The sequence below is a fragment of the Sphingorhabdus sp. EL138 genome (assembly GCF_945890115.1).
GTDB lineage: Bacteria > Pseudomonadota > Alphaproteobacteria > Sphingomonadales > Sphingomonadaceae > Sphingorhabdus_B.
In genome coordinates, this window is the sequence record NZ_CAMDCK010000003.1 from 57,672 (window position 1) to 113,957 (window position 56,286).

Sequence of the window (56,286 nt, forward strand, 5' to 3'; positions counted from 1 at the left end):
GAAGATTTTCTCCGTTACAAGCAAAGCTGTTTTATCTTCGGCTTCCGGAGCTGGTGGCTTTGCCTTACGCCTGCGCAAATTGGCACGCAAGGCTTCACGCAGCCGCTCTGCCTTGATCCGCTCTTTGTCCTCTGCATCTTTTGCCAATGCCATTCTCCTCTGGGCGCGCTGTCGCCGTGCTGCGCGATGCCAAATGGCAAGCCGCCATGCAAGCCGCTTGACATTGAGCCCCAGCCTTCGCATAGCGCCGCACCGTTGGTATTGCTGCTGTAGCTCAGTGGTAGAGCGCGTCATTGGTAATGACGAGGTCGGGAGTTCAATCCTCCCCAGCAGCACCAGGAAGTCCTAAATATCTCCAGCATTTTCAGACTATTGGCTTAGGGCGGTAATTTTCGCGTAACTTCCGTTACTTGCGGCCACTTGTTTTGCGAATTCGTTGCGAGAGATACCTTGTGGTGGCTCGATCTCACAAGAAAGCCCCAGAGTTCTCCGGGGCCCTATTTCGTGGCACCACTTTTGTTTTGGGGCAGTGCTAGGAAAAACCGAGAAATTGTCGCTGCTGCTCCCACTCCATCGGGATATCTGCACAGCGCATCAGGTGACGGGCGGTGAGTTGAACAGGCTGCCGACCATCGAGAATGGCGGTTATGATGTCCGGTGCTAGCCAAGACATCCTCGCAAGCCGATGTAAGTGCCGCTTCTCATAATGCGATACTGCTGGAATGTCTTCGCCGGTCAGGAGATGCTCTCTTGCTGCAAACCCATGAACCACGAGTCCGTACAGTCCTACAGATCCGCGTTCTGAACTCCCTGATGTTGTGATTTAATTCCCTGTTACGTGGCTTAGGGAATTTTCGTATCAAACATCAGGATAACTGCGGCTTTGCAAGCCGACCGGAATACAGGCAGGAACATATTTCCGATATTTTCCCTGCAAATTCCCGTTAAACAGGGAATATCTCACAGAGACCACATCGCGCAGAACTACGTGCTGCACCAGGTTCTTCCATCATATTGAGGCCCCCTTTCTGCGGGTGGGCCAGAACGCAGCATGCCGATTGGGTTTGCTGTGGTTCGCCTTTCGTTGATTGCGTAATGCCGTTCTCAACGCGGTCAAAACAACGATCACTAAAAATAATGCGGCAGGAAATTGTTTTTTTGGATCACCGCACGCTGCGCGGCACTGGCATCAAACCTTGCGCCAGTGCCGCGAGAGCCAAAGCAATCACCACATGATAGGCATGCCAAGCCACGGCCTCATCAAGCCACGGCGCACGCCGGATGAATAGCGTATTTGCAAGCATGACGGCGCAGGCAATGGGCACAAGCCATAAAGGCCGCGATGCGCCCGGTCGCACAATGGAAACAACGCATGCAATCGCGAGGGCCAATAGGAACACGGGGCCTAAAAAGGGTTGCGCGAACCAAAAGATCGCGAAGGCAGCAATTAATATAGCGGCGATTATTCCTGTCTCTTTTCGGTCCTCAGCAGGGAAGAGATAATGCGACACCACCGCCAAGGCGCCGGCAAGGCCCAAATATTGAGACGCGCCCGCATGCAACGCCGCAAGTTCGACCTGCAAACCACCCCCAAAACGCACCACGCCGATAAAGGCCGCCACCCCGAAGCACGCCATGGCAAAGGCCGGCAATATCCGGTCGTTTCGCCAAAGCATGTTTCCGGCAAAGATCGTGACGAGCACAATGGCCGCATCGGATAGCGCGTAATGGGCAGGCATCACGCTCTCGGCAATGGCGCTGCTACATTATCATTGGGCAGCAAACCGGCCTCGCGTTTGATGTCTGCGGATGTCAAACGCGACCCATCATGGCTCCAGCCGGGCGGGGCAAAAATATAACATAATCTCTGCCATATACTCAGTCCGCGCTGCGTCGCATCTTGCGCTATGCCGACATATTCATGCGTTAAGATGGTGAACGGATTAAATGTCTCTAGGTTTTTGACCAGACCATAATCAACGGGCACGGCGCGGTCCTCCTCGACAAAGGTGCCAAACATGCGATCCCAGATGATCAGCGTGCCCGCAAAGTTCGCATCCAGATATTCTGGATTTCGACCATGGTGCACCCGGTGATGGCTTGGCGTGTTGAAAATATATTCAAACCACCTTGGCAAACGGTCAATCGTCTCAGTGTGGAGGAAGAATTGGTAGGTTGCATTCAGCACCCCACAAAAAATAACCAATACAGGATCAAAGCCGATTATAATCAGCGGAATTTTAAGCATCATCGTACCGGTAAAATGCTTCATCCAACTTTGGCGGAGCGCAATGGGCATGTTAAAGTTGGTGGAAGAATGATGGACGACATGCATGGCCCAACCCCAACGGACGCGGTGGCATATGCGGTGGTGCACGTAGAATCGCAGATCGTCGAGAACGAAGCACAACAGGAACGATCCCCAAGTGATGGGGATTTCGCCAATGGCAAAGGGGGCCGCGGCAAATAAAGCGGCGGTGGTGATGAACGCAAAAATTGCATTTACAGGATCACTGGCGAGCCCAAGAAATATCGAGAGCAGCGAGTCTTTCAACGGCACGTCACCCTTTCGCTTGAGAAAGCGAATAGCACCCAGTTCGAGCAAGATACCCAGCGCAAAAGCAGTAAGCGCTATGACGACCCAATTTTGGTTAATGAACTGCCCTATGGTCACACATTTCTCTCCAACGATTGAGGATGAAAATAGACGGGCTGAAAATTTAAAAAATTGAATAATAAATGCATATTATGTAATTATTGGAACATGAATATAAATCTGACAAGACTATCCCGGTTCGTCGCCGTGTATCGCAACAAAAGTTTCACCCGGGCCGCCAACGAGCTCGGCATGACGCATTCGGCACTCACCAAATCATTGCAACTGCTTGAACAAGAACTGGGCACAGAATTGTTCAACAGGACCACACGCAGTGTCGTCCCGACCGATGCCGGCAACCGCCTTGCGCATCGGGCTGAGGAGCTTTTGGCATTAGCAGACCAAATCGGCGATGAGGTTTTATCCGGCACACGACATTTGCGGCTCATCGCAGGACCAGCAGTGATGGAAGCATCCTTAGCGCCAGCTCTCACGTCATTTTACAAGGCATATCCCGACATTCGCGTGACGGCAGAAACCCTTCCTCTGGATATCGCCGCAGGCCGGTTGCGCCAACGGGAAGCGGACATGTTGCTTTTTCATTCCACGAGCGTGAGCGCTATTCCCGAACAGCGGCTGTTTCACATCAATAAGATAATCGACGAAGCCTATGTTGCTGTGATGCGCAAAGACCATCCGGTATTGCAACGCGCCTTTGGTTCGGATGAGATGCTGCAGTATAAATGGGCTATTCCTGGCTATGATAGAAACTACCGCTCGGCCATTCCGTCCGACATAGAAGAAAAATATCGCCGCTCCGGCTTCCCGCATTACCGCGTTCTCAGTCTCGTGTCCTGCCTTGCTCTGGTGGCGGAAAGCGACATGATTACCTTATTGCCCGCATCCTTCGCAAACAGGGAAGCACGTGCGCTCGACCTGACGGTCATGCCCATGCCCTTAAGCGATGGTGCGCGGTATGACGTCAGCGCAATCACACTTAAAAATGATAATCCTGACCCTGTGTTGCAAGCGTTGAAAAACGCTTTTGCGATACAAAAGGATGCTGGCTAAATTTCCGCCTTCATCCGCTGACCATGGCCCAGCCCGATGCACAAATGGCGGCAAACACCGCGCGTTATCAAATACAGAAGGTCGTCCCTAGAAGCCGTCTTTAGTATACGGCTTCCCGCTAACTTGGCACGCCGTTTACGACCGATGCATCCACGCCCAAGTCGCGGGCGATCTCGCGAGCGGTCATCTTTGCCGACATCATCACCGACGGGGTTCCGCCACCCGGTTGCGTGCCTTGCCCGACCAGATAGAGATTATGCACATCTTCCGACTTATTATGCGGGCGGAAAAAGGCCGTCTGGGTTAAAACGGGTTCCACGCCAAACCCATTGCCCAGATAAGAACCCAAGGTTTCGGAAAAATAATCCGGCGTGATGAAACTCATATGTTTCAACCGCGCCGCAAGATCGGGGATATAGCCGCGCTCTTCCAAGAAGGTCAGCACCCGCGCGCTCAGCTTTGGCCCTTCGACGTCCCAATCAATGCCGCTTGCGTTATTTGGGACTGGGATAAGCGTATACGCCGCATGATGGCCCGCAGGCGCCATGGCCGGGTCGGTCAGCGTCGGAATGTGCAGATATTGCGAGAAGTCGGGGCTCATCACCTTCTGCTCGAAAATCTCATCGAGCAATGCTTCGTACCGTGGGCCCAATATGATGTTATGATGGCGCAAATCCGGGTCATTGTCGCGGCATTCATAGCCGAAATAAATCACCATTAACGACATGGATTGCTTGCGGAATTTCACCAAGGCATCGCGGTTGATGCGCCGATGCGCCTTGTCGACCAGCTTGAGATAAGTATTGGCGTAATCGGCGTTGGACACCACAACATCGGCAAATATCGTCTCACCGCTTGCAAGCTCCACGCCCTTGGCAACGCCGTCTTCCACCGATATGCGCTGCACCGGTGCATTGACCCGCAACTGGCCGCCCATGTCTTCAAATTTTTTAACTAAAGCTGCCACCAGTGCGCCCGTCCCGCCCTTGGCATAATGAATGCCCCAGGTTTTTTCGACAAAATGGATCATCGCATAAATCGCTGGCACCTTCATCGGGTTGCCACCGACCAGCAAGGGTTCAAAGCTGAACACCTGACGCATTTTGTCCGACTTGAAATATTTGCTGACCATGCCGAACAACGACCGCACCGCGCCAAGCTTCAGCAAATCAGGCACCACGCGCAACATCGACCCGAGGCTGCCGAAATAAGTATATCCCAGCGTCAAAAATCCACGTTTGAATATGGCTCTGGCTTGCTCGTGAAAGGCTTCATATCCCGCCAGATCCTCAGGTGCCAGCTGCTGGATCTGCGTCCGCGTGCTGACCGGATCGCCATCATAATCAAAAAACGTGCCGTCATCGAAATAGATGCGGTAAAATGGCAGTATCGGAATTATCTCGACATATTTGCTGGTATTGGGGCCTCCGGAGATGCCTTCACGCACGCGGTTATTTTCATCCAAAACATGCGGCGGAAAGTCCGGCTCACCCAGCATGGCATGGTCTTGCTGCAGGCTAAACAATTCCTCAATGAAATGCGGCACGGTTAGGACCGTCGGACCCATATCAAATGTAAAGCCATCGGCCTTGCGGACATAGGCACGGCCGCCGGGGGCGTCGAGCGCCTCCAATATTTGCGTATCAAAGCCAAGGCTTTGTAACCGCATGGCGCACGCTATGCCGCCAATACCTGCACCAATGACAACTGCTTTACGTCGCAACATTCCGGATAACCCCTAATCGCATCGCTGCTACTGCCTAAAGCGCCACACAACAACCTAGATGTTATCCTAGGTTATCGCATGTCCGATATGGTCAGCAGCATCCGTAAAATAACCGTCTCCCCAGCGCAGGGTGGGGTGTTAAATATCCTCCCCAGAATGGGGAGGTGGCAGTTGCGCAGCAACTGACGGAAGGGGGCCCGAAGTCTGGCGTAGCGCTTGAAGGGGCCGCCCCCTCCACCGTCTGCGACGGTCCCGCTGTTGCTCCGCAACGCCTACGGCTCCCCCGTAATGGGGAGGAATTAAAATAGGGTGGAGGTGGTTGAATATCCTCCCCATCGACTTGCGATGGGAAGGGGGACCGCGCCGAAGGCGTGGTGGAGGGGCCTCTGAACGTCCCAAGCCCCTCCGTCAGTCGCCGCTATCGCGCGACCTGCCACCTCCCCATCGCAAGTCGATGGGAGAGGATATTCATGACGCCGACCCTGCCTCTCCCCTTACCCCCTTGACGCCGCGCGCGTTTTCCCGCCATGCGCTGCTTATGCGTTTCTTTTCCGACAATGCCGCCCCGGTGCATCCTGCCGTCATGCAAGCCATGGCCGATGCCAATCATATCGACACCGCCTATGACGGTGACCAATATAGCGCGCGGTTGGATGCGGCGTTTTCCGAACTCTTTGGCCGCGACGTCGCCGTTTTATGGGTGGCGACAGGGACCAGCGCGAATTGCCTTGCGCTCGCGTCCATGGTGCAGCCGCATCAGGGCGTCATTTGCCATCGGGAGGCGCATATTGAGGTTGATGAATGCGGCGCGCCCGGTTTCTACACCGCTGGCGCAAAGTTGATGTTGGTCGACGGCGACGGGGCGAAGATAACGCCAGCGACGGTTGGCGCCACCCTCGACGCCATTCGCAAGGATGTGCATCAGGTGCAGGCCGCCGCTGTCTCAATCACCAACGCTACGGAATATGGCATGGTCTACACCCCATCCGAAGTCGCGGCGTTGGGCGCGCTGTGCCGCGCACGCGGGCTTGGCCTGCATATGGACGGCGCGCGATTTGCCAATGCGGTGGCGCATTTGGGATGCAAGCCTGCCGATGTCACGGTAAACGCAGGGGTTGATATCTTAAGCTTCGGCTTTGTCAAAAATGGCGGCATGGGGGCAGAGGCCTTAGTCTATTTTGACCCCGCTTGGGCCGATGCCGCGCGCTATCGCCGCAAACGGGCGGGGCATTTGCAGTCAAAGGGCCGGTTCCTTGCGGTGCAATTGCTCGCCATGTTGCAGGATGATCTATGGCTGCACAATGCGCGGTCCGCCAATGCGGCGGCGATGGTCATTGCGCAGGCGGCGGGTGAACGCTTGTTATACCCTGTGCAAGCCAATGAATTGTTCCTGCGCCTCACGCCCGCCGAAGCGGCGGCATTGCGCGCGCAGGGTTTTGACTTTTACGATTGGGGCGGGATCGACGATGTTTGGGGCGCGGCGCGGTTGGTGACCAGTTGGCAACATAATGAAGCTGACGTGACCCCATTGGCCCGCGCGATAGCGGCCTTATGAGCATGGCAGAAATTGCGCGCGCGGAAGAACCCGGTTTTCTGACGCCACGGGTATGGATACCCTTCATGGTGACGTCTTTGATCTGGGGGTCGACCTGGTTGGTCATCCGCGATCAATTGGGCACGGTACCCACGACATGGTCGGTGACCTATCGTTTCGTGGTGGCGGCGATCGGCATGTTCATCCTTGCGCTGGTGATGCGGCAATCGCTGAAGATTGACCGGTCGATGGTCGGTTGGACGATGTTGCTGGGCGTGTTGCAATTCGGGCTGAACTTCAACTTTGTCTATACCGCCGAACATTATGTGACCTCTGGCCTGGTCGCGGTGGTGTTCGCCTTGTTAATTGTGCCCAATGCAGTGTTGGCCAAATATTGGTTGGGGCGTCCCATCAGCGGGGCGTTCAAATTGGGATCCCTAATCGCCAGCGTCGGCGTAGGATTGCTAATGTTGCAGGAATATCGCGCGGCACCGGTTGGCGGGGCGGACGTGCTGCTGGGGCTATCGTTGGTGTTATGCGCGGTGACGACGGCGTCTGTGTCCAACGTGCTTCAGGTCACACCACGAATCGCGCGTGTTCCAACGATCACGATATTGGCATGGTCGATGTTGTGGGGCAGCATTGGCAATAGCATCTATGCCTTCATCACAGCGGGTCCGCCGGTTATTGACATGCGTCCCGGCTATATCGGCGGTGTCCTGTATCTCAGCATCATTGGAACGGTCGTCACCTTCCCGTTGTATTTCCGTCTGATCCGCGACATTGGTCCCGGCAAGGCGGCCTATACCGGCGTCGTCATTCCCGTGGTCGCGATGATCCTGTCCACGATATTCGAAGGCTATGTCTGGTCAACGCTGGCGCTGGCGGGCGGCGCGTTGGCGATGCTTGGCTTAGTCGTCGCGATGCAGGCCCCTAAGCCTAGCCGGTAATCGGCATATCGCGGTACCCAGTGGAGAAGCCGTTTCGCCTTTATATTCGCAATGCGGCGGTTTTCGGCATAAAATCCGCGCGCCATAGGCGATAGGCCAGCCGCCGCGATGGATTGCAATGGCGGCCAATCCCGTTGCAGCAGGTCGCACGCATATTCGATGACATCATTTTGCGGCGCGGGCATGTCATCGGCGATATTGTAAACGCCCGCCGGACCATCAAAGGCGGCAATGACAGCAGCGACAATGTCGTCAACATGGACGCGGCTGAAAATCTGATCCGGCATATTGATACGATGCGCCTTGCCCTCCGCCACTCGTTCCAGCGCCGATCTGCCGGGGCCGTAAATGCCGGGTAAACGGAAAACATGCACATCGTCGCGCAAGGCCTGCCACGCAAGGTCGGCTTCGGCCCGCGCGGTGCGGCGTCCGCTGCCTATCGGTGCGCTTTCATCGACCCATGCGCCGCCGGTATCGCCATAGACTCCGGTGGAGGAGAGATAGCCAACCCATAAGTCTGCGCGCGCCGCAATCGCCGCGCCATATTTTTCGAGCACCGGATCGCCGCCCTCTGCCATGGGCGGAACGCTTGACAATATATGCGTTGCGGTCTCCAGCGCGGTCAGGACCGCCGCTTGATCGTCAAACGCAATGGCATCGCCGCTGCTCATCCGCCTTGTGCCCGATACCAACCAGCCGTCGGCGCGCAAAGTGTCCGCAAGCCGAGTGGCGGTGAAGCCCATTCCAAATATAAGCATATGTCGCTGCATATATTCTGGATCGCAATCTAATGGCTTGCCGTCAAGCGCGGCAGTTGCGAATAGAGGTGGCGGGAGGAAGCACAAGGCATGGCAGTTGAGGTGATCAGGTCGGATGCATTAGGTGACATTGCACATGGGTTTCTTGGCCGTATCGGTGGTGTTTCTACGGGAATCTATGCCGGGCTAAACTGCAGCCTTGGTTCGGACGATGTGCGCGAGAATGTCATCGAAAACCGGCGGCGCGCGGTTGCCGCAGTCATGCCCGGTGCAGCACTTGCACGTGTCTATCAAATACATTCACCTGATGTGATCACTGTCACTGGTCCAATGGATCAAGACGACCCGCCCAAGGCTGACGCGCTGGTAACAGATCGTCCGGATATCTTGTTGGCTGTCCAAACTGCGGATTGCGTGCCCGTTTTGTTTGCAGACACCCGCGCTGGTGTCGTCGGCGCAGCGCATTCCGGATGGAAAGGCGCAATTACGGGGGTCAATGAAAGCACGATAGTCGCCATGGAAAAATTAGGGGCAACGCGGGACCAAATAGTGTGCGCCATTGGCCCCTGCATCGCGCAAAAAAGCTATGAAGTGGACGAAGGTTTTTTCCGCAATTTTGTGGAAAATGCCGCGCAAAACGAACGCTTCTTCACCGATGGGAAAGCGGGCCATTATCAATTTGATATCGAAGGCTATGTCGCGTCGCGACTTGCTACGGCCGGCATTAATGTAGTCGAATGTTTGGGTCAGGATACCTACAGCCAACCCGAACGGTTTTTCAGTTACCGGCGCAGTTGCCACCTGAACGAACCAGGATATGGCGGGCAAATGTCTATGATCGGCCTACGCCCATGAAGGCAGAGCAGGTCGGATTTTGGGGCGGACTTGTCGTCTTCTTAGTCATGCTGTTTTTGCCTGCACCAGCAGGTATGGAACCATCTGCGTGGCACGTGGCCGCCCTCACCATCTTGATGGCGACCTATTGGATGACGCAAGCTTTGCCGTTGACCGTCACCGCATTGCTGCCGTTTCTGGCGCTACCGCTGATGAATATTATGACCGCGCAGGACGTGGCGAAGGAATATTACTCGCCCATCTTGTTCCTTATTCTTGGCGGCGCATTTCTGGCGCTCACCATTGAACGTACGGGCATGCACCGCCGCGTCGCCCTCGCCATATTGGGGAAATCGGGACATAGCGTCACGGGCCTCATGATCGCGTTCATGGGTTCAACTGCCTTGCTCAGCATGGTGATGTCCAACACCTCCATCGCGCTTATCATGGTGCCGATCGCGGTTGCCGTACTTGCCGCTGGCGGGACAAAGCCTGGAGAAACAGACGGCCTTGCAGGTGCGTTGATCATGGGCGTGGCCTTTGCTGCGTCAATTGGCGGGCTTGGGACGCTTGTTGGATCGCCGACCAACGCGATTGCAGCCGCGCTTGTGGAAAAGCAATTGGGTATCCAGATCAGCTTTCTAACATGGATGCTCTACGGCTTGCCCGTTGTGATTGTCGGCGTGCCCCTATGCGCGTTCATCCTGATGCGGGTGCAAAATGTTACGGCGGGCAGTTTCGACGTTGATGCCGCACGCGCATCAATCGGTAAGGCACAGCCCATGTCCGTGGCGGAAAAGCGGCTCGTTCCAATATTTCTCTTGGTCATTGGCCTATGGGTGGGGCAACCTATGTTGGAACCACTACTGCCCAAGGGCGGCATTACCGACGGCAGCATCGCGATTGCAGGGTCTTTGCTATTGTTCCTAATACCCGATGGCACCGGTCGCCCGTTGCTCACATGGCAGGAGGCGGACAGAGCCCCGTGGGGCGTTATCATGATGTTTGGGGGTGGCCTGGCGCTCGCGGCTGGTATCACGCAGTCGGGGCTTTCTGGGTGGCTAGGAGAGGCATTAGAGCCCTTGTCCGTAGTGCATCCGGTCATCATCGCGCTTGCGCTGACCGCTTTGGTCATTTTGATCACCGAATTTGCCAGTAATGTCGCGACCGCCAGTGGCGTGCTGCCCGTGGTGGCTGGCCTCGTGGCCGCGACGGGCGCTGACCCTTGGTTGATGGCGATGGCTGCATCCATGGCCGCAAGCTGGGGCTTTATGATGCCGTCAGGCACGGGGCCAAATGCCATTGCATGGGCCAGCGGGCATATTGCCTTGCCCAAAATGGTGAAGGCCGGATTTTATCTTGATCTTGCGGGCATTCCCCTGATCGTGGGGGCGGTGTGGCTCGTTGGTCAGCTGGCCATTTTGTAAAAATTGGCATGCCTTGGCGCGCAATCAGGTCTCCGCCACGCGCCAGTCGAGAATAGGCCAGCCCTTCGCCTCCGCCAATCGTGCAAGCGGACCGTGCGGGTTGGTGGCGAAGGGTTCATCGGCATAGCCAAGTAACGGCGCGTCGGAGACATGGTCGGAATAGGCACGGATATGACAATTGGCGCGCTCAAGGCCGTGTCGTTCCATCCACTCCTTCACCCGTTCCAGCTTTGCCGCATCATAGCAATTATGCCCGTCAATCCGCGCCAGCACATGGTCGCTGCTGTCCGTCGAAAGGTCTGTTGCAATGACATCATCAAAGCCCAGCCTTTTGGCAATCGCCTCCACATATAAACGATAAGAAGCCGTCGCCATGACATGACGATAGCCAGCCGCCTTCTCCTCCGCCACGCGCGCCCGCAATTGTGGATAGACGTTTTTGCCCACAACCAAATCCGCGTGGCTTTCCAGATATTTAGTAAAATGCGCCTTGGGTACGCGTCTGCCGATCAGCAGAATTTGCGAAAACTGCTTAAGCCGCGCCCGGTCCCAAATCTTCAGCGCATATAAAACCAAACCAACTGGCAAAAATGGTGCAAGCAACAATCGCCACGGTGACTTGTTAAACGCCATATGCAGAAGAAACCCATTATAGGTGGCGCGCCGCGTGATTGTCTTGTCCATGTCATATATGGCCAGCAAGGTCGTTTTGGATTTCGTCATGATGATCTTAAAGGCATAACTTTACCTAAGAAGTCTACAGGCTTGTGATAGCCCTCATAATAGGCCAATTATATCGCCATGGCTAACTCTGCCGAACTCACTGTTAAAGATCTGCCCAGCGGTCAAGTTCTCCGGCTGTCTGGTGACTTCGCCATTGCGTCAATTAGTGATGTAGACCGCCATTTGCGCGACATTGGCGGCCCCATTTCTGAAATCGATATTTCCGGCGTCACCCATATGGACACAGTCGGTGCTTGGCTGGTCTATCGGACCGCTAAAGAACATGATGCGCAAATCACCGGCGGCGCGAATGACGCGGATCGCTTGATTGATGCTGTTCGCGGTGTCGATCAAGCCGAAGTCGCCGCTAAACCACCTGTTTCATCGCTGTATCATTTTTTGGCTGAAGTGGGCGGCGGTGTTGTCGTCAGCGTAACGACTTTTATGCAATTCTTGGGCTTTGTCGGGCAAGTGGTCAAAGCGTTCTTCACTTTGCTGATCAGCCCGCGCCGCTTTCGTTGGCACGCGGTGGTTCAGCATTTCGACATGGTCGGTGTGCGGGCATTAGGCATTGTCGGCCTGATGAGCTTCCTCATCGGCATTGTCATTGCGCAGCAAGGCGCGGTGCAGCTCCGCCAGTTTGGCGCCGAGATATTTACCATCAACCTGATCGGGCGACTTACGTTGCGTGAACTGGGTATATTGATGACTGCGATCATGGTTGCGGGTCGATCTGGGTCTGCCTTTGCGGCACAGATCGGAACGATGAAGATAACCGAAGAAATTGACGCCATGCGCACGATCGGTGTTGTCCCCGTAGAAGCGTTGGTCGTGCCGCGCGTGATCGCTGCGGTAGTCATGATGCCATTGCTCGGTATTTTCGCTTCGTTAATGTCCATCATTGGCGGCGGGTTATTGTGCTGGATTGTCCTCGATATCCCGCCAGCGACCTTTGTCCAGCGACTGCGCGAAGTAACGCCGATAACCGACTTCTGGGTTGGTATGATAAAGGCGCCAGTGTTCGGCGCAATCATTGCGATGGCGGGTTGTTTTCAGGGGATGCAGGTCAAAGGCAATGCTGAGCAGGTGGGCCTGAAGACCACCGCTGCCGTCGTACAGGCCATTTTCCTTGTTATCGTCCTCGACGCATTTTTCGCAGTGTTTTTTAGCGAAATTGGCTGGGATTAAGCGATGAACCCACCCAACATCATTTCCGTAACTGGGCTGTGTAACAGCTTTGGCGACCAAGTGATCCATCAGGATCTCAACATCGAAGTTCGCCGTGGCGAGATATTGGGCGTCGTTGGCGGGTCGGGAACGGGCAAATCCGTACTCATGCGGTCAATCATCGGCTTGCAACAACCAGATTCAGGTGAAATTCGCGTCTTTGACGAAGGCATGATCGGCAAGGAAGAAGATGAAGCCACCGACGTCCGGCGACGCTGGGGCGTGTTGTTTCAGGGCGGTGCGTTATTTTCAACCTTAACCGTCGCGGAAAATGTGCAGGTGCCGTTGCGGGAATTTTATCCGGACTTCAGCAAAGAGCTGCTCGATGAAATCGCACGCTACAAAATTTTCTTAAGCGGCCTGCCGCCGGAAGCTGCGCATAAATATCCATCCGAGCTATCGGGCGGTATGCGCAAGCGTGCTGGTGTGGCGCGGGCATTGGCGATGGACCCGGAGTTGTTGTTTCTGGATGAACCAACCGCTGGGCTTGATCCTATCGGGGCGGCCAAATTCGACAATTTAACGCGCGATCTGAAAGAGACGCTTGGCCTAACCGTCTTTTTGATTACGCATGATCTTGATACGCTCTATTCCATTTGTGATCGCGTGGCCGTTTTGGCCGATCAGAAAGTTACAGCCATAGGCGCAATTGAAGAATTGCTCGCCATCGATCACCCGTGGATCAACGAGTATTTCAGTGGCCCACGCGGCCGCGCGGCACGGCGCGGTCACAGCGACGGGAGCGAATCCGCAGGTGCAAAGATGCAGCATCCAGGAAGGTCATAAGGCAGGCATATGGAAACTAAGTCCAATTATGTGATGGTGGGTGCTGTCACGCTTCTCCTTCTGGCGCTGCTGGCGGCCTTTACCGTTTGGCTTTCGCGGACAAGCGATGGCGACAAGAAAGAATATGACATATTCTTTCAGCAATCGGTCAACGGGCTGGCCAAGGGTTCAGGCGTGTCCTTTTCCGGTGTTCCGGTGGGCCAGATTGAGAGCATTGAGTTATGGGAGCCCGATCCGGATTTCGTTCGGGTGCGCATCAGCATCAAGGATACCGTACCCATACTTCTGGGCACGACGGCGACAATCAACGGCATCGGCTTCACCGGCGTTTCGGAAATTCAGCTTGATGGTGCGGTTAAAGGCGCGCCCGCACTGGATTGCCCTAAGGTGAATCCACAGACCGCATGCCCCACAGGCGTGCCCGTCCTTCCGACAAAGCCAGGCGCTTTGGGCGAACTGCTCAACAACGCCCCTTTGCTTTTGGAACGGCTGTCGACCTTGACCGAGCGGCTGACCAACATATTGTCCGACAAGAACCAACAGTCCGTCGAACAGATTTTGGACAATGTAGAGAGCATTTCGGGAACATTAGCAGCGCAAGGACCCGACTTGCGGGCGGCCATTCAGGAATCGCGCATTGCCTTGCAAAAGGCAGGCCTTGCTGCCGATGAGATTACCAAAATGGCAGGCTCTACAAATAAGCTACTCGACAATGAAGGCCGCCCGATGCTGGATGAATTGCGTAAAACATTGCGGTCCGCAAATGGCAGTCTGGCTGCGTTGGAAACGACCTTGAACAACGCGAACCCGGCAATTGAAACGTTGAATACCCAGACTTTGCCTGAAGTGACGCAACTGGCGCGTGACTTGAGAGACTTGTCGGTATCGTTAAAGTCCGTAACCGAGAAAGTGGACCAAGGCGGCATCGGCAGCGTCGTCGGCGCACCCGCCTTACCTGATTATAAACCCGGCAGCAGGAACCCAAAATGATGTTCAGCAAAATCTCCGGTCCACGCTTATGTGCGTTACCTCTGATCATGGCTCTTGGCGCCTGCGTCAGCTTCGGCGGCAAGGCACCCGTCTCCATGCTGGTCCTGACGGCCGACAATGTCGTGGCCGCTGGTGCTGCGCGAACAGCGACCGTCGCCGACGCCTTAGTTATCCAGATACCGCAAGTCCCGCGCAAGCTAGATAATAACCGCGTTCCAGTTCAGATTGATGCCAGCAGCATGGCCTATCTCAAAGACGCATTTTGGGCGGACAAACCTGCCCGTTTGATGCAGATGTTACTCGTCGAAACTGTGTCGGCGAAGAGCGGCAATCTTGTGCTCAATGAAGTAGATGCAGGCGGAAAGGCCGTGCGCTATTTATCGGGAAGCCTGCTGGAATTTGGTATCGATGCCACCACCAACGAGGCCGTTGTGGTCTATGACGTGGTTAAAATCATACGCGGAAGTGCGACCGAAAAACGCCGGTTTGAAGCACGGCGACCCGTAAACGCGATTGCGCCCGCACCGGCAGGGGCAGCGTTAAATGCCGCCGCGAACGATGTTGCGAGTCAGATCGCTGACTGGGCTGGCTAAAGACCAAAGCCCTGAGGCTGCGGCCAATCTGGGGGATAAGCGGCCAAGACCTTGAATAAGGTCCCCATGGCGTCCGGCGCGACCAGCCGGTTACGTGCGGCGGTGATGTCTGCAGCCCTGTCGGGGTTGGACGCCGCCAAAATTTGCGCACGTTGGTCAATGCCAAGACCCGAAAGCCATGCGCCTTGGTCGCCTGGTCCAGCCACCAAAAGACCACATTTTTGCGCACAATTCGATAATTCAAAAAAGTCGACATGCGCCGTCAAATCAAGCTCGCCCGGATTGGTGAACGGGTCGCCATATGTGTGGCTTTGCACTGCTTGCAAAGTGTCGCCCAACGCAGGCTGTGTATAGCCATAGTCGATAACCAACATCACCCCGCCCTGCTTTGCCAGCCGGGCCGAAAGCTGCTGCATGATCGATGATGCTTCAGGACAGATTTCGTAAATACTGCCCATGGCGGCAGTGCGAAATTGTTCGGGGATAAGGTCCTCGGTCGCGCAAGCGCCGGGCATTGCGGCAAAGCCTGACACACCATCCTGCACAACGACCCGCTCCCGCCAGCCGCCTTGTGTTGAGACAATCTGCCGGATCGGCAAAGCGTCAAAAAATTCGTTTGCCACAACGAACAAGGGCGCATCGGTCGGAAGGGTTTCCAGATTGTCATGGAATGTCGCGTCCGGCACTGCCTGCACCTGCTTGGCGCGCAATGCAGGACTGTTTTCGACGAAATGGACCGATGGCTCCCAACCCAAACGCCGCATTGTTCTCAGCGCGTCTGCCCCCAAAGTCCCGCGTCCAGGGCCAATCTCTACATAATAACAGGCAACTGGGCGATGGCGTAGCCATAAATCGCTCAGCCAAATGCCCACCATCTCGCCAAACATCTGGCTGATTTCCGGCGCAGTGATGAAATCGCCTGCTGCGCCCAGCGGGTCAGCGCGACCATAATATGCGGTGTTGGCCACACGCATATATTCGGCAACGCTGACGGGGCCTGACGCCTCTATCTGTTGCGTAAGGCGGACTGCAACTTGCTCTGTGTCAGGTGACACTGTTACTGCCGGCCATGGCCACGGCGCGTTGCTTGCGCGCACCTGCAGTGAACAGTAAGAACAGTCCGACCAATATCATCGGAATAGTGAGCCACTGCCCCATGCTCAGGCCACTTGTTTCCACCAGCCACTGAAGCTGCTGGTCCGGCTCCCTGACAAACTCGATAGAAAACCGGGCCGTGCCGTAAATGATTGCAGCCATACCCGTCAGGAACCCCGGCCTATACCGCGCATTGGTTTTCCAGAATAATGGCCACAATATTGCGGCCATCAATAGCCCTTCGAGCACAGCTTCATACAACTGGCTTGGGTGGCGCGGCAAATCCCCGCCATTGGGAAACACAACGGCCCAAGGCACGTCGGTGACGCGGCCCCAAAGCTCATCATTCACAAAGTTCGCCAAGCGTACGAGGAATATCCCAAAAGGTACGACGCAGGCGACATAATCACAGACCCGTAAGAAAGAGATTTTATGCTTGCGCGCCAAAAGCCAGAGCGAAAATATGATACCAATTGCGCCGCCATGGAACGACATCCCGCCTTCCCAAATCTTGAAGACATCCATGGGGTTCTGCAAAATGGACGGTTGGTAGAATAAGATATAGCCAATGCGTCCACCCAAAATGATACCCAAGGTGGTGTACAAGATAATGTCATCGGATTGCGCGCGTGACATTGGCGCACCGGGACGGGCGAGCAATTTCAGCAACATCCAATAGCCAAGCACTATGCCAACCAGATAGCCAAGCGAATACCAACGGATCTGAAAGAAGCCCAGATCAAGCGCAACCGGACCTACGCCAAGGTCGGTAAACTGAATATAGCCAGCAGCAGTTGAAATAATCTCAAATGACACAATATTTCCTCGGCATATTTTGACATTCCTATAGAGCCAAATAGAAGACGCACAAAGAGTTTAGGAGAGAATCATATGCCGTCGCAGTTGGACCTTGCAATCGATGCCACCATTAACCGGCTTATGGCCAATGATGGCCCCTTGGCTGTTACATCTGCCGAGAAAAACGGTGTCCAATTGCCCGTTTTCGCCAAAGCGCCGGGTAACATGGCCGACTATTTCGCATTTTTCTGCGCAACCCATGCCGACAAGGAATTTTTGGTCGATGGCGATATCCGTTTAAGTTTCGCAGAAACTTATGGCGCGGCGCGCGCGTTGGCAGGTGGTCTTGTGGAAGGCCACAGACTGCAAAAGGGTGAGCGCGTTGGCATTGCGGCGCGTAATTCGGCCAATTGGATCATTGCCTATATGGCGATTGTGATGGCAGGCGGTGTTGCCACTTTGCTTAATGGCTGGTGGCAAGGCGGGGAGTTGGCTGAAGGCATTCGCATGGTCGGCTGCCGCTTCGTTCTTGCCGATGAACAGCGTGCAGCGCGCATGGCCGGACAGGATCTTGGCGGTTGCCAGCTCCTCATCATCAACCATGATTCCCGGCCCTTGGATGGCTTATCGGTTTTGACCGCACAGGGTGGCGGTGCGGCAACAGCGCTGCCAACATTGGATCCGCTGGATAACGCGACGATTTTATACACCTCTGGCTCAACCGGACAGTCCAAGGGTGCCGTGTCAGACCACCGCGCTGTCGTCCAAGGCGCGATGAGCTATGTGGGTCAAACGCTTGTGTTCTTCGAACTTATGTCCGCCAGTGGCCAATCAATGCCAGCGCAGCCCTCAGCGCTCGTCAATGTGCCATTGTTCCACGTCACCGCGTCGATTCCCTTGGTACTGCAAAGCTTCGCCATTGGCCGCAAGCTCGTGTTGATGCCCAAATGGGACGCCGAAGACGCGATGCGTATCATTGAAAAAGAACGCATCACTTATTTTGTGGGCGTTCCGTTGATGAGCATTGAGCTTGCGACGCACCCGGCCCGCCACAAATATGACCTCACCAGTTGCACCGCATTTGCCGCCGGCGGCGCACCGCGTCCTGTCGAGCATGTCAAAAAAATCCGTAAGGAAATGAGCTGGGGTTATCCGCTGTTAGGGTACGGCCTTACCGAAACCAACGGCGTTGGCTGTGGCAATTTCACCGACAATTATCTGGAAAAGCCAACCAGCACTGGCCCTGCGACCAAGCCGCTTGTCGAGGTCCAAATGCTGGACGATAACGGCAATGTCTTGCCGCAGGGTGAACGTGGTGAAGTGGGCATTCGGACCATTGCCAATTTCAATGGCTATTGGAATAACGAAGATGCCACGCGCGATGCCTTCACCGCCGATGGGTTTTTCCGGACCGGCGACATTGGTTATCTCGACGAAGACGGCTATTTGTTCATCGTCGACCGCAAGAAAGATATCATCATCCGAGGCGGCGAGAATATCAGTTGCCCCGAGGTGGAAGCAGCAGCCTATGAGCATGACTCGATAGTCGAATTGTCGGTATTTGGTATCGCTGATGACAAATATGGTGAGGTTCCCGGCATCGTCTATCAGACAAAGGACGGCGTCACGCTGACAGAGGATGCGTTGAAAGCGTTTTTGGCGCCGCGTCTTGCACCCTTCAAGATTCCTGCGCATTTCTGGCAAGTTGCCGAACCCCTCCCCCGTCTGGGGACGCAGAAAATCGACCGGGTGACGCTGCGACGCGAATATAATGCCAAGATATCTGGTTGATGCTGACATGTTGCCGGATCGCGACTAAGGTCGCCTGATGGCATCAACAGCAGAACGGATATTCAAGCAACGCGACATTATCGACCGGAGCGCGCTTGCCGAACAGATTGAAAGCATCGTGCGCGAGGACGCGGCCCAAGCACGCCGTCCTCGTATCGTCGAGATATGGCAAACGGCGCTGACCAACGGTCGGACCGAGATTCAACAGCGCCTAAATGCGGAGCCGTCTCAAGGCTATCGCGCTTCGGCTGAGCAGGCATTTCTTGTCGATCAAATCGTTCGGCTCATCTACGACTATGTCACTGTTCATGCATATCCCGCTGCTAACCGCTCCGCATCCGAGAGGATCGCGGTGCTGGCGGTCGGTGGATATGGCCGCGGTGAAATGGCGCCGCACAGCGACGTCGATATTGGCTTTGTAACGCCTTTCAAGCGCAGTTCGTGGACGGAGCAGGTCGTCGAAGCGATCCTCTATTTGCTTTGGGACCTTGGGTTGAAGGTTGGCCAATCGAGCAGGTCCCTCGATGAAACCGTAAAGATGGCGCAAGAGGATTTGACCATTCGCACCGCTTTGCTGGAAAGCAGGTTTGTTTGGGGCGATAGAGGCGTTTATGAAGAGGCTTCGCTGCGTTTCTGGAACGAAGTCGTCGCCAACACCGCATCTGACTTTGTACGCTTAAAAATGATTGAACGCGATGATCGGCACCGGCGTATGGGTGACAGCCGATATGTGGTCGAGCCGAATATCAAGGATGGCAAAGGCGGGCTTCGCGACCTGCACACCCTCTACTGGATTGGAAAATATATCCACAAAGTGTCAGCCGCGTCCGAACTTGTCGACGTTGGCCTGCTCACAATCGATGAATATAACCGGTTCAAAAAGGCCGAAAATTTCTTGTGGGCGGTGCGCTGCCATATGCACAATATCACCGGCCGCGCGGAAGAACGTCTGACATTTGATCTGCAGCGCGAAGTTGCGGAACTTATGCAATTTGCCGATCGCCCCGGACGCTCGGCAGTTGAACGGTTCATGCACTTTTATTTTTTGAACGCAAAAACGGTTGGTGACGTGACGGGGCTTTTCCTGGCGCATTTGGATGAAGCTATGGCCAAAAAAGGCCGTCGCTTCTTACCCAGTTTTAGCCGGAAACCCCGAAAGCTAAACGGCTTTCAACTAGATCGCGGTCGCTTGGCGCTGCCCGATGACGGTTTTTTTGCGGAAGACCCCGTGCGTTTGCTCGAGATATTTCATTTGGCAGATGTGCATGAATTGGAAATCCACCCGCTGGCTATGCGCGCTGCCCAAAGGGATGCTCGGCTGATCGACAAAGTATTGCGACGCGACCCACGCGCTAACGCGCTGTTTCTGGATATATTGACGTCTCCGCGCGACCCGGAAACGGTGTTGCGTTGGATGAATGAATCCACCGTTTTTGGCAGGTTCATTCCCGATTTCCGCCGTGTCGTCGCGCAAATGCAGTTCGACATGTACCATCATTACACAGTAGATGAACATTCCATCCGCGCGATTGGATTGCTGGCCGATATCAACAGGGGCAAGCTAAAACAGGATCACCCGCTGTCGACGGCGATAGTGCAACAGATTGTCAGCAAGCGGGTATTGTTTGTTGCAACGTTGCTCCACGACATTGCGAAAGGGCGTGGCGGTGACCATAGTGCGTTAGGTGCCGAGGTTGCCGAAAACTTATGCCCGCGGCTGGGTCTTTCTCCAGCCGAGACGGAAACCGTCGCTTGGCTGGTCCGTTATCATTTGTTGATGTCGGCCACAGCGTTCAAGCGGGACTTGGCGGATTTCAAGACTATCCTGGATTTTGCGCAGGCCGTCCAGTCGCCCGAACGGTTGAAGCTGTTATTGGTCTTAACCGTCGTTGACATTCGCGCCGTGGGGCCGGGGGTTTGGAATAGTTGGAAGCGGCAGCTTTTGTCCGACCTGTTTGAAGCCACCGAAGAAGTGCTGCGTCTGGGACATAAGCAGCGCGGCCGGGACGAACGGATTGCCTCGAGAAAAGCGAAACTGGGCTCCGCGTTGCAAATGCCCGCCGATACATTTGCTGCTTTTGCCAAAACGCTTCCCGACGCTTATTGGATCGCGGAACCAGATGACATCATTGAACGCAACGCCCGGCACCTGCTTTCCAATGCAGGCACGGGTCTTGCCATTGATGCGTGTTTCTATCCCGATCGCGGCGCGACGCTCGTCACGGTTTTTGCTGCCGACCATCCAGGGTTATTTTACCGGATAGCGGGCGCCATTCATCTGGCGGGCGGCAACATCATCGATGCGCGGATTCACACCAGCAGTGACGGCATGGCGGTGGACAATTTCCTCATCCAGGATCCGCTGGGTCGCCCTTTTCAGGAACAAAGCCAGTTAAACCGCCTCAAGCGTATCATTGAAGAGGCGCTATCCAACCGCGCGCGTTTGATGACTCAACTGGATGCAAAACCGAAAGCGTTGCGCCGGGCCGACGCCTTTAAAATCGCGCCATCGGTGTTGATTGATAATCAAGCTTCCAACCGGTTTACAGTGATTGAGGTAAATGCGCTGGATCGGCCCGCCTTGCTCAACAATTTAGCGCTCGCGCTGTTTGAATCCAAAGTCACATTGCACAGTGCGCACATCGCCACATACGGGGAACGCGCCGTCGACACATTTTATGTGACAGATTTGTTTGGCGGCAAAATCGAAAACAAAAACAAGTTAAAGGCACTTGAGACGCGGCTTTTGGAAGCAGCAACAGGGACGGCGCGCGTGAAGGCGCAGGCTGCTGCCTAAAATCTGCACGGCCATGCGCGGGACCATGCAGGCGATGCAAAAAAAAGGCCGGTCTTTCGACCAGCCTTTCTTTTTACCTGAAAACAGTTTGGGAATTACATTCCCGAGCCTGGACCGTAGGTGACTTCTACGCGACGGTTTTGCGGTTCACGCTCACCATCTGCAGTTTGAACCAATGGTGCAGTTTCGCCGAATGCTTCCGTAGCAATCGCGCCAGCTGTTACGCCCTTGGACTCAAGATACGCACGAACGGTTCCGTTACGACGCTCTGAGAGGCCAACGTTATACTTTGCAGTACCCGACTTATCGGCGTGACCTGCAAGCATAACCTTCGCGCTGCCACAGTTCGAATATTGCGCAACGGCATTATCGAGAACCGAAGCCGCGTCTGTACGCAGGTCCGATTTATCCCAATCGAAGAATACGATGTAAGGACCTGTGTTGCAGACCGGCGCAGGTGGCGGCGGTGGTGGCGGTGGTGGCGGTGGAGCCACATAAGGTGCCGGTGGTGGCGGTGGTGCTACTTCAACAGGCGCAGGTGCACCACCGAAGTTGTAAACCAAGCTTGCCATGACACTGTGTGAACGGAAGCGGGTATCGACCGCACGGCCAAGACGATCAACAAGACCGACCTTGTCCGCGTTAAAGAAGCGGTACTTTACACCAACGTCCCAATTATCGCTCAAAGGCGTACGAATACCGGCCAGGGCCTGCCATGCAAATCCTGTATCCGAGTCATCAAGGAATGATGGTGCATCAAGCACAGCTTGCACATCTACGCGTGCAACGCCAACGCCGCCACCGATAAAGCCTTGCAGGCCATCATCGTCACCGAAATCCAACAGTCCATTGACCATGAAGCTCAATGCATTTGAATCACCGTCGAGGAAATATGTTCCGGCACTCCGCAAAGCGGTGCTCGAACCGCTCGTGATCTGGGGCGTTTGGCTGCTTACGCCAGCTACATTCGCCTTACGATACGACACTTCTGATTCAAGACGGAAGCCACCGAAATCATATCCGACAACGCCGCCAACATCATAACCCTTGTTCATGTCTAATGATGCCGCATCATTCAGGGCACCAATATCCAAAGCAAGGTCTTCTACTATCATGGCACCGCCATCAACTCCAACATACCACTGGTTGTCGCGGGCCAAAGCCGGTGACGCCAGAGCAGTAGAAGCGAGCGCCAAACTTATGGCCAACTTACGCATCAACTTTCCCCTTATCTATCTTAGGAACGGAAATTCGAGAACCTTTGTCTACCAATTCTGTTCCATTGATGCAAGTCGCTATGTATCTATACTGTTGCCAAAATGTCGCCATTGTTCACAATTTATCATAATATTTGCAGCGTTTTCCGGCGTTTTGGGCTCATGTTGCTAACATGCCTATCAACCTGAAATATTGTAAAATCGCAGCAAGAGCAGCGCGTGCCTCGCTATCGACGGCAGTACCACCGGTTGGATTAGGTACCGAAGGCGCAGTCGTCCATTGGCCGGATATGAACCGGCTGTGCCGCCGTGTAGATTTGTTCCAAACCCCCATGCCTTCATGGGGAACGACAAAGCGCCAATGGTTACGATGTCAATATTTTTTTAGTCTATTTGGTTATTTTAGAAAAACTCCCATAACCAACTATCCTCCCCCACCCACAACAGCATTTCGCATCGCCCCCGCTTTCGCTACAGCATCTCCATGTCGCGCATCATCCTGTTCAACAAACCTTATGGCGTCTTGCCGCAATTTACCGACAAGGGGACGGAGGGTTCGCCGCGGCCTACTTTGTCGCAGTTTGTCGATGTGCCCGGTGTCTATCCGGCTGGGCGGTTGGATATGGATAGTGAGGGGTTGATGCTGCTGACCGATGATGGCCGGTTGCAGGCGCGGATATCGGACCCGAGATATAAAATGGCCAAAAGCTATCTGGTGCAGGTGGAGGGCGAAGTGACCGACGATGCGCTGGTGCAGTTGCGGCGGGGGGTTTCGTTGAAAGACGGCTTGACCCTGCCCTGCGAAGCGGAGCGGATTGCCGACCCCATGCTGTGGCCGCGCGACCCGCCGATCCGCGTGCGGCTGTCGGTACCCGATAGCTGGATGATGCTGACGATCCGTGAAGGCCGCAACCGTCAGGTCCGGCGCATGACCGCTGCCGTCGGGCATCCGACCTTGCGTCTGGTCCGCCGCGCGATTGGGGAATGGACGATGGATGGCCTTGCGCCGGGAAGCTGGCGCGCGGTTGAAGGCTAAGGCGTTACGTTCAATCCGATGCTGGCCGCGGGATGCGCTTGCCCTTGGTCCGGCTGGTCAAATGAAACTTCCCGCAACGGTCGCAGGCATAATGCCGCAGCGTGATGGTCGCCGCTGCTATCGCCGATAGCGCGTCAGCCTCCGACACATAACGCGCTTTCTTCGCGCAGATGCTTAACCGCGTGCGCAGATCAATCCTCGCTATCAAATGCGATGCAGCCATTATTGCAGAGCTGAGTTAGCAAATCGATGGCCGCCGCGCTGCCCGCCAGTGCAACGTCGAGAACCACGCTATCCGCAGCGCACAAATCTCTCGCCAAGGCCGCCGTTTCGCCAATGCAGTCGAAGCAGACACCATCGGCAAACAGCATGAGCGCGTCCGCGCCTGTGGCGATAAAGGCCAGTCGGCTCGCCGGATTGCGCGACAGCGGCACTTGCGCGCTGATCGCCGCGCGCACGTCCTCCGGCGTAACGGGTATTTCGGGTCGCCAATCCATGTCGGGATATTTGGGCGCGCTGTTGAAGGTACCGAACCAGCGGGCGAAATGGGCAGGGTCGGACAGCGATTCCAACATCATCTGCTGCAAGCGACCCAGCGCCTCAGGCAAAATCTCGCCTGCATTGGCCTGGGCCTTCAAATCCGGGTCGCGGTAGAGTTCGTCATCGGGAATGCCATCCAGAACATCATCGACATAATGCCCCAAAAGGTCGGCGTGCGATGGTGCGCGGAAACCGACCGAATAGGTCATGCAATCCGAACCCACCGCAACGCCATTATGCGCGATGCCCGGCGGGACATAGAGGATATCGCCGGGCTCCAGCACCCATTCCTCGGTGGCCGCAAATGCGCTGAGCAATTTCAAATCGTCATGCGGCAGCAACAAAGTATCGGCGTCGCAGTGCGGCCCGATCTGCCAGCGGCGGCGGCCAAGCCCTTGGATGAGGAAAACATCATATTGGTCGAAATGCGGCCCCACCCCGCCTTGGTCGGCGGCAAGGCTGACCATCACATCGTCAATGCGCCAATTGGGAATGAAACGGAACGGCGCGATCAGGTCGGCAACCGCCGGCACATGATGGTCGACCGCTTGCACCAGCAATGTCCAATGGCTTTCACCAAGGCCAGAAAGCCGTTCTTCGGCCAGCGGACCTTGCTCCATCTCCCACCCCGCATCGGTTTGGCAAATGAGCCGCGATTCCATTTCCTCTTCGCAAGCCAGCCCCGCCAGCTCGTCAGGCTCCAGCGGGTTTTGCCAGTCGCGAAACGCGTTGCGGATCAGCAGCGGTTTTTTCTGCCAATATTCGCGCAGAAATTGATCAATGTCGAAATTTTGAAAGTCCATGACGTCGCGCTGTGGCCTAAAGCGGCAAAATGCAAGCGTCAGCGCGCAAACAAATTCGCATCGTCGGCAAAGGCCTTGAACTCCAACGCATTGCCGCTTGGGTCCGTGAAGAACATGGTGGCTTGCTCGCCCACTTGCCCCTTGAACCGGATATGTGGCTCGATACCAAACCGGACGCCCGCCGCCTGCATGCGTTCTGCCAATGCCTCCCATTGGCCCATGTCCAAAACAACGCCGAAATGCGGCACGGGGACGTCATACCCATCGACGGGATTATGCGTCGAAACGCTACGCGCCGACCTATCCAAATATGCGACAATTTGGTGGCCGAAAAAATTGAAATCGATCCATTGGTCGGATGACCGCCCTTCGGCGCAGCCCATGATGCCCCCGTAAAAATGCCGCGCTTCGGCAAGGTCGTGGACAGGAAAGGCCAGATGGAAGGGGCGTAAGCTCATTTGGATGTCACCGGCTTGGGCAAGGGTTTGTTGATGCTTTCGGCACTAGCAAGTTCCGCCGTCATTTGCACGGCGCAATAGTTGATCCGCGCAAGATCACTTGGCCGCTGAAATTCGGCTTTCGCGGCTTCCGCCATAGCGACCGCGACCAATTCGCGCGGTTGCCCGCTTTGCGTGGTGATCCGGTTGCCGACAATGCCAGCCCATTTTTTGCCCGATTGGCGGACGTCGGGCGCATCGGCTGGCGCGATGCCTGTCCGCTGTTTCTCGGCCAAGGTCGCGATGACGGCCACACAGACGATATCGCCTTGATGGGCATCGGTGAGTGCAGAAGGGGTAATGGCGGCAAGCGCGATGGCGAAAAATAGCATGCACCTGAATTAGCAGGCACACTGCGAACCGCAAGCAAGGACCTTGTTTGCCCGATTGCATTTGTCACATATGAACGGCAAAGGCGGTGCGTGCAGAAAATCTCCGCCCTGCTTCACCGATTTGCGCGCTCGACCGCTATAGGCGCTGGCGCATTGTCGGCTTATGGCTTTGAACCTTGGGGGCTTTGGCCGTTAACGCTCGTTTGCTTTGCGTTGCTGATCCACCTGATGGCGCATGCCCAAAATACACAGCGGGCTTTCATTCTTGGCTGGCTGTTCGGGGTCGGGCATTTCACCTTTGGTAATCAATGGATTGCGGTCGCCTTTACCTTTCAGGCCGCGATGCCGATCTGGCTTGGCTATATCGCCGTGGTCGCGCTGGCGTTGTATTTGGCGGTTTACCCTGCCTTGGCGGCGGCAGGGGCGTGGCTGCTTTCAAATCCTCCCCGTTCACGGGGAGGTGGCGCGCGCGCAGCGCGTGACGGAGGGGGGCAGGCAGCAGACGCAGCGTCCGACTTCACGCCCCCTCCACCACCTTCGGCGGTCCCGCTGTTGCTCCGCAACGCCTACGGCTCCCCCGTAATGGGGAGGATTTCCCTCCCCCTCATCTTGGCTTTTGCTGGCCTGTGGATCATCACCGAATGGCTGCGCAGTTGGGTGTTTACCGGCTATGCTTGGAATCCGCTCGCGGTCGGATTTGTTTCGCACTGGTTTGATCTTTGGCTTCCGACAATCGGGACCTACGGCGCTGGGGGGCTGATGATCTTGGCCAGCGGTGCGATGGCGCTGCTCTGCAGTCGACGTTGGACAAACGGATTTGTTTTGGCGGCGATTGTCGGCGTGGCCATTTTGTCGTCGGCCAATATTTATGTGGATGAGCCGTCGCTCAGCGGGCGAACCGCCGTCACCGTCGTGCAACCCAATATCTCCCAAGCCGACAAATATGCACCCGGCTATGACGTGATCAACTTCGCCAAGCTGGCGATGCACAGCCGCCCTTTGCCAAATCAAGCCCCGCGCCTGATCCTTTGGCCGGAGGCGGCGATTCCGGACTATCTGGAGGACGGATATCCCTATCGTTATTATCAGGGACAGGCTGGCGATAGCGCGGCTGGCGCGCGCGCGCGGCTCACTACGCTGATGGCAGATAATGATGTGTTGGTGACGGGTGCAAACCGCCTTATTTTTGAAAAACGTCAATTGGTCGCCGCGCGCAACAGCGTGTCGGCCATGGACGCCTTTGGCCGTGTCCTTGGCCATTATGACAAGGCGCATCTGGTGCCTTATGGCGAATATCTGCCCTTGCCATGGTTGCTGAGGCCACTTGGCCTCGCGCGATTGGTGCCGGGCGATCTTGATTTCTGGCCGGGGCCGGGCGCGCAGACAATCACCGTGACCATTGACGGCAAACCAGTGAAAATTGGGATGCAGATTTGTTATGAGATTATTTTCTCGGGCCAGACGGTGGACCGCAAGAACCGACCCGATTTCATCTTCAACCCATCCAACGACGCGTGGTTCGGCACTATTGGCCCGCCGCAGCATTTGGCGCAGGCTCGGTTGCGCGCCATTGAAGAAGGCCTGCCCGTCATCCGCGCAACACCCACAGGGATCAGCGCCATCATCGACGCCAATGGCCAGATCGTGCAAAGCCTGCCCTTGGGCACCGATGGCCGCATCGATGCCGTGATACCCCGCGCCACAGCACCAACCCTGTTCGCGCGATTTGGTAATGTCATTCCGCTGGCTTTTGCTGGGCTGCTTATTCTGTTCGCATTGTTACCGCTTGCCCACCGTCGCGGTTCTCGCTAAAGGCGTCTAACGATATAAAGAATTCTTTATACGCAGAAACAGCAACAGACTGGAAAAACCATGCGCTCAAATTACCTCTTCACGTCCGAATCCGTGTCCGAAGGACATCCTGATAAGGTTTCGGACCAGATTTCCGACGCCATCGTCGATCTGTTTTTATCCAAAGATCCCGAAGCGCGCATCGCGTGCGAAACCCTGACGACGACGCAATTGGTAGTGCTCGCGGGCGAAATTCGCTGCAAAGGCGTGTATGAAAATGGTGAGTGGGCCCAAGGTGCCAAGGCAGAAATCGAGGCCACCGTCCGCCGCACCGTTAAGGAAATCGGTTACGCGCAAAAGGGTTTTCATTGGGAAACCCTGCGCTTTGAAAATAACCTTCATGGCCAATCTGTACACATCGCGCAGGGCGTAGACGCCGCGGGCGACAAGGACGAAGGCGCTGGCGACCAAGGCATCATGTTCGGTTATGCCTCGACTGAAACGCCTGACCTGATGCCAGCGACGCTGGATTACAGCCACAAGATCCTCGAGCGCATGGCCGCCGACCGCCATTCGGGCAAGGCGCCGTTCCTCGAGCCTGACGCCAAAAGCCAAGTCACCTTGCGCTACAACAGCGAAGGCAAGCCAGAGGCCGCCACTGCAATCGTTGTGTCCACACAGCACGCGCCGGGATATGACCAAGGCGCGCAGGAAGCCGAACTGCACAATTATGTGAAAAGCGTCATCGCTGACCTGTTGCCTGCAAGCATGCTCACTGAAACCGAATATCACATCAACCCAACGGGCAGCTTCGAAATCGGCGGACCCGATGGCGACGCGGGTCTGACGGGCCGCAAGATCATTGTCGACACTTATGGCGGCGCAGCCCCGCATGGCGGCGGCGCGTTTTCAGGCAAGGACCCGACGAAGGTCGACCGTTCTGCAGCCTATATCACGCGTTATTTGGCGAAGAATATCGTCGCTGCTGGCCTTGCCACACGCTGCACCATTCAGCTCGCTTATGCCATTGGCGTGTCCAAGCCTTTGTCGCTTTATGTCGACACGCACCGCACTGGCACGGTCGACGATGACCAGATTGAAGCCGCCATCATGGGCATCGAAAAATTGGGTGGCCTCACGCCGCGCGGCATCCGCACGCATCTTGGGCTGAACAAGCCCATTTACCGCAAGACCGCCGCTTATGGCCATTTCGGTCGCAAGCCCGAAGGTGACTTCTTCCCATGGGAACGCACGGACTTGGTCGAGGACCTCAAAGCCGCTTTGGCGTGATTAGGCTTGCAGGGTGGCGGCCGAAAGTTTAGCCGCCACCCGCATGACTGCGAACAAGATCGGCGATCCAACGACACTGAACCGCCTATATGGCCGTTCAAAGGGCAAGAAGCTGCATTCGGTGCAGGCTGACTTAATCGACAATCTGCTGCCGCAAATTGCGGTGCCGGGCGAAGGCGCGCTGGGCAGCAAGGAATTGTTCGGCGACGACCGCGCGATGCATTTCGAAATTGGTTTTGGCGGCGGCGAGCATTTGGCCTTCCGCGCCGACTTGCTACCCGATCATGGCTTTATTGGCTGCGAGCCATTTCTGAACGGCGTTGCACAAGCTTTGTCACATATCCGCGAAGGTGGCCTGCACAATGTCCGCCTGCATATGGGCGACGCGTTGGAAATGTTGCGCCGTGTTCCCGACGGGTCATTATCCTTCGTCTATCTGCTGCACCCCGACCCATGGCCAAAGGCGCGGCATATCAAGCGCCGGATGATGAATGACGGGCCGGTCGATTTGATTGCAGCAAAACTAAAACCCGGCGGCGAATTTCGCTTTGGCACCGACCATCCCGTCTATGTCCGCCACGCGCTGATGATTATGCAGCGCCACCGGCTGCAATTTGACTGGCTGTGCAATAACGCGTCCGATTTCCAGAACCGCCCCGGTGGCTGGCCGGAAACCCGCTATGAGGCCAAGGCGCGCCGCCTTGGGCATGAAGTTTGGTATTTCCGCTATCGCCGCAAAGAAACCTAGGGTCAGGACCTAAGCCAAAGATAAACATTCGACGAACTTGGCCAAGCGTTCGACGAGAGACGATGCACGTGGTGCAAGCGGCGCAAAATACGGTATGGGAAGATATGGAGAGAGCCACGTCCCCGCATCCGCTCATTGGCCACAAGATGGCGTTGTTAACCATCATTGGCTTTTGGGCTTTTTATGCGCTCATCTTGTCGCTGCGCGCCGCATTGCTCGACTTTCCTGCGCAAGCTGTCTTGTTCGAACGGCGCTTGATAGTGGCGTTGGTCGGCGTGCTTGTGACGTGGATACTCTATGTCGGTTTGCGCATGGCCGACCGCCGCTCGCTTGGCTTTCGGGTCAGTCTGGCGTTCATTGGGGCCATTCCGTGCGCCGTGCTTCTGGCATCCGCCAATTTCTATATCTTCAACCTGTATGACCCCGTCAGCCTGTTTAAAGACCCAAGCATTGGCCGCTCGGTTGAAGATCTGAAAGCGCAACTGGGCCTGTCCTCTTGGCAGGAAATTGCCGATATCTCAGTGACGCATTATTTTTTCCTGATCGCATGGGGATCGCTCTATGTCGCCATTGGCTATGCGCGTGAAGTGCGCGAAGCCGAACGCAAAACGGGCCGCTTTGCACAAGCGGCCCAAGATGCAGAGCTGCGTTCCTTGCGCTATCAGGTCAATCCACATTTCCTGTTCAATACGCTGAATTCGCTGTCCAGCCTCGTCATGACCGGAAAGCCCAAAGAGGCCGAAGCGATGATCCAGAATCTGTCCAATTTTTACCGGACAAGCCTGTCGTCCGACCCGCTGGAGGATGTCACCCTGGCAGAAGAAGTCGAACTTCAGCGGCTATATCTCGAAATTGAAAGCGTGCGTTATCCCAAAAGGCTGCGTGTTAAAATCGACATTCCAGACGCCTTACTGGGGCAACATGTCCCAGCATTGATCCTGCAGCCTTTGGTCGAAAACGCGATTAAATATGGTGTCTCCCGCACCACCCGTCCTGTAGCATTGACCATCAGCGCCAAAATTGAGCGGGATGTTCTTATCCTCAGCGTCATCGATGATGGCGAAGCCGTCGATCCAGACCATGTTGGCGGAAACGGCATTGGCTTGGCCAATGTCCGCGACCGATTGGAGGCACGCTATAAGTCGGCGGCGCGCCTCGATACACAAGCGATTCCGGGCGGGGGCTTTGTCGCCAATCTGCGTTTGCCCCTAAGCCGGAGGATAGCGGCATGAGGCGGCTGCGGACGTTGATTGTCGATGACGAGCCTCTGGCGATTGAGCGCCTTCTAATATTAAGCGCGGATCATCCCATGATCGAAATTGTCGGCACGGCAAATGACGGTGTGGAGGCGCTGCGCATTGCCCAAACAGTGACGCCGGACCTGATCTTTCTCGATATCGGCATGCCCAAAATGGATGGCATCAACGCCGCCCGCGCCTTGGGGCTGATGGCGAAAAAACCCGCAATCATCCTGATCACGGCTTATGATAATTTCGCGGTTGAGGCGTTTGACCTTGATGTCGTGGACTATGTGCTGAAACCTGTATCCAGCGAGCGTCTTGGCCGTGCGATCACCCGCGCATCTGGCGCAACCGAAGCCGAACCGCAGTTGTCAGCCCCTTCGGCAAAGCCGGATAACCGCTACGCACATGAATTTTGGGTGTCCCACCGCGCGGAGCTTATTCGGGTCGCCGCCATGGACATTGAACGGATTGAGGCTGAGCGCGATTATATGCGGCTATATACCAATGGCCGCAGCTATTTGCTGCACCAGACGATTTCTGTGCTGGAGCAAAGATTGGACCCCGAACAATTTCAGCGCATTCACCGCAGCCATATTGTGCGCCGCGATCTCATCACGGGCCTTCGGCATGAAGGTGGCGGGGTCTGGCACGCTTTGCTGGGCGAGGATCACGCGATGCGCATTGGGCGAAAATATCTCGCCGACGTGAAGCGGCTCGCCGGAAAGTAAAAACGACGACAGAGGTCTGCCCGCGTTTTTAGGTCTTTGGTGATCAGTCGATGCGCTTATGTTTTTAAATCAATCCAGCAAGCGGGCTGGAGGGATCTGCATACATGCGCCGGCCCATTCGGCCAGCCAGATAAGCCATCCGACCTGACTGGACCGCCAATTTCATGGCCGTTGCCATCGCAACAGGATTCTTGGCCTCGGCAATCGCGGTGTTCATCAACACGCCGTCGCAGCCCAGCTCCATCGCAACTGCCGCATCGGACGCAGTTCCGACACCCGCATCGACCAATACCGGCACCTTTGCGCCTTCAACGATCAAACGGATGGTGACACGGTTTTGTATGCCAAGCCCCGAACCAATCGGCGCGCCAAGCGGCATCACGGCCACGGCGCCTGCATCTTCCAATTGCTTGGCGGCAATCGGATCATCGACGCAATAGACCATTGGTAGGAAACCTTCCTTGGCCAAAACCTCAGTCGCCTTTAACGTTTCGCGCATGTTGGGATATAATGTCTTAGCCTCGCCCAACACCTCAAGCTTGACCAAATCCCAGCCGCCCGCTTCACGCGCCAAGCGCAAGGTGCGTATCGCATCATCGGCGGTAAAGCATCCGGCGGTGTTGGGCAGATAGGTATATTTTTTGGGATCGATATAATCGGTCAGCATCGGTGCCTTTGGGTCCGACACGTTCACGCGCCGCACGGCCACGGTGATAATCTCCGCGCCCGACGCCACAAGCGCGGCGGCATTTTGTTCAAAATCCTTATATTTGCCTGTCCCCACAATCAGCCGCGAATGAAAAGTGCGTCCCGCCACTGTCCAGCTATCATTCGGGGCGCTGTCCTGCCCGCCGCCGACAAAATGGACGATCTCCAGCCGGTCACCATCGGCCAAGACCACATCTTCCAAGGTTGAGCGCGAGACAATCTCCAAATTACGCTCTACCGCCACCTTTGCCGGATCAAGTCCGATATCGCGGACAAGATCGGCCACGGTGGCATGAGTACGAAAACGGCGCAATTCGCCATTGAGCGTCAGGGCAATGGAATCGGTGGACAGGATAGAGGTCATTTCATCTCGCAATTTTTATTCACCGGCATATAGTGTCGGGCGGGCAGTGTACGCAACCGCTGCTTTGACATTATCTGGGGAATATCCTTTGGCCGACCAGCCGGTAATCTTTGTTCTAAATGGACCAAATCTCAATTTGCTGGGCACAAGAGAGCCCGAAATTTACGGCACCGACACGCTGGACGATATCGCCGGCCATTTGGACGACCGCGCGCGCGCCGCAGGGGCCGTCATCGATTTTCGGCAGTCCAACCATGAGGGCCATTTGATCGATTGGCTGCAAGAGGCGCAAGCCGTCGGCGCCAAGGCGGTGTTGCTGAACGCTGCTGGTTACACGCACACGTCGATCGCGATTTTGGACGCAATCAAGGCGATTAACGTCCCGGTATTTGAAGTGCATTTATCCGACCCGCATCAGCGCGAAGAATTCCGGCATTTAAGCTATGTTGGCATGGCCGCAAAAGCGGTGTTTGCGGGACATGGCGCAAAATCCTATGAACTGGCGCTGGACGTAGCGTTACAACTTTGACATTAGGCGCTCCAAAGTAAATTCAGAGGCGCAAGGAGTTTTACATGGCGGCAAAGACAGGAACTACTGGCAGCATGCAGGTCGACACAGACCTCGTCCGTGAACTGGCGGCGCTGCTGAACGACACAGGTCTTAGCGAAATTGAGGTTGAGGACGGCGAACGCAAAATCCGCGTATCCCGCAATATGACCGCTATAGCCGCGCCGATGATGGCAGCGCCCGTCGCGCCACCCGCAGCCGCAGCCGCCGCACCAAGCGCCCCTGCGATATCCGCCAACGCCATGAAATCACCGATGGTCGGCACGGCGTATCTGACGCCTGAACCCGATGCCGCCCCCTTTGTCAGCGTGGGTCAGCAAGTGAAGGCGGGCGATACCGTTTTGATCATCGAAGCGATGAAGGTCATGAACCCGATTGTCGCCGCCACGTCCGGTACGGTGACCGAAATCTTGGTCGAAAGCGGCCAGCCAGTTGAGTTTGATCAACCCCTGTTGGTGATTGCGTAAACATGGCCATTGAAAAAATCCTTATCGCCAACCGTGGCGAAATTGCGCTGCGTATTCACCGTGCGGCGCATGAAATGGGGATCAAAACGGTTGCCGTCCATTCCACCGCTGATGCCGACGCCATGCATGTGCGGTTGGCAGATGAGGCAATTTGCATCGGGCCGCCTTCCGCGACCGACAGCTATTTGAATATTCCGGCGATTATTTCTGCCGCCGAAATCAGCCATGCCGATGCGATCCATCCGGGCTATGGCTTCTTGTCGGAAAACGCACAATTTGCCGAAATCGTCGAAAGCCATAATATCACATGGATCGGCCCCAAGCCCGAACATATCCGCACGATGGGCGACAAGGTGGAGGCGAAGCGGACCGCAGGCGCATTGGGCTTGCCGCTTGTTCCCGGTTCCGATGGCGCGATTGAGGATGTCAATGAAGCCAAAGCCATAGCGCGCAACATTGGCTATCCGGTCATCATCAAGGCGGCCTCCGGTGGAGGCGGGCGCGGCATGAAGGTCGTGAACAGCGAAGAAGAGCTTGAGACGCAGATGCAGCAAGCCGGGTCCGAAGCGAAAGCCGCCTTTGGCGACGCGACGGTCTATCTTGAAAAATATCTCGGCAATCCGCGCCATATCGAATTTCAGATTTTTGGTGATGGCAATGGCCATGCCGTCCATTTGGGCGAGCGCGACTGTTCCTTGCAACGGCGGCACCAAAAGGTGCTGGAAGAAGCGCCCTCACCCGTGCTGGCAACGGCCGAGCGGGATCGCATGGGCAATATCTGCGCCAAGGCGATGGCCGATATGGGCTATCGCGGGGCTGGCACCATCGAATTTTTGTGGGAAAATGGCGAATTTTATTTCATCGAAATGAACACACGGTTGCAGGTCGAACATCCTGTCACCGAGATGATCACTGGCATCGACCTTGTCCGCGAACAGATCCGCGTGGCCGAAGGCAAGCCGCTTTCGTTTCGCCAAGAGGATGTGACCTTTACAGGCCATGCGGTGGAATGCCGGATCAACGCCGAAGATCCGCGCACCTTCATGCCGTCACCTGGCACCGTAAGCTGGTATCACCCGCCGGGCGGCTTGTATGTCCGCGTCGATAGCGGCCTATATCATGGCTATAAGGTCCCGCCATATTATGACAGCATGATCGCCAAATTGATTGTCTATGGTCAAACGCGGGAAGGATGCCTGATGCGCTTGCGCCGTGCGCTGGGCGAATTTGTGATTGAGGGCATGAAGACCACGATTCCATTGCATCAACGGCTGTTGGAAGAGCCTGATTTCCAAAACGGCAATTACACCATCAAATGGCTTGAAGAATGGCTGGCGAAGGACGCAGAATAACCCCCTCCCGCCGTGAGGTGGCCTTTGGGCTGGCGGCCCTGCCGCTGGTCGGCTGCGCGCCCATAGGGCCCGACAGCGATGTGTTGTTCATTCCAGCGGACAAGGCCGCCGCGCTCAAGCCCGATGACCCGAAGCGGCTGTTAGAGCTGATAAATCTCGATCCGGCTATCCGGCTCGATATGCGTTATGCGACTGCCAACAATTTTACCGGCCGAATATTATATGACGAAGCGCGGGCTTTTTTGGCTGCGCCAGCAGCACAAGCGGTCGCACGCGCCAGCAAAATGGCGCAGGCCGACGGCTTTGGCCTGACCATTTACGATGCCTATCGCCCTTGGCGCATTACCAAAAAGCTGTGGGATGCAACGCCGGTAGGCCCGAAAAAGGAATATGTCGCCAACCCCAAGCGCGGGTCAAAACATAATCGCGGTTGCGCGGTCGATTTGACCTTGCATGATCTGCAGACCGGACAGCTTGTCGACATGCCGACCGAGTTTGATGATTTTTCCGAAAAAGCGCATCGTGATTATATGGGTGCGTCCAGCGCCGCGATCGCCAACCGTGCACGGCTGGCAAGCTATTTGGAGGCGGAGGGTTTTGTCGGCCTGTCCAACGAATGGTGGCATTTTGATTTTACCGGCTGGGCGCAGTTCCCAGTCATGGATATTCCGTTTAACAAGATCGCCTGACGAGTCCGTTCATCAAAAGACCTCCTTTCATGAACATGAATAGATAGTTCAGCTTCGCTTCAGCAGAATCGGTGCAGACAGGATCCAACGCAGAAGCATGGTGCCTCTGCCATGGGGACCTACCATGAAAAAGTTTATCTTATTGAGTTTGGTAACCGCGACCACGCTGTCGCCACTTGCGGCGCATGCTGCGCCTGTCCGCCCGGATGTGATGATTGAAAACTATGCGGATGTTCAGAACGAGGGACGTCGCATCGAACGGCAGGCGGCGCGGGCCAACCCGGCACCGGAGCAACGCGCAGAGCGGCAGCAAAACCGGCAGCAACGCCTGCAGTCATTGCAAGAACCCACGCCAGCAGCAGAAGTCATAAATCGCGCCGCGCCGCAGCGGGATGGTGCGCGCACCGATGCCCGCGAAGCGCGCCAAGACGACCGATATTATGATCGCAACCGCGATGGTGCCCTTGACCGCCGCTGGGACCGCAATCGCGATGGCAATCTGGACCGGAATTGGGATCGTAACCGTGATGGCCGTCTGGACCGCCGCTTCGACCGCAATGACGATGAACGCATTGACCGTCGCTATGACCGCAACCGCGACGGCCAATTGGACCGGAATCAAATGGGCCGCTGGTCCAACAATTGGCGCAATGACAACCGCTATAACTGGCGCAAATACCGCGAGCAAAACCGAAATTATTACCGCCCTGGTCGGTATTATGCGCCCTATCGTGATCGCAGCTATAGCCGCATTTCCATCGGCTTTTCTTTAGGTTCGGGCTATTTTGGTTCGCGTTACTGGATTAACGATCCTTGGCAATATCGTTTGCCAGCCGCTTATGGCAGCTACCGTTGGGTGCGTTATTATGACGATGTCCTTTTGGTCGATGTGCGCAACGGCCGTGTGGTTGACGTCATTCGCGACTTCTTCTGGTAAGCCTATAAAAACGAAAAGGCTCGGACTTCAACGTCCGGGCTTTTTTGCTTGTAACATTGGCCCAAGCTGACCAAACTCTCCGCTATGAACACAGGAGAGGTTTTGATGTTACGTTGTCTATTATTTGCAAGCGCCGCTGTGTCATTGGTCGCGCCCGCGTCCGCCGCGACGCAAGCTATCATCGTTGGCAACCTCATCCCCGATGCCGCGACAGGCCCCGTTGGGCCAGCCGTTATCTTAGTCGAAGACGGGCGGATTAAAGACATTGCCAAAGGCATCAACAACCCGTTTCAGGCGGACAAAGTCGTTGACCTGTCGACCAAGACATTGGTCCCCGGCCTCATTGACCTCCATGTCCATTTAACTGGCGACCCCGGCGATGATTATCGTGACGAGGCGGTGAACCCCGATGAATGGGGCGTGGTCATGGGCGTGAAGAACGCGGCGTTGACGGTCAAAGCAGGCTTCACGACGGTGCGTGAGGCAGGCTCTGCACAAAATACCGCTTTTGTCCTGCGCCGTGGCACCGCAGAAGGCCGCATCATTGGCCCGCGCATCATCGCCGCTGGCCCCGCTTTATCCATTGTCGGCGGCCATGCTGATGTGTCTGGCTTCCGCAACGACGTCATTGCCACGTTGGAATCGGGCTACACCTGCACAGGGCCTATTGAATGCGCAGAAAAAGTGCGCAAATCGTCGCGCGCAGGTGCGGACGTCATCAAGATTACGGCGACGGGCGGCGTCTTGTCGCAACAGGGCCGCGGACTGGAAGCGCATTTCACGAGCGAAGAAATGCTATCCATCACCAACACCGCCCATTCGCTTGGGCTAAAGGTCATGGCGCATGCCCATGGCGCGCGCGGCATTGAGGCGGCATCCGCCGCGGGCATTGATTCCATCGAACATGGCACATTTGCCGATGAGGCGGCGTTGAAGATGATGAAGGCCAAGGGCACGGCTTTGGTTCCAACGCTGATGGCGCTGGAGGGCGTGCGCGCCCGTCTGGGCAAGGGCATTTACACCCCCACAGTCGAGGTGAAGGCCAAACAAGCGGTTGAGGCTGCTGGCCGTCAGGTCCGCCGCGCAAGGGCCATGGGCGTCACTGTCGCCTTTGGCACCGACGCTGGGGTGTTTGAACATGGCCGCAATGGCGGCGAATTTGCCTTGTTGGTGAACGCAGGAATGACCCCGACCGAGGCATTGGCCAGCGCCACCACGATTGCCGCCAAAACGCTTGGGCTGGAAAATGAAATTGGCCGCATTGCGGTTGGCTATTCGGCTGATCTGGTGGCGGTGAATGAAAATCCGCTCAATAATATTCGCACCCTCGAAACGGCGGAATGGGTCATGGTAAGAGGACGCATCATTCCGTGATTCGGTGATCCTATGCAGACAGATACGCCCACCAAAGAATTTGATCCCAATAATGATCCCGCCAAGCTGGCGCGGATTGGGACGCATGTCACCAAAAGGTTGGATGCCAATCCGCTGGTGCAGCAGGTCGAACATGCCGATGCACAATTATATATCTATCAAGGGTTTTTAAGCGCCAAAGACTGCAAGACATTGCGTGCGAAAATTGATGCCGATGCCGTACCCTCCACCTTATATGCAGGCACGGAGCAAGCGGGCTTTCGCACCAGTTACAGTTGCCATCTTAACCGGTGGGACGCGTTCATCGCCAAAGTCGAAGCGCGGATGAGCGATGTTTTGGGCATCGACAATGATTATGCCGAAACCATGCAGGGGCAGCGTTACCAAGTCGGGCAAGAGTTTAAAGCGCATCACGATTTTTTCCACCCAGACCAAAGCTATTGGGTCCACGAAGGCCCGAGCGGCGGGCAGCGCAGTTGGACCGCGATGATCTTTTTGAACGAACCCAAAGAGGGCGGCGCGACCGAATTCCCGCATCTGGGGCTGGGGATTCGTCCGCAAGCCGGCATGATGCTGATGTGGAACAATGTGAAGCCGGACGGGACGCTCAACTATAAAACATTGCATACCGGCACGCCGGTCATTCGCGGGGTGAAGCATATCATCACCAAATGGTACCGACAAAATGACTGGCTGGAGCTTACGACACCCAAAATGTCGTAAAAGGCATCGCGCATCTTTTGCCCCCCGCTTATTGTCGTCTGTCGAAACCATATTGCGCTTAGCCAGCAGGACGCCGACAGCAAGCGCCATTCCCATAATGCACCCCCTTAAGTGCATTTGAAATATTGTCGGAGAATATCCCATGAATATGAAGCACCATATCCTTCTGCTGAGCTGCGCTGCCTTGCTGTCGCCAGTGGTCGCGCAGGCGCAGATAGCCCCGACAGAAACCGCCGCGACCGAAAGCCAGCGACTGGCTGCGTTATTCGCTGCCGATGATGAGGCCAGCCTGCAGCGTAACCCGTTGAACGCGATGTTCCGGGGCGACATGCGCTATGCCGACCGTTTTGGCGATTTCATCTCCGATGCCTATTTCGCCAATGAACGCAAAGCCGCCGAAGCCAATTTGGAGGGCTTGAAAAGCATAGACCGTAACCGGCTGAACGCGACCGACAAGATCGCTTATGACGTGTTCAAACAGAACCAGACGGATGCGCTCAAGGGCTTATCCAAAGAGATTATGGACCTGACCGTCGTCCGTCCGCTCAATCACTTTTTCGGTTTTCACACTTTCTACCCGACCTTTGCCAGCGGACAGGGCGCAGCGCCCTTCAAGACCGTGCAGGATTATGACAATAACCTGAAACGCCATAAGGAATTCATTATACTCATGGATCGGTCGATTGACCGTTTCCGTCAGGGCATGGCGACGGGCGTGTTTGAAACGAAGATGACGATCACGAATGTCGTCGATCAATTGAATACGCAGCTTGCGCAAAAGACCGAAGAATCGCCATATTATGGGCCAGTCCTGAAATTCCCAGACGGTTTCAGCGATGCCGACAAGGCGCGGCTCACGGCTGAATATCGGGATATCATCGAAAACGGCCTCTACCCCGCCAATGCCCGCCTGCGCGATTTTCTGCGCGACAGCTATTTGCCCTTGGCGCGCGAACAGGTCGGCCTATCGGCGATGAAGGGCGGCGAAGGCCTATATCAATATATGATCGAGCAAACGACGACTTTGCCGTTAAAGGCCGACGACGTCCACAATCTCGGATTATCCGAAGTCGCGCGGATCACATCGGGCATGGAAACGATCCGCAAGGAAGTCGGCTTCAAAGGCACTTTGTCGGAGTTTTTTGAACATTTGCGCTCGGATCCAAAATTCAAACTCGCCAGCCGTGATGCCTTGACCCAAGGCTATTATGACATTGGCAAGATTGTCGATGGACAGATTTCGACGCAGTTCAAATATCTTCCCAAGGCGCCGCTTGAGATCAAACCTTATGAAGAATTTCGCGAAAAATATGAAGCTGGCGGCAGCTATCAGTCCGGCACGCCCGACGGTTCACGCCCCGGCACATTTTATTTCAACGCTTATGACCTGCCAAGCCGCACGACGCCTGGCATGACGACGCTCTATCTGCACGAAGGTGCGCCCGGGCACCATTTCCAGATCAGCATCGCGCAGGAAAATGAAAAATTGCCCGCCTTCATGCGCTTTGGCGGCAACACCGCTTATGTGGAGGGCTGGGCGCTCTATTCGGAAACCTTGGGCTATGACATGGGCCTGTTCAAAGACCCCTATCAACGCTTCGGCACCTTGTCGGACGAAATGCTGCGCGCCATGCGGCTTGTGGTCGACACTGGCCTGCACAGCAAGGGTTGGACCCGCGAACAGGCCATAGATTATATGCTCGCCAATAGCGACATGGGCAAAACCGATGCAACCGCAGAGGTGGAACGCTATATCGCCATTCCAACGCAAGCCTTGGCGTATAAAATCGGGGCGCTGACCATCATGCGCCTGAAGGACAAGGCCAAGGCGCAATTTGGCAAAAAATTCGACGTGCGCGAATTCCATAATCAGGTTTTGAACACAGGCGCGTTGCCGCTGACGGTCCTTGAAAAGAAAATCGACGAGTGGATATCAGCGTCAAAATAAGCGCATGCGCTTGATTGGTGTGGCATGTTGCTATAGCCCGCCTGTCAGGGGGAAATTATTTATGCCAAGTTTTGCCGCCAGATTTGCTGGTTTTGTCCTGCGCAGCACGGGTTATTATCGCCGGATGTTCAGCGGTGGGCCGCAATTTGAAAAGAATATTGCAAAGGTCCGTTCCGGGCCCTTGCCATCACCAAAAGCGCATGCCGACGTCGATATGCGGCACAGCGAATTTCAGGGCCGTCCTGTGTGGCACCTTGCGCCCAAGGGCCGCGCGCCGTCGGCGCATATCCTGTTCTGGCATGGCGGCGGCTATGTGTATCCGGCAACCGACATTCATTGGAAATTTCTATCGCGCATGGCGGCGCAACATGGCTGGTCCGTGACCGCGCCGCTCTATCCGCTCGCGCCGGAAAATACGGCCGCTTATATCACCAATTGGGCGATGGATTATTATACCGCCTATCTGGCGGAGATGGGTGACACCGCCTTTGTCATGGGCGGCGACTCTGCAGGTGGCGGCCTGACCGCTGCGTTGGCGCACATGGCGCGCGATGCGGGGCAGGCTTTGCCCGCTAGCCTGTTGCTCATTTGCCCTTGGCTCAACCTTGACCCCGCGCATCCCGACCAGTTGAAAACGGAACCACGCGACGGCATCCTGACCATCAGCGGCATTTCCGCAGGCGGCATGCTGTATGCGGGCGACCTGCCCCGCGATGACCCAAGATGCAGCCCGATTTTCGGCAATTGGGACGGATTACCACCTATTCTCGCCTTTGCCGGCGGCGACGACATATTGGTAACAGACTCGCGGGCGTTAAAGGCCAAGCTGCCTTCGATGGAGCTTATCGAGCATGCGGGCATGCTGCATGATTGGCCGATTTTCAGCTTTCGTGAATCGCGCAAGGCGCAGGCAAGAATGGCCAATTTTGTTGCACCGGCAGTGACGTAACGCATTTGCGTTCGGGCCAGTGAAGCTTTATGCTATCCCTATGAAAAATGACGCATCATGCCAGCGGTAAAGGCCGCCAACCCGCGCGACGTTTTCGCGGCAGAGGACTGGCGCGCCATTACCCGCCTGTCGCGTTGGCGCGGCATCTGGCTTGTGCTGCATGGTTGGATGGTGGTTGCGCTTGCGGCCTTTGGCGGCGCAGCGGCATGGGACTATCACTGGTTGGCCGGATTATTGGCAACGCCTGTGGTGCTGGCGATATTGGGCGGGCGGCAATTGGGGCTTTCGATCCTGATGCATGATGGCGCGCATGGTTTGCTGCACCCCAACCGCAAGACCAACAACTGGCTCGGTCAATGGCCGACGGGCGCAGCGACGGGCAGCGATTTATTCGCCTATCGCACCTATCATTTGACGCACCATAAATATACGCAGCAGCCCGAAGACCCCGACCTTTCTTTATCCGCCCCCTTCCCCACCAGCCGCGATAGCCTGCGTCGCAAGTTTATCCGCGATCTGACAGGACAGACATTTTACAAGCAACGCCGGGCGCAATTTGCAGGCGCGTTGCGCGGGGCAAGCCCAACCGCGCACACGGTAGGCCGGTTTTTAGCCTTACAAGCCATATTGCTGACGATATCTTTGCTCGTCTGGGGCTGGACGCCGTTTCTGCTTTGGCTGGCGGCGCTGGCCACGAGTTTTCAATTATTCCTGCGCATCCGTAACATCGCCGAACATGCCTGCACCCCGACGGGCAGCGGCGACCCGTTCACCCATGCGCGGACCACTTATGCGGGCCTGATCGCCCGTGCGACGGTCGCGCCTTATTGGGTCAATTATCACAGCGAGCATCATCTGTTCATGGGTGTGCCCTGCTATAATCTGGCGGCGACCCATCGCCTGCTGGGAAGCGGCGGCTATCATCCCAAGATGACGCTATCACCCCATTATCGGGATGTTCTGGCGCAAGCCGTCAACTGACCGAGGGCGCACGTGCGCTTTGCCGGTCGATGATGTCCAGCAACGCGTCGATTTTTGCATGCAAGCTCAGGATTTCTAACTCGGCGCGCAAATTGACTTCATAATCATGCGCGGCGGCGATGCGGTCTTTGGCTGACTGGCGATTTTGGCTCATCATGATGATGGGCGCTTGAATCGCCGCCACCGTTGACAGCATCAAGTTGAGAAAGATGAACGGATAGGGGTCAAATGGCGTGCCCAATTTGCCCAATATCTGCGAGTTCAAAAGCATCCAGCCCAACAAGACAGCGGCAAAGACCATGATGAATTTCCATGATCCACCCACCGCCGCAACCTTGTCAGACAGCCGCTCACCAAAGGTCGACTGTTCATCGACAATATCGCCGACATCACGGCTGGTGCGCTGCGCATGGTGAATATGGTGCAGCACCTTGGCCTCTTCCGTCTCCAACTCGTCCAGCGACTTTCCAAGCAGATCAATCGCCAGTTTTTCGACGGAAGGCCGTTCTTTCATGTCAACACTCCTGCAATGTTCCATCCGAATGGCGCGGGTCTTTTTTATGCAAGCGCCTCGGCGATGAGCTCGCGGCTATTGGCCAAGCCATAAAGCGCAATGAAGCTGCCCATGCGCGGTCCGGCGCTTGAACCCAAAAGCGTTTCGTACAAGGCCTTGAACCAGTCGCGCAGATTTTCAAATCCGCCCTCTTTGCCGATTTCATAGACGATATTCTGAATATCCTCGGCGCTGGCATCGGCGGGCAATTGCGCCAGCCGCGCGTCCAATGTTTGCAAGGCCGCAATCTCGACGCCTTCGGGCTTACGCTTGTGCAGCGTCGGCGCGACGAAATCGCGGTTATAGGCAAGCGCAATCGGGATCAATTCGGCCAGTTCCGGCGCGTTTTCCGGCGAGACATTATGGGCATAATTGCCAAGATAGGCCCAAACCTGCGCCTCGGTGGCGCCTGCCCCCATCACGCCGACAAGGTTGAGCAACAGGCCGAATGTCACTGGCGGCTGCCCCGTCGGCACTTGGCCATTGTGGACATGGTGCACAGGGTTGCCCAGCCGCTTTTCAATGGGTTGGTCATGCCATTGCGCGCGGAACTGGAAATATTCGTCCACAGCCTTTGGCACGACGCCCAAATGCAGTTGCTTGGCGCTTTTGGGTTCGCGAAAAGCGTAAAAGGCAACGCTGTTTTCGGTGCCATATTTCAACCAATCCTCCAGCGCGAGGCCATTGCCCTTGGACTTGGAAATCTTCTCGCCCTTTTCATCGAGGAACATTTCGTAAATCAGGCTTTCGGGCGGCCGTCCGCCCAGTACGCGCGCGATTTTGCCCGACTGCACGCCGCTGTCGGTCAAATCCTTGCCATACATTTCATAATCGACGCCCAACGCGACCCAGCGCATCGCCCAGTCGACCTTCCATTGTAGCTTTGACTGGCCGCCCAGAACCGATTGCGTGACCATGTCGCCATCATCATCGAAACGGATAAGGCCAGCCTCGGCATCGATAACCTCAACCGGCACCTGAAGCACAACGCCGCTCTTTGCGCTGATCGGCAATATCGGCGAATAGGTCGCGGCCCGTTCCTTGCGCAACGTCGGCAACATGATGTCCATTATGCCCTGATAATTGCGCAGCACATTTTTCAAGGCATCGTCAAACGCGCCGCTTTCATATTGCGACGATGAGGAGATGAATTCATATTCAAAACCAAACTGGTCCAGAAAATCGCGCAGCATCGCATTATTATGCGCGGCAAAGCTTTCGAACTTTTCAAACGGATCGGGGATGCGCGACAAGGGCTTGCCCAAATGTTCGGCGAGCATTGCTTGGTTGGGCACATTGTCCGGCACCTTGCGCAGGCCATCCATATCGTCCGAAAATTCGATCAAGCGCGACGGCGCATCGGACAGGGTCTGGAACGCATTGCGCACCATCGTCGTGCGCAGCACTTCGTTAAAGGTGCCGATATGCGGCAAGCCCGACGGGCCATAGCCACATTCGAAGACAATCGCCTGACCATCGGCCTTGCCATGGGGATAGCGTTTCAGCAAACGCCGCGCCTCTTCATAAGGCCAGGCTTTTGATGCCAATGCTATGTCCCGGTGGTCAGTCACATGTTGCTCTTTCGTTCCAAATACGCCTATCAGGGCTGATGGAAACTCCACTAGCCTTTCCTGCGCTCCATGCAAGCCATGCCGGTATTTGGATGGGCAACAGCGACGGGCATCTGCAAACCATAAGCAAAGGCGAGGCGGCGGGCCGCGCGGCGGAAACGCCGATGGTCATGCTGAATGCGCCCTTGGTCGCACAAAGGCTTGGCTATCCCGATTTGTCAGGGCTAGACCTTCTGGAGCTATATGCCTTTGTCTATCCGGCGCGCTTTGCCGTGCCGACGCCGAAGGGACTGGCGAAGACCTTAGACTTGCCAGCGCCCGCAACAGACCAAGAGGTTCCGTTGTTCTTACTGCGCGCCACGCGCAAGTTGCTGTCGGTGCTCGGCGACCCAGATTGGGCCGAACGCGAAGGCGCGTGGGATTCGGCGCAAGCGTTGATGCGGCTGCGTTGGCCATGGGCCAATCTGGTGCTGGCCGCACTCAAAAAGCCCGAGCGCCCTGAACGCTGGCTGTTCAGCCGCTTGCCCGAATGGGAGGAAGCCGCACCGCGCACCCCGCCCCGCGTCGTGACGTTACAGGCCGATGCCGTGCAAGAACGCTTGGCATCTTTGGTCGGCGGCTCTGCAGAAACGCGGCAGGGCCAGCGCGATTTTGCGCAAGCGGCGGCGGACATTTTCGCGCCGCGCAAGGGCAAGGGCGAACCGCATATGCTGCTGGCGGAGGCTGGCACGGGTATTGGCAAGACGCTGGGTTATCTGGCCCCTGCCAGCCTGTGGGCGACCGCCGCCGATGGCACAGTGTGGATTTCCACCTTTACCAAGGCGCTGCAACGGCAATTGGTGCGCGAGGCAAAGCGCATTTACCCCGAACATGCAACATTCAAATCCAAGGTCGTGGTCCGCAAGGGGCGCGAAAATTATCTGTGCCTTCTGAATCTGGAGGATGCCTTGCAAGGCGGCTTTGCCGGACGTGCGGCCATCCTTGCGCATTTGGTCGCGCGCTGGGCGGCTTATTCGCATGATGGTGATATGATCGGCGGCGATTTGCCCGGCTGGTTGCCGACCTTGTTCCGGCGCAATGGCTCTACCGCTTTGACCGACCGGCGCGGCGAATGCATTTATGCCGGATGCCCGCATTATAAAAAATGCTTCATTGAACGCGCTGCGCGGTCGTCGGTGCAGGCCGAACTCGTTATCGCCAATCACGCTTTGATGATGGTCAACGCCGCGCGCGGACGGGACGAACAGAACCGGCCAAGCCGGATCATTTTTGATGAAGGTCATCATCTGTTTGATGCCGCTGATTCCATGTTTGCCGCCGCGCTGACGGGTCAAGAAACGATTGAGTTGCGCCGCTGGGTCATTGGTCCCGAAGGCAAAGCGCGCGGGCGGCGGCGCGGGCTTTCGGCGCGGCTGGCCGATGTTGCGTCTTATGATGAAGAGGGCGGCTTGGCCATTGAAATGGCGCGCGTCGCTGCTGAGGCTTTGCCCGGCGACGGATGGCTTGCGCGTTTGGCCGAGGGCATGCCGTCCGGGCCAATCGAACGATTATTGGCCGCGATCCGCGCGATGGTATTTGCCCGCGACGAAAGCAATGCGACCGAAAGCGGCTATGGGCTGGAGACCGAGCTTGCCGACCCTGACCCGCGCGTCATTGACGCCGCCGCCGATGCCGCAACCGCCCTAGAAGCTCTGGCAAGGCCGCTGACGGTGCTGGGGCAGCGATTGGAGGCGATGATAGCCGACCCGCCCGATTGGCTCGATGGCAGCGCCCGTGCACGCGTGGAAGGGGCAACCGCAGGCCTAAGCTGGCGCATCGACACATTGCGCGCCTGGATATCGATGTTGGCGCGCGCCGTTGGCCCTGTTGACCCCGAATATGTCGACTGGCTGGCGATTGACCGGTTTGAAGGGCGCGAAATGGATATTGGCATGCACCGCCGATGGCTCGACCCCATGAAACCCGTGGCGGAAATCGTGCTGAAGCCAAGCCATGGCGTGCTGGCCACCTCAGCAACCTTGCGCAGTGGCGGCGACTGGCAAAATGCCGAGGCGCGGACCGGGGCAAGTCATCTGGATAAGCCAGCGACGCATTTTTCGGCGATCAGCCCGTTTGACTATAAAGCGCAGGCCGAAGTCCTGATCGTCACCGACATTAAAAAGGGCGATGCGGCCGCCTTGGCCGGGGCTTATGCCGCGTTGATCACCGCGTCCGGCGGCGGCGTGCTCGGCCTATTTACCGCGATACGGCGCTTGCGTTCTACTTATGCGCGCATCGCCGACCGCTTGGCCCGCGACGGTCTGCCTTTATATGCGCAACATGTGGACCCCATTGATACCGGAACACTGGTCGACATATTCCGCGATGACCCCCATGCAAGCTTGCTTGGCACCGACGCCCTGCGCGACGGGGTGGACGTTCCTGGCCATTCGCTGCGGATGGTGGTCATGGAGCAAATTCCGTGGCCCCGCCCTGACATATTACACCGCGCGCGGCGTTTGAAACATGGCGGTATGGAATATGATGACCGCATCATCCGCGCAAAAATGGCGCAGGCCTTTGGCCGCCTGATCCGCAGCGCCAAGGACAAAGGCCATTTTGTGCTGCTGTCATCGGCGGTACCAAGCCGGCTGCTGTCCGCATTCCCGCCGGGCACACCCATTCGCCGGGTGACGTTGGAGGAAGCGGTGAATTCTGTGAAATCAGGTCTTTCGTCTGACACAAATTTACGGCAGGACACAATAGACACGTTGGAAGCGAGCAACCCGATTTGACCTTCACCCTTACCTTGTTCCGCCATGCCAAATCGAGTTGGGATGACGCCGTCCCGCGCGACTTTGACCGTCCGCTTAATAAGCGCGGCGAAAGGGCGGCGATCACCATGGGCGTCTGGGTAAAACGCAATGGTTTGACCTTTGACCATGTGGTTGCAAGTCCCGCCGTGCGCGTGATTGATACCATTGATCAATTTGTAAAGGGCACCGGCGGACGCATGGAGCCCAATTGGGACCGCCGTATTTATCTGGCGTCCTCTGCGACGTTGATGGACGTGCTGCGCGATCAGGCCGACGAACATAAAAATCTTTTGATGGTCGGGCATAATCCGGGGCTAGAGGATCTTGTGTTCGACATTTGCCCCGATGATGGCAGTTCCCCTTTACGCGATTTGGTGTGGGAGAAATATCCCACAGCCGCCATTGCGCGGTTGGCGTTGAACATCACGCGTTGGGCCGATGTTGATCGCAAATGTGGGCAGCTCACGCACTTCATCCGGCCCCGTGATCTCGACCCCGAACTCGGACCCGAGGACGAATGACACCCATTTTGTGGCGCACGGCCGATGCCGGTGATGCCGAAGCGCTCGCGTATTTGGGTGCGGCGACTTTCATGACAACTTTCGCCTTTGACCATCCCGGCCAAGCGATGATGGAACATCTGCGGCACGCACATAGCGCCGAATATTATGCTTCCGCGCTCCGCGATCCGGCTTATGATATCTTGCTGGGCGAAACCCCGCTTGGCGCGCCTGTCGGCTATGCCATGGTCACGCCGCCGTCCCATCCTGCGTTGCAGCAAGATGGCGACATCGAACTGAAACGCATCTATTTGCTGGCACCTTGGCAAGGCAGTGGTAACGGCAAAGACCTGTTAGAGCGGGTTTTTGCAGTGGCCGAAAAACGCCTGGCACAACGCCTATTGCTGTCCGTCTACGAAAAAAATGTCCGCGCCATTGGCTTTTACGAACGGGCCGGCTTTGCGGCGATTGGTGAAACGGTCTTCATGGTCGGCCCAGTGCCATTCCGCGACTTGGTCTACGCCCAGAATATGGATTAGGCCGCCGCCAAAGCAGACGCCAGTCGGTCGCGCACCGCCTGCAAAGGGCCAAAGTCAAACGCCGCAACGGGCGATTGCATGGGCGCTGGCGTAGGTGCCTGCGCAGGCGCCGGCTGTGCCCCGCCTTCCGTCAGAAAACGGCGCGCGCCCTTCACGGTATAGCCTTCTTCATATAATAAGCGGTGGATGCTGAGCAGCAGGGCCACATCTTCGGGGCGATATAGCCGCCGGCCACCCGCCCGCGTAAGCGGCTTCAACATGGGAAATTGTTCTTCCCAATAACGCAATACATGGGTGCGAACGCCCAAAGCCTCTGCCATTTCACCAATATTACGGAAGGCATCGGCCGATTTTTCACGCATGAAAGTTATTTAACCTTTTGACGCATGCCTTGGCTTGCACGGAATGTAAGAACCCGGCGCGGCGTGATTGGCACTTCCACACCCGTTTTCGGGTTGCGTCCGATACGCTCGGATTTGTCCCGAAGAACAAAGGTGCCAAAACCAGAAATTTTGACATTGTCACCATTCAGTAAAGCAGTGGTCATATGGTTAAGTATTGATTCGACCATCGCGGCGGCGTCCGCGCGCGACAAACCGATTTGACGGTTAAGCATCTCGGCCAAATCGGCACGTGTTAATGTTCCTGCTTCAGCCATATTCGTCTCCGGACCTCGACTTGTATTGGTAAAATAAGACCATACATTAGAATTTCAATTTGTAAAATAGTGATGTTATCGGAAATCTACATCCGTATGATGGATGCGCCCCAGGTGAATCCACCACCCATTGCTTCCAAAACAACAATGTCCCCTATTTTGATCCGGCCATCGCGCACCGCGACATCTAAGGCCAATGGAACCGACGCTGCCGATGTATTTGCATGCTGATCAACGGTGAGGACAACTTTGCTGGGATCGAGCGCCAGCTTCTTGGCCGTTGCCTCAATAATCCGGGCATTTGCCTGATGCGGAACGACCCAATCGATATCGGCTGGCGTCAATTCTGTCGCGGCCAGCACCTCATGCAATACATTGGTGAGATTGGTCACGGCATGGCGGAACACCTCGCGTCCCTTCATCCGCAATTTGCCGACGGTGCCCGTCGTGGATGGACCGCCATCGACATATAATAATGCATTATGTTGGCCATCGGCATGCAATTTGGTCGCCAGCGCGCCGCGCGTTCCCACTTCGCCTGACAACACAACCGCGCCAGCGCCGTCGCCAAATAATACGCAAGTCGTGCGGTCTTCCCAGTCCAATATGCGGCTAAAGGTTTCGGCCCCGATGACCAATGCATTATGGGCGGACCCTGCGCGGATCATGCTTTCCGCGACGGAAAAGGCATAGAGGAAGCCCGAGCACACCGCTGCCACATCAAAGGCAACGCCGCCATTGCAGCCAAGCGCATGTTGCACAATGGTGGCAGAAGCAGGAAATGTCTGGTCGGGCGTTGCGGTCGCCAAAATGATCAGATCAATGTCACAGGCCGACATGCCAGCCGCGTCCAGCGCCCGGCGCGATGCTTCGATTGCGAGGCTGGAGGTTGTTTCATCAGGCTCGGCAATGTGCCGGAACTTTATACCTGTCCGCTCGGTAATCCATTCGTCGGTCGTATCGACCTTATTGGCCAGATCTGCGTTCGACACGCGGTTGCGTGGAAGCGCCGACCCAGTGCCCTTGATAACGGCACGAAGAGCGACTTCGGTCACGCGGCCTGTATCCGCGCAAGATCTTGCGTGATGCGCGCCGTGATATCTTCTTCAACCAATCTGGCAGCCACCTCGACGGCATGGGCCACGCCCTTGATGTTGGCGCTGCCATGGCTTTTGACGACCACACCATTCAACCCCAGGAACACCGCGCCATTATGATTATTGGGGTCAAGATGATGCCGCAGCAATTCGGTGGCGGGACGCGAAACCAGAAATCCGAATTTCGAACGGATGGAGCTGGTGAACGCCCGGCGCAAAAGATCGGTTACGAAACGGGCCGTGCCTTCGATCGATTTCAACGCGATGTTGCCCGTGAAACCATCGCAGACCACAACATCGCATTCGCCGCGGTTAATCTTGTCGGCCTCAACAAAGCCTTGAAAATCCATATGCAGGGCGGTTGCATCGCGTAAATGCTGCGCCGCGTCCCGCAGTTGATCGGTGCCCTTCATTTCCTCGGTACCGATATTCAACAAGCGGACACGCGGGCGGTCAAAGCCGAAGATGATACGCGAATAGGCCGCACCCATGATGGCAAACTGGACAAGGTTTTTCGCCTCACACTCGGTGTTTGCGCCCAAATCGAGCATCACCACATCTGTGTCTTCAAGCGTTGGCAGCAAGGCGGAAAGTGCTGGCCGGTCGATGCCGGGCATCGTGCGCAGGGCAAGTTTGGCGGTGGCCATTAAGGCGCCGGTATTGCCGCCGCTCACGGCGGCGCTGGCATGGCCAGACTTCACGGCATTGATGGCCATGCCCATGGAACTGGTCTTGGCCTTGCGCAAGGCGGCGCTAACCTTGTCATCGGCGGTAATGACAATATCGCTATGCAGGATTTCGGAGGCAGCGCGCAGATTGGGATGCTTAACAAGCGCAGATTTAATCTGCGTTTCGTCACCTACCAATAAGAATTGGAAGTTTGCATGCCGGTGCCGTGCCAAAGCCGCGCCTGCGACCATCACCGCGACGCCTTCATCGCCGCCCATCGCGTCAATGGCGATACGCGGTTTCATCGACACCAGCTATTCTCCTTGAACAGGATTAGGCGACTGCTACCACTTCGCGGCCATTATAATGGCCGCACGCATCGCACAGATGATGTGGACGCTTTAGTTCGCCGCAATTGGCGCATTCTTGGTACGCAGCAACCTTAAGCGAATCATGGCTACGGCGCATGCCGCGCTTCGAAGGGGATGTTTTTCTTTTGGGGACAGCCATTTCGGCACCTGTTCCATTTCAAAATCAATAAGTTCTAGGCCATGCTAGGCGAAAGAGATGGTCGTGGCAAGTAATCGCCAGAATCGGCCTCATTCATCCGCACATGTCTGTGTGAGCGGCGCGATATACTTGTTTTTCGGTGCTTTGCAAGCCGAGAGATAGCAGTTAGGGTTAGGACCACTTAAATGTACCTTCGTGGTTTGAAGCCATACTGTTCAATGCAAGGCGGCAAGCGCAGGGCTTAGTGGTTCTAAGTCCAAGCTTGCCAACGCGGCAATGGACAAAATGGGTCAAATCCGAAGGACGTCAGCACAAACTGGGAGAGAATATATGTTAAGTTTACCCGTCACCCTGACAATAGCCGCAGGGGCCGCATTGGTGAATATCTGGCTGATGATCCGTTGCGGTCAAGCGCGCACCAAGGAGAGCGTCTCGGTTGGCGATGGCGGCAATGAATTTGTCATCCGCCGGATGCGCGCGCACGCGAACTTCGTGGAAAGCGCGCCGTTCATCTTGATCCTGATTGCCGCACTCGAAGCGACAAGCGGAACCAATAATTGGCTTTGGGGCCTTGGCCTCGTCTATATCATCGGGCGTTTCGCCCATGGCCTGGGCATGGATGGCGGAGCACTTGGCAAGGGCCGTATGGTCGGCACGCTGACCACCATGATTACCTTGCTTGGCCTTGCTGGTTGGGCCTTGTGGAACGTATACGCAGCGGTTCTTTAACTGAACCCTGTTTACCGAGCCGTTAGGGTCTCGCCCTCAGCACATCGTCTGCGACAAAGGCGTTGTGCTTGCGTTCATAGCCAAATTGGCTGGTTGGGCCATGGCCGGGGATGAAGGTGACATCATCCCCCAATGGCCACAACTTCGTCGTGATCGCGTTGATTAAGTCGGCATGATTGCCGCGTGGGAAATCGGTGCGACCAATCGACCCTTGAAACAGAACATCGCCCACAATCGCCAGACGGCTGGGTTGATGATGGAAAATGACATGTCCGGGCGTGTGGCCGGGGCAGTGAATAACATCAAGCGTCAGATTGCCGACGGTTACAGTGTCGCCGTCGACCAACCAGCGGTCAGGCTCAAAACTATGCGCCTCCATGCCATAACGCGCGCCGTCATCGTCGAGCTTATCGATCCAGAAACGGTCGTCCTCATGCGGGCCTTCAATCTTCAGGCCCAATTCTTGCGCCAGCATCCCTGCTTGCCCGCAATGGTCGAGATGGCCGTGCGTCACCAATAATTTTTCCAGCTCGACACCCGTTTGCGCCACCGCAGCCTTTAACTTGTCGAGGTCACCGCCGGGGTCAACCAAAGCGCCCTTGTTCGTTTGCGTGCACCAAAACAGCGTGCAATTCTGCTGCAATGGGGTGACGGGAATGATCGCGGCCTTTAACGGCGGGGTCATATTGGGCGTGGATGTAACATCTGACATATCTATTCATGTGCCGCATGCGCGCAGCGGAGGCAAGCCTTCAAAGCCGCCGCCCTGCCCAAACAACCCTGCCGATGATGGCGATGGCAGCGCCGTCCACATCTGGCCAACCGGGATAGGCAGGATTGTCCGATAACACCGACAAGCGCCCTTTTGGTCGGCTGGCCAGCCGTTTGACCATCAACGCATCCTCCAGCCGGATGACATGAATGCCGTCGCGCAACGGCCCCGCCGCCGCACGGTTGTCGACCATGATGTCATCGCCATGGTTCAACGTGGGCGACATCGAATCACCCTCTACCTGAATCAATGACAGCTTTGCCGGATCCAACCCCTGCTTCCGCAACCATTTTTCGTCAAAACCGATTTTACCAGCGAGCGTTTCGCTACTCGCAATCGCACCGGCCCCCGCCGATGCGCCGACCGCAAGCTTGGGAATAAGCCGGATCCCGTTTCTGGTCGCACCCGCGTCCGGCCCACCCAGGACGCTTTCGTCCACACCAAAATATCGCGCCAATATCCCGCGCTCCGTCTCTGGCAGTTTTTTGGGGGATCCGCGTTTGATAAATTGTTGAATATAAGTGGGATTACGGCCCACCAGTTTCGATAGCCCCGCAAAATCTTCAGCATTTTCTGCAATCAAGCGCGCCAAAGCAGCCCTTGGGTCTTCCCCCATTTTGATCCCTCCGGTTCGGTTGGAAATTTCCTAGACTTGTAGGATTTATCCTAACACCTTGTTCTATATTTGTTCTTACTGATTCGGGCAAGCCAATCCGGGTCGAACGTGGAGGAGACAACATGCACATCACGCGCCTTATTGAGAGATTTCTTCGGGAACAAGACCTGCCACCCACCAAATTTGGGCGCTTGGCGGCTGGGGATCCACGGCTTGTGCTGGATATCCGCATGGGGCGGGAAATTAGACCCGAAATGGAGACAAAACTGCGGCAGTTCATGTCCAATTATGGCCAACACACCCACGGCAGGAAAGGCATATGAACATGCGGACACAAAAGGGGGCGCTTATACACGCCTTGCGCGCGCTCATCCCTGCGGCCGACATCAGCATATTGCACGAACGGCCATGGCACAGCCTCACTTTTTCTGGCACGCAACTTTGCCTGTCGGTGCAGATGCAGGATGGCGCATGGCACGACAACGCGGAGGCGCTATCGCAGATGTTGTCAGAACATGAATTTGATTTGCCCCACCAGATCGTCGCCGACATTGCGGTAACGCAGGCGATGGTGGTCAAAGGCGCGCACTGCTTGATCATCGATGCTTTGTTGCTGGATAGTTGATGTACCGCAGAACTTGTGCACCGTCGTCATCGACCGTACACAAGGGGCATGACCACACAAACCGCACCGACCTTAGCGCGCATCGCCCCAGAGGCCATTGGCGCGCATCTGCAAAGCTATTGGCACGCCCTGACCATCTGGGTGCAGACCAATTATGTTGAACTGGGCATTGCCGTGGTGGCGGCACTCATCGTGTTTGTGGCGCTGAGCTGGCTGAAAAGAATTGCCGCAAATATCGCGCGCGCCAGCGAGCACCGGGCACATTTGAAATCGATCATCGCCCGCACCTTGGCACGGACGAGCAAATTTTTCCGCGTCATGGTGGCGATAGAATTGGTCAACCAGATGGCCAATGCGCCAGCGGCACTGACCCAGACCGTCGATATCTTGTTCACCATAGCTATTGTCATTCAAGTCGCCATCTGGCTGCGCGAAATCATCTTGGGCTTGATTGAGCGGCGCGCAGGCGAAGGCATTCATGAACATGATACCTTGCAAAGCGCGATGGTCCTCATTCGCCTGCTCGTCAGCTTCGTCTTATTTGCTGTCGCGGCCATTGTCGTGCTCGACAATCTGGGTGTTAACGTCACGGGTCTCGTGGCCGGCCTTGGCGTTGGCGGCATTGCGATTGGCTTGGCCGCGCAAGGTATTTTCTCCGACCTGTTTGCGGCCATCTCGATCATTTTCGACAAGCCGTTCCGGCGCGGCGACACAGTGTCCTATGACAATACGATAGCGCGGGTTGAAGTCATCGGCATGAAAAGCACGCGACTGCGTGCGCTGACAGGGGAAGAGAAGATTATTTCCAACAGCAAATTGCTGGAAAAGGAAATTACCAACAACACCCTGACCTTGTATCGGCGGGTCACTTTTGTCCTGACGCTTGTCTATCAAACACCCCCTGCCCTTGCCCGGCGTGTGCCCGACATTCTGCGTGCAGCGGTTGAGGCCAATGGCGCGCAATTCATCCGCGCCGGATTCAACAATTTTGCCCCAAGCTCGCTCGATTTCCATCTGGTGTTCGACATTGAAAGCGATGATGTCGAAGAGATGTTTCAGGCGCGCCACGATATTGGCATTGCGATTATCGATAGCTTCGCCCGCGAAGGCATAGCTTTTGCTTATCCCACGCAGACGACTTTCACCGCTGCACCCGATGGCACGATGGTGATGCCTTATGCCGCGCCGCCCAAAACAGCCAAGGCACGTTCAAAAAGCTGATTCGCAGCTGAGAGGTCAAAGAGCCGCAAGCATGCCGTAACGGCAAACAGGCGGGGCTTGTATTGCGCGTTTGAAACCGCCACGGTGAGACGATATTAGGAAGCAGGAGACTCCATATGACCGCAATTACCCCCGCTGAATTCGCAACCAAAGTCGGCGAAAATATCGGCGTATCGGAATGGATTTTGGTGGATCAGGACATGATCAACAAATTTGCCGATGCAACAGGCGATCATCAATTCATTCACATCAACGAAGAATTGGCCAAGCAGACGCCGTTCGGCGGCACCATTGCCCATGGCTTTTTGACCTTGTCTTTGTTCCCGGTGATGAGCGCCAAGTCCGATTGCCCCAAGGTGGCGGGCGTCAAAATGGGCGTCAATTATGGTGGCAACAAAACCCGTTTTCTCTCCCCTGTTCGTTCGGGCAAGCGCGTGCGCGGACATTTC

58 protein-coding genes and 1 tRNA gene (2 of these 59 running past the window's edge) are annotated in these 56,286 nt (G+C 56.1%); 35 read left to right on the plus strand and 24 right to left on the minus strand.

The features are described 5' to 3' along the window. A protein-coding gene (locus Q0O07_RS02090) for a hypothetical protein (protein ID WP_295489765.1) crosses the window boundary here: on the minus strand, positions 1 to 153 show its 5' portion. It extends 12 nt beyond the left edge of the window; the window shows 153 of its 165 coding nt (coding positions 1-153); the start codon lies at positions 151 to 153; its stop codon lies beyond the left edge, outside the window. A 110-nt stretch (positions 154 to 263) separates the two neighbouring features. On the opposite strand from Q0O07_RS02090, the gene Q0O07_RS02095 reads away from it, so the two are divergent. After that, a tRNA-Thr gene (locus Q0O07_RS02095) sits at positions 264 to 338 on the plus strand. Positions 339 to 532: 194 nt separating this feature from the next. On the opposite strand, the gene Q0O07_RS02100 is transcribed toward Q0O07_RS02095, so the two are convergent. From Q0O07_RS02100 to Q0O07_RS02110, 3 genes are all read right to left on the minus strand, one after another. After that, entirely contained in the window at positions 533 to 673 is a 141-nt protein-coding gene (locus tag Q0O07_RS02100) for a hypothetical protein (RefSeq protein WP_295489767.1), read from the minus strand. A gap of 490 nt (positions 674 to 1,163) precedes the next feature. After that, complete coding sequence (locus Q0O07_RS02105) at positions 1,164 to 1,739, minus strand: hypothetical protein (protein WP_295489769.1); 576 nt, start codon at positions 1,737 to 1,739, stop codon at positions 1,164 to 1,166. Continuing rightward, on the minus strand, positions 1,739 to 2,674 hold the full coding sequence (locus Q0O07_RS02110; protein ID WP_295489772.1) for a sterol desaturase family protein: 936 nt from the start codon (positions 2,672 to 2,674) through the stop codon (positions 1,739 to 1,741). Before Q0O07_RS02110 ends, Q0O07_RS02105 begins: the two co-directional genes overlap by 1 nt. A 90-nt stretch (positions 2,675 to 2,764) precedes the next feature. On the opposite strand from Q0O07_RS02110, the gene Q0O07_RS02115 reads away from it, so the two are divergent. Further along, positions 2,765 to 3,667, plus strand: a complete 903-nt coding sequence (locus Q0O07_RS02115; RefSeq protein ID WP_295489775.1) for a LysR family transcriptional regulator — start codon at positions 2,765 to 2,767, stop codon at positions 3,665 to 3,667. A 118-nt stretch (positions 3,668 to 3,785) separates the two neighbouring features. Here the strand turns inward: Q0O07_RS02115 and crtI are convergent, their stop codons facing one another. Then, a complete protein-coding gene (gene crtI, locus Q0O07_RS02120) occupies positions 3,786 to 5,393 on the minus strand; it encodes a phytoene desaturase family protein (protein WP_295489777.1) in 1,608 nt (535 codons plus the stop codon). A 538-nt stretch (positions 5,394 to 5,931) separates the two neighbouring features. On the opposite strand from crtI, the gene Q0O07_RS02125 reads away from it, so the two are divergent. Together Q0O07_RS02125 and Q0O07_RS02130 are read left to right on the plus strand one after the other, a co-directional pair. Then, a complete protein-coding gene (locus tag Q0O07_RS02125) occupies positions 5,932 to 6,948 on the plus strand; it encodes a low specificity L-threonine aldolase (RefSeq protein WP_295489971.1) in 1,017 nt (338 codons plus the stop codon). After that, complete coding sequence (locus tag Q0O07_RS02130; RefSeq protein ID WP_367271027.1) at positions 6,945 to 7,877, plus strand: DMT family transporter; 933 nt, start codon at positions 6,945 to 6,947, stop codon at positions 7,875 to 7,877. Before Q0O07_RS02125 ends, Q0O07_RS02130 begins: the two co-directional genes overlap by 4 nt. On the opposite strand, the gene Q0O07_RS02135 is transcribed toward Q0O07_RS02130, so the two are convergent. Next, a complete protein-coding gene (locus Q0O07_RS02135) occupies positions 7,787 to 8,635 on the minus strand; it encodes an SDR family oxidoreductase (RefSeq protein WP_295489779.1) in 849 nt (282 codons plus the stop codon). The genes Q0O07_RS02130 and Q0O07_RS02135 overlap by 91 nt on opposite strands. Before the next feature lie 90 nt (positions 8,636 to 8,725). Between Q0O07_RS02135 and pgeF the strand changes: the two genes are divergently transcribed. Continuing rightward, on the plus strand, positions 8,726 to 9,490 hold the full coding sequence (pgeF, locus tag Q0O07_RS02140) for a peptidoglycan editing factor PgeF (RefSeq protein ID WP_295489782.1): 765 nt from the start codon (positions 8,726 to 8,728) through the stop codon (positions 9,488 to 9,490). Further along, the gene (locus tag Q0O07_RS02145) at positions 9,487 to 10,896 is read left to right on the plus strand and encodes a DASS family sodium-coupled anion symporter (protein WP_295489784.1); all 1,410 of its coding nucleotides are present in this window, start codon (positions 9,487 to 9,489) and stop codon (positions 10,894 to 10,896) included. The genes pgeF and Q0O07_RS02145 overlap by 4 nt, the downstream gene beginning before the upstream one ends. A gap of 24 nt (positions 10,897 to 10,920) precedes the next feature. Here the strand turns inward: Q0O07_RS02145 and Q0O07_RS02150 are convergent, their stop codons facing one another. Further along, the gene (locus Q0O07_RS02150; protein ID WP_295489787.1) at positions 10,921 to 11,619 is read right to left on the minus strand and encodes an HAD family phosphatase; all 699 of its coding nucleotides are present in this window, start codon (positions 11,617 to 11,619) and stop codon (positions 10,921 to 10,923) included. A 78-nt stretch (positions 11,620 to 11,697) separates the two neighbouring features. On the opposite strand from Q0O07_RS02150, the gene Q0O07_RS02155 reads away from it, so the two are divergent. Genes Q0O07_RS02155 through Q0O07_RS02170 form a run of 4 tightly spaced genes read left to right on the plus strand, consistent with a single transcriptional unit; the run spans position 11,698 to position 15,215 of the window. Then, positions 11,698 to 12,807, plus strand: a complete 1,110-nt coding sequence (locus tag Q0O07_RS02155; protein ID WP_295489790.1) for an ABC transporter permease — start codon at positions 11,698 to 11,700, stop codon at positions 12,805 to 12,807. A 3-nt stretch (positions 12,808 to 12,810) separates the two neighbouring features. Next, positions 12,811 to 13,632: an ABC transporter ATP-binding protein gene (locus Q0O07_RS02160; protein WP_295489792.1), complete on the plus strand. Its 822-nt coding sequence runs from the start codon at positions 12,811 to 12,813 to the stop codon at positions 13,630 to 13,632. A gap of 9 nt (positions 13,633 to 13,641) precedes the next feature. Then, the gene (locus Q0O07_RS02165; protein WP_295489795.1) at positions 13,642 to 14,622 is read left to right on the plus strand and encodes an MlaD family protein; all 981 of its coding nucleotides are present in this window, start codon (positions 13,642 to 13,644) and stop codon (positions 14,620 to 14,622) included. After that, the gene (locus tag Q0O07_RS02170; protein ID WP_295489798.1) at positions 14,619 to 15,215 is read left to right on the plus strand and encodes an ABC-type transport auxiliary lipoprotein family protein; all 597 of its coding nucleotides are present in this window, start codon (positions 14,619 to 14,621) and stop codon (positions 15,213 to 15,215) included. The genes Q0O07_RS02165 and Q0O07_RS02170 overlap by 4 nt, the downstream gene beginning before the upstream one ends. On the opposite strand, the gene Q0O07_RS02175 is transcribed toward Q0O07_RS02170, so the two are convergent. Both Q0O07_RS02175 and lgt read right to left on the minus strand, forming a co-directional pair. Next, complete coding sequence (locus tag Q0O07_RS02175) at positions 15,212 to 16,270, minus strand: SAM-dependent methyltransferase (RefSeq protein ID WP_295489800.1); 1,059 nt, start codon at positions 16,268 to 16,270, stop codon at positions 15,212 to 15,214. The genes Q0O07_RS02170 and Q0O07_RS02175 overlap by 4 nt on opposite strands. Further along, on the minus strand, positions 16,260 to 17,126 hold the full coding sequence (gene lgt, locus Q0O07_RS02180) for a prolipoprotein diacylglyceryl transferase (protein ID WP_295489802.1): 867 nt from the start codon (positions 17,124 to 17,126) through the stop codon (positions 16,260 to 16,262). The genes Q0O07_RS02175 and lgt overlap by 11 nt, the downstream gene beginning before the upstream one ends. A 75-nt stretch (positions 17,127 to 17,201) precedes the next feature. Here lgt and Q0O07_RS02185 point away from each other — a divergent pair, with 75 nt between their 5' ends. Continuing rightward, positions 17,202 to 18,899: a class I adenylate-forming enzyme family protein gene (locus Q0O07_RS02185; RefSeq protein ID WP_295489804.1), complete on the plus strand. Its 1,698-nt coding sequence runs from the start codon at positions 17,202 to 17,204 to the stop codon at positions 18,897 to 18,899. Positions 18,900 to 18,936: 37 nt separating this feature from the next. Next, positions 18,937 to 21,696, plus strand: a complete 2,760-nt coding sequence (locus Q0O07_RS02190; protein WP_295489806.1) for a [protein-PII] uridylyltransferase — start codon at positions 18,937 to 18,939, stop codon at positions 21,694 to 21,696. A 95-nt stretch (positions 21,697 to 21,791) separates the two neighbouring features. On the opposite strand, the gene Q0O07_RS02195 is transcribed toward Q0O07_RS02190, so the two are convergent. After that, on the minus strand, positions 21,792 to 22,913 hold the full coding sequence (locus Q0O07_RS02195; RefSeq protein ID WP_295489807.1) for an OmpA family protein: 1,122 nt from the start codon (positions 22,911 to 22,913) through the stop codon (positions 21,792 to 21,794). Positions 22,914 to 23,397: 484 nt separating this feature from the next. Here Q0O07_RS02195 and Q0O07_RS02200 point away from each other — a divergent pair, with 484 nt between their 5' ends. Then, positions 23,398 to 23,949 carry a pseudouridine synthase gene (locus Q0O07_RS02200; RefSeq protein ID WP_295489809.1) on the plus strand — a complete coding sequence of 184 codons (552 nt, stop codon included), beginning with the start codon at positions 23,398 to 23,400 and terminating at the stop codon, positions 23,947 to 23,949. 10 nt (positions 23,950 to 23,959) lie between these two features. On the opposite strand, the gene Q0O07_RS02205 is transcribed toward Q0O07_RS02200, so the two are convergent. The 4 genes from Q0O07_RS02205 to Q0O07_RS02220 are packed head-to-tail and all read right to left on the minus strand — an operon-like array spanning position 23,960 to position 26,121. Next, a complete protein-coding gene (locus tag Q0O07_RS02205) occupies positions 23,960 to 24,157 on the minus strand; it encodes a hypothetical protein (RefSeq protein WP_295489811.1) in 198 nt (65 codons plus the stop codon). Next, positions 24,141 to 25,292, minus strand: a complete 1,152-nt coding sequence (locus Q0O07_RS02210) for a cupin domain-containing protein (RefSeq protein ID WP_295489813.1) — start codon at positions 25,290 to 25,292, stop codon at positions 24,141 to 24,143. The genes Q0O07_RS02205 and Q0O07_RS02210 overlap by 17 nt, the downstream gene beginning before the upstream one ends. A gap of 38 nt (positions 25,293 to 25,330) precedes the next feature. Further along, complete coding sequence (locus Q0O07_RS02215) at positions 25,331 to 25,750, minus strand: VOC family protein (RefSeq protein ID WP_295489815.1); 420 nt, start codon at positions 25,748 to 25,750, stop codon at positions 25,331 to 25,333. Continuing rightward, complete coding sequence (locus tag Q0O07_RS02220; RefSeq protein ID WP_295489817.1) at positions 25,747 to 26,121, minus strand: hypothetical protein; 375 nt, start codon at positions 26,119 to 26,121, stop codon at positions 25,747 to 25,749. Before Q0O07_RS02220 ends, Q0O07_RS02215 begins: the two co-directional genes overlap by 4 nt. A 90-nt stretch (positions 26,122 to 26,211) precedes the next feature. Between Q0O07_RS02220 and lnt the strand changes: the two genes are divergently transcribed. The 5 genes from lnt (at position 26,212) to Q0O07_RS02245 (ending at position 31,922) form a co-directional block, all read left to right on the plus strand. Beyond that, positions 26,212 to 27,933, plus strand: coding sequence for an apolipoprotein N-acyltransferase (gene lnt / locus Q0O07_RS02225; protein WP_295489819.1), 1,722 nt, complete (start codon positions 26,212 to 26,214; stop codon positions 27,931 to 27,933). A gap of 60 nt (positions 27,934 to 27,993) precedes the next feature. After that, positions 27,994 to 29,202 carry a methionine adenosyltransferase gene (gene metK / locus Q0O07_RS02230; protein ID WP_295489821.1) on the plus strand — a complete coding sequence of 403 codons (1,209 nt, stop codon included), beginning with the start codon at positions 27,994 to 27,996 and terminating at the stop codon, positions 29,200 to 29,202. 43 nt (positions 29,203 to 29,245) lie between these two features. Beyond that, entirely contained in the window at positions 29,246 to 29,950 is a 705-nt protein-coding gene (locus tag Q0O07_RS02235) for a tRNA (guanosine(46)-N(7))-methyltransferase TrmB (RefSeq protein ID WP_295489823.1), read from the plus strand. Positions 29,951 to 30,012: 62 nt separating this feature from the next. Further along, positions 30,013 to 31,182 (plus strand): sensor histidine kinase, encoded by a 1,170-nt coding sequence (locus Q0O07_RS02240; protein ID WP_367271028.1) that lies wholly within the window; start codon positions 30,013 to 30,015, stop codon positions 31,180 to 31,182. After that, positions 31,179 to 31,922, plus strand: coding sequence for a LytTR family DNA-binding domain-containing protein (locus Q0O07_RS02245; protein ID WP_295489826.1), 744 nt, complete (start codon positions 31,179 to 31,181; stop codon positions 31,920 to 31,922). The genes Q0O07_RS02240 and Q0O07_RS02245 overlap by 4 nt, the downstream gene beginning before the upstream one ends. 64 nt (positions 31,923 to 31,986) lie before the next feature. Here the strand turns inward: Q0O07_RS02245 and thiS are convergent, their stop codons facing one another. Then, on the minus strand, positions 31,987 to 32,994 hold the full coding sequence (thiS, locus tag Q0O07_RS02250) for a sulfur carrier protein ThiS (protein WP_295489828.1): 1,008 nt from the start codon (positions 32,992 to 32,994) through the stop codon (positions 31,987 to 31,989). A gap of 88 nt (positions 32,995 to 33,082) precedes the next feature. Between thiS and Q0O07_RS02255 the strand changes: the two genes are divergently transcribed. The 10 genes from Q0O07_RS02255 to Q0O07_RS02300 all read left to right on the plus strand — a co-directional run bounded on the left by Q0O07_RS02255 (position 33,083) and on the right by Q0O07_RS02300 (position 42,982). After that, the gene (locus tag Q0O07_RS02255; RefSeq protein ID WP_295489978.1) at positions 33,083 to 33,523 is read left to right on the plus strand and encodes a type II 3-dehydroquinate dehydratase; all 441 of its coding nucleotides are present in this window, start codon (positions 33,083 to 33,085) and stop codon (positions 33,521 to 33,523) included. 44 nt (positions 33,524 to 33,567) lie between these two features. Next, on the plus strand, positions 33,568 to 34,029 hold the full coding sequence (gene accB / locus Q0O07_RS02260; RefSeq protein ID WP_295489830.1) for an acetyl-CoA carboxylase biotin carboxyl carrier protein: 462 nt from the start codon (positions 33,568 to 33,570) through the stop codon (positions 34,027 to 34,029). 2 nt (positions 34,030 to 34,031) lie between these two features. Continuing rightward, positions 34,032 to 35,381, plus strand: coding sequence for an acetyl-CoA carboxylase biotin carboxylase subunit (gene accC / locus Q0O07_RS02265; RefSeq protein WP_295489832.1), 1,350 nt, complete (start codon positions 34,032 to 34,034; stop codon positions 35,379 to 35,381). Then, positions 35,357 to 36,070, plus strand: a complete 714-nt coding sequence (gene ddpX, locus Q0O07_RS02270) for a D-alanyl-D-alanine dipeptidase (RefSeq protein ID WP_295489835.1) — start codon at positions 35,357 to 35,359, stop codon at positions 36,068 to 36,070. The genes accC and ddpX overlap by 25 nt, the downstream gene beginning before the upstream one ends. 124 nt (positions 36,071 to 36,194) lie before the next feature. Continuing rightward, positions 36,195 to 37,007, plus strand: coding sequence for an RcnB family protein (locus tag Q0O07_RS02275; RefSeq protein ID WP_295489838.1), 813 nt, complete (start codon positions 36,195 to 36,197; stop codon positions 37,005 to 37,007). A gap of 105 nt (positions 37,008 to 37,112) precedes the next feature. After that, complete coding sequence (locus Q0O07_RS02280) at positions 37,113 to 38,381, plus strand: amidohydrolase family protein (RefSeq protein ID WP_295489840.1); 1,269 nt, start codon at positions 37,113 to 37,115, stop codon at positions 38,379 to 38,381. 12 nt (positions 38,382 to 38,393) lie between these two features. After that, entirely contained in the window at positions 38,394 to 39,104 is a 711-nt protein-coding gene (locus Q0O07_RS02285) for a 2OG-Fe(II) oxygenase (RefSeq protein WP_295489841.1), read from the plus strand. 142 nt (positions 39,105 to 39,246) lie between these two features. Beyond that, positions 39,247 to 41,052 (plus strand): DUF885 family protein, encoded by a 1,806-nt coding sequence (locus Q0O07_RS02290; protein WP_295489844.1) that lies wholly within the window; start codon positions 39,247 to 39,249, stop codon positions 41,050 to 41,052. A gap of 61 nt (positions 41,053 to 41,113) precedes the next feature. Beyond that, positions 41,114 to 42,001 (plus strand): alpha/beta hydrolase fold domain-containing protein, encoded by an 888-nt coding sequence (locus Q0O07_RS02295; protein ID WP_295489845.1) that lies wholly within the window; start codon positions 41,114 to 41,116, stop codon positions 41,999 to 42,001. Positions 42,002 to 42,058: 57 nt separating this feature from the next. Continuing rightward, positions 42,059 to 42,982 (plus strand): fatty acid desaturase family protein, encoded by a 924-nt coding sequence (locus Q0O07_RS02300; protein WP_295489847.1) that lies wholly within the window; start codon positions 42,059 to 42,061, stop codon positions 42,980 to 42,982. On the opposite strand, the gene Q0O07_RS02305 is transcribed toward Q0O07_RS02300, so the two are convergent. Both Q0O07_RS02305 and Q0O07_RS02310 read right to left on the minus strand, forming a co-directional pair. After that, entirely contained in the window at positions 42,975 to 43,496 is a 522-nt protein-coding gene (locus Q0O07_RS02305) for a DUF1003 domain-containing protein (RefSeq protein ID WP_295489849.1), read from the minus strand. The genes Q0O07_RS02300 and Q0O07_RS02305 overlap by 8 nt on opposite strands. Positions 43,497 to 43,540: 44 nt before the next feature. Further along, positions 43,541 to 45,106: a lysine--tRNA ligase gene (locus Q0O07_RS02310; protein WP_295489852.1), complete on the minus strand. Its 1,566-nt coding sequence runs from the start codon at positions 45,104 to 45,106 to the stop codon at positions 43,541 to 43,543. A gap of 38 nt (positions 45,107 to 45,144) precedes the next feature. Here Q0O07_RS02310 and Q0O07_RS02315 point away from each other — a divergent pair, with 38 nt between their 5' ends. From Q0O07_RS02315 to Q0O07_RS02325, 3 genes are read left to right on the plus strand one after another with little or no spacing between them, the layout of a single operon-like run. Continuing rightward, positions 45,145 to 47,880, plus strand: a complete 2,736-nt coding sequence (locus Q0O07_RS02315) for an ATP-dependent DNA helicase (protein ID WP_295489854.1) — start codon at positions 45,145 to 45,147, stop codon at positions 47,878 to 47,880. Beyond that, entirely contained in the window at positions 47,877 to 48,422 is a 546-nt protein-coding gene (locus Q0O07_RS02320; protein ID WP_295489857.1) for a histidine phosphatase family protein, read from the plus strand. Before Q0O07_RS02315 ends, Q0O07_RS02320 begins: the two co-directional genes overlap by 4 nt. Continuing rightward, positions 48,419 to 48,940, plus strand: a complete 522-nt coding sequence (locus Q0O07_RS02325) for a GNAT family N-acetyltransferase (RefSeq protein ID WP_295489860.1) — start codon at positions 48,419 to 48,421, stop codon at positions 48,938 to 48,940. Before Q0O07_RS02320 ends, Q0O07_RS02325 begins: the two co-directional genes overlap by 4 nt. Here Q0O07_RS02325 and Q0O07_RS02330 read toward each other — a convergent pair. The 5 genes from Q0O07_RS02330 to rpmF form a co-directional block, all read right to left on the minus strand. Further along, the gene (locus Q0O07_RS02330) at positions 48,937 to 49,302 is read right to left on the minus strand and encodes a MerR family transcriptional regulator (protein WP_295489863.1); all 366 of its coding nucleotides are present in this window, start codon (positions 49,300 to 49,302) and stop codon (positions 48,937 to 48,939) included. The genes Q0O07_RS02325 and Q0O07_RS02330 overlap by 4 nt on opposite strands. Positions 49,303 to 49,307: 5 nt before the next feature. Beyond that, complete coding sequence (locus Q0O07_RS02335) at positions 49,308 to 49,598, minus strand: integration host factor subunit alpha (RefSeq protein ID WP_295489865.1); 291 nt, start codon at positions 49,596 to 49,598, stop codon at positions 49,308 to 49,310. Positions 49,599 to 49,684: 86 nt separating this feature from the next. Further along, the gene (locus tag Q0O07_RS02340; RefSeq protein ID WP_295489867.1) at positions 49,685 to 50,653 is read right to left on the minus strand and encodes a beta-ketoacyl-ACP synthase III; all 969 of its coding nucleotides are present in this window, start codon (positions 50,651 to 50,653) and stop codon (positions 49,685 to 49,687) included. Beyond that, positions 50,650 to 51,669, minus strand: coding sequence for a phosphate acyltransferase PlsX (gene plsX, locus Q0O07_RS02345; RefSeq protein ID WP_295489980.1), 1,020 nt, complete (start codon positions 51,667 to 51,669; stop codon positions 50,650 to 50,652). The genes Q0O07_RS02340 and plsX overlap by 4 nt, the downstream gene beginning before the upstream one ends. Positions 51,670 to 51,697: 28 nt before the next feature. Next, positions 51,698 to 51,874 (minus strand): 50S ribosomal protein L32, encoded by a 177-nt coding sequence (rpmF, locus tag Q0O07_RS02350; protein ID WP_125229645.1) that lies wholly within the window; start codon positions 51,872 to 51,874, stop codon positions 51,698 to 51,700. Positions 51,875 to 52,204: 330 nt separating this feature from the next. Between rpmF and Q0O07_RS02355 the strand changes: the two genes are divergently transcribed. After that, positions 52,205 to 52,603: an MAPEG family protein gene (locus Q0O07_RS02355; RefSeq protein WP_295489869.1), complete on the plus strand. Its 399-nt coding sequence runs from the start codon at positions 52,205 to 52,207 to the stop codon at positions 52,601 to 52,603. 22 nt (positions 52,604 to 52,625) lie between these two features. Here Q0O07_RS02355 and Q0O07_RS02360 read toward each other — a convergent pair whose 3' ends face one another. Next, positions 52,626 to 53,315, minus strand: a complete 690-nt coding sequence (locus Q0O07_RS02360) for an MBL fold metallo-hydrolase (RefSeq protein WP_295489871.1) — start codon at positions 53,313 to 53,315, stop codon at positions 52,626 to 52,628. A 40-nt stretch (positions 53,316 to 53,355) separates the two neighbouring features. Continuing rightward, positions 53,356 to 53,997 (minus strand): S24 family peptidase, encoded by a 642-nt coding sequence (locus Q0O07_RS02365; RefSeq protein WP_295489982.1) that lies wholly within the window; start codon positions 53,995 to 53,997, stop codon positions 53,356 to 53,358. A gap of 319 nt (positions 53,998 to 54,316) precedes the next feature. Here Q0O07_RS02365 and Q0O07_RS02375 point away from each other — a divergent pair, with 319 nt between their 5' ends. The 3 genes from Q0O07_RS02375 to Q0O07_RS02385 all read left to right on the plus strand — a co-directional run. After that, a complete protein-coding gene (locus tag Q0O07_RS02375; RefSeq protein WP_295489875.1) occupies positions 54,317 to 54,616 on the plus strand; it encodes a hypothetical protein in 300 nt (99 codons plus the stop codon). Positions 54,617 to 54,664: 48 nt separating this feature from the next. Then, a complete protein-coding gene (locus Q0O07_RS02380) occupies positions 54,665 to 55,837 on the plus strand; it encodes a mechanosensitive ion channel family protein (protein ID WP_295489877.1) in 1,173 nt (390 codons plus the stop codon). A gap of 116 nt (positions 55,838 to 55,953) precedes the next feature. After that, positions 55,954 to 56,286 carry the 5' portion of a MaoC family dehydratase gene (locus tag Q0O07_RS02385; protein WP_295489880.1) on the plus strand. It continues 126 nt past the right edge of the window, so the window shows 333 of its 459 coding nt (coding positions 1-333); the start codon lies at positions 55,954 to 55,956; its stop codon lies beyond the right edge, outside the window.

Coding starts and splice junctions, on each gene's coding strand:
- Q0O07_RS02285 (WP_295489841.1), top strand. CDS start 38,394: ATGCAGACAGATACGCCCACCAAAGAATTTGATCCCAATAATGATCCC.
- Q0O07_RS02210 (WP_295489813.1), bottom strand. CDS start 25,292: ATGGACTTTCAAAATTTCGACATTGATCAATTTCTGCGCGAATATTGG.
- Q0O07_RS02335 (WP_295489865.1), bottom strand. CDS start 49,598: ATGGCTGAAGCAGGAACATTAACACGTGCCGATTTGGCCGAGATGCTT.
- Q0O07_RS02275 (WP_295489838.1), top strand. CDS start 36,195: ATGAAAAAGTTTATCTTATTGAGTTTGGTAACCGCGACCACGCTGTCG.
- Q0O07_RS02355 (WP_295489869.1), top strand. CDS start 52,205: ATGTTAAGTTTACCCGTCACCCTGACAATAGCCGCAGGGGCCGCATTG.
- Q0O07_RS02290 (WP_295489844.1), top strand. CDS start 39,247: ATGAATATGAAGCACCATATCCTTCTGCTGAGCTGCGCTGCCTTGCTG.
- Q0O07_RS02150 (WP_295489787.1), bottom strand. CDS start 11,619: ATGACGAAATCCAAAACGACCTTGCTGGCCATATATGACATGGACAAG.
- Q0O07_RS02155 (WP_295489790.1), top strand. CDS start 11,698: ATGGCTAACTCTGCCGAACTCACTGTTAAAGATCTGCCCAGCGGTCAA.
- ddpX (WP_295489835.1), top strand. CDS start 35,357: ATGGCTGGCGAAGGACGCAGAATAACCCCCTCCCGCCGTGAGGTGGCC.
- accB (WP_295489830.1), top strand. CDS start 33,568: ATGGCGGCAAAGACAGGAACTACTGGCAGCATGCAGGTCGACACAGAC.
- Q0O07_RS02100 (WP_295489767.1), bottom strand. CDS start 673: ATGTCTTGGCTAGCACCGGACATCATAACCGCCATTCTCGATGGTCGG.
- Q0O07_RS02240 (WP_367271028.1), top strand. CDS start 30,013: ATGCACGTGGTGCAAGCGGCGCAAAATACGGTATGGGAAGATATGGAG.
- thiS (WP_295489828.1), bottom strand. CDS start 32,994: ATGACCTCTATCCTGTCCACCGATTCCATTGCCCTGACGCTCAATGGC.
- Q0O07_RS02195 (WP_295489807.1), bottom strand. CDS start 22,913: ATGCGTAAGTTGGCCATAAGTTTGGCGCTCGCTTCTACTGCTCTGGCG.
- Q0O07_RS02135 (WP_295489779.1), bottom strand. CDS start 8,635: ATGCTTATATTTGGAATGGGCTTCACCGCCACTCGGCTTGCGGACACT.
- Q0O07_RS02330 (WP_295489863.1), bottom strand. CDS start 49,302: ATGCGTGAAAAATCGGCCGATGCCTTCCGTAATATTGGTGAAATGGCA.
- Q0O07_RS02300 (WP_295489847.1), top strand. CDS start 42,059: ATGCCAGCGGTAAAGGCCGCCAACCCGCGCGACGTTTTCGCGGCAGAG.
- Q0O07_RS02215 (WP_295489815.1), bottom strand. CDS start 25,750: ATGAGCTTACGCCCCTTCCATCTGGCCTTTCCTGTCCACGACCTTGCC.
- Q0O07_RS02325 (WP_295489860.1), top strand. CDS start 48,419: ATGACACCCATTTTGTGGCGCACGGCCGATGCCGGTGATGCCGAAGCG.
- Q0O07_RS02170 (WP_295489798.1), top strand. CDS start 14,619: ATGATGTTCAGCAAAATCTCCGGTCCACGCTTATGTGCGTTACCTCTG.
- Q0O07_RS02245 (WP_295489826.1), top strand. CDS start 31,179: ATGAGGCGGCTGCGGACGTTGATTGTCGATGACGAGCCTCTGGCGATT.
- Q0O07_RS02115 (WP_295489775.1), top strand. CDS start 2,765: ATGAATATAAATCTGACAAGACTATCCCGGTTCGTCGCCGTGTATCGC.
- Q0O07_RS02220 (WP_295489817.1), bottom strand. CDS start 26,121: ATGCTATTTTTCGCCATCGCGCTTGCCGCCATTACCCCTTCTGCACTC.
- rpmF (WP_125229645.1), bottom strand. CDS start 51,874: ATGGCTGTCCCCAAAAGAAAAACATCCCCTTCGAAGCGCGGCATGCGC.
- Q0O07_RS02360 (WP_295489871.1), bottom strand. CDS start 53,315: ATGTCAGATGTTACATCCACGCCCAATATGACCCCGCCGTTAAAGGCC.
- Q0O07_RS02105 (WP_295489769.1), bottom strand. CDS start 1,739: ATGCCTGCCCATTACGCGCTATCCGATGCGGCCATTGTGCTCGTCACG.
- Q0O07_RS02130 (WP_367271027.1), top strand. CDS start 6,945: ATGAGCATGGCAGAAATTGCGCGCGCGGAAGAACCCGGTTTTCTGACG.
- accC (WP_295489832.1), top strand. CDS start 34,032: ATGGCCATTGAAAAAATCCTTATCGCCAACCGTGGCGAAATTGCGCTG.
- plsX (WP_295489980.1), bottom strand. CDS start 51,669: ATGAAACCGCGTATCGCCATTGACGCGATGGGCGGCGATGAAGGCGTC.
- metK (WP_295489821.1), top strand. CDS start 27,994: ATGCGCTCAAATTACCTCTTCACGTCCGAATCCGTGTCCGAAGGACAT.
- Q0O07_RS02190 (WP_295489806.1), top strand. CDS start 18,937: ATGGCATCAACAGCAGAACGGATATTCAAGCAACGCGACATTATCGAC.
- Q0O07_RS02235 (WP_295489823.1), top strand. CDS start 29,246: ATGACTGCGAACAAGATCGGCGATCCAACGACACTGAACCGCCTATAT.
- pgeF (WP_295489782.1), top strand. CDS start 8,726: ATGGCAGTTGAGGTGATCAGGTCGGATGCATTAGGTGACATTGCACAT.
- Q0O07_RS02145 (WP_295489784.1), top strand. CDS start 9,487: ATGAAGGCAGAGCAGGTCGGATTTTGGGGCGGACTTGTCGTCTTCTTA.
- Q0O07_RS02185 (WP_295489804.1), top strand. CDS start 17,202: ATGCCGTCGCAGTTGGACCTTGCAATCGATGCCACCATTAACCGGCTT.
- Q0O07_RS02165 (WP_295489795.1), top strand. CDS start 13,642: ATGGAAACTAAGTCCAATTATGTGATGGTGGGTGCTGTCACGCTTCTC.
- Q0O07_RS02295 (WP_295489845.1), top strand. CDS start 41,114: ATGCCAAGTTTTGCCGCCAGATTTGCTGGTTTTGTCCTGCGCAGCACG.
- Q0O07_RS02315 (WP_295489854.1), top strand. CDS start 45,145: ATGGAAACTCCACTAGCCTTTCCTGCGCTCCATGCAAGCCATGCCGGT.
- crtI (WP_295489777.1), bottom strand. CDS start 5,393: ATGTTGCGACGTAAAGCAGTTGTCATTGGTGCAGGTATTGGCGGCATA.
- Q0O07_RS02160 (WP_295489792.1), top strand. CDS start 12,811: ATGAACCCACCCAACATCATTTCCGTAACTGGGCTGTGTAACAGCTTT.
- Q0O07_RS02380 (WP_295489877.1), top strand. CDS start 54,665: ATGACCACACAAACCGCACCGACCTTAGCGCGCATCGCCCCAGAGGCC.
- Q0O07_RS02280 (WP_295489840.1), top strand. CDS start 37,113: ATGTTACGTTGTCTATTATTTGCAAGCGCCGCTGTGTCATTGGTCGCG.
- Q0O07_RS02305 (WP_295489849.1), bottom strand. CDS start 43,496: ATGAAAGAACGGCCTTCCGTCGAAAAACTGGCGATTGATCTGCTTGGA.
- Q0O07_RS02125 (WP_295489971.1), top strand. CDS start 5,932: ATGCGTTTCTTTTCCGACAATGCCGCCCCGGTGCATCCTGCCGTCATG.
- Q0O07_RS02375 (WP_295489875.1), top strand. CDS start 54,317: ATGCGGACACAAAAGGGGGCGCTTATACACGCCTTGCGCGCGCTCATC.
- Q0O07_RS02200 (WP_295489809.1), top strand. CDS start 23,398: ATGTCGCGCATCATCCTGTTCAACAAACCTTATGGCGTCTTGCCGCAA.